The 57,671-nt window shown below is 37.2% G+C and carries 50 protein-coding genes (1 of these 50 running past the window's edge); 36 read left to right on the top strand and 14 right to left on the bottom strand.

All coding sequences use genetic code 11. The features are described 5' to 3' along the window. Positions 1-745, top strand: partial view of an aminotransferase gene (locus tag GJV03_RS10085; protein ID WP_105712594.1) — the 3' portion only. The gene continues 656 nt to the left of window position 1, outside the view; the window shows 745 of its 1,401 coding nt (coding positions 657-1,401); the start codon falls outside the window, past its left edge; it ends in the stop codon at positions 743-745. 175 nt (positions 746-920) lie between these two features. On the opposite strand, the gene yddG is transcribed toward GJV03_RS10085, so the two are convergent. Next, positions 921-1,847 (bottom strand): aromatic amino acid DMT transporter YddG, encoded by a 927-nt coding sequence (yddG, locus tag GJV03_RS10080; RefSeq protein WP_154130019.1) that lies wholly within the window; start codon positions 1,845-1,847, stop codon positions 921-923. Between the two features lie 276 nt (positions 1,848-2,123). Here yddG and GJV03_RS10075 point away from each other — a divergent pair, with 276 nt between their 5' ends. From GJV03_RS10075 to GJV03_RS10050, 6 genes are all read left to right on the top strand, one after another. Next, positions 2,124-2,762 carry a VWA domain-containing protein gene (locus GJV03_RS10075; RefSeq protein WP_154130018.1) on the top strand — a complete coding sequence of 213 codons (639 nt, stop codon included), beginning with the start codon at positions 2,124-2,126 and terminating at the stop codon, positions 2,760-2,762. A 17-nt stretch (positions 2,763-2,779) separates the two neighbouring features. After that, complete coding sequence (locus tag GJV03_RS10070) at positions 2,780-3,424, top strand: TerD family protein (protein ID WP_151801410.1); 645 nt, start codon at positions 2,780-2,782, stop codon at positions 3,422-3,424. 14 nt (positions 3,425-3,438) lie between these two features. Then, complete coding sequence (locus tag GJV03_RS10065; protein WP_154130017.1) at positions 3,439-4,074, top strand: VWA domain-containing protein; 636 nt, start codon at positions 3,439-3,441, stop codon at positions 4,072-4,074. 103 nt (positions 4,075-4,177) lie between these two features. Then, complete coding sequence (locus GJV03_RS10060; protein ID WP_154130016.1) at positions 4,178-5,230, top strand: TerY-C metal binding domain-containing protein; 1,053 nt, start codon at positions 4,178-4,180, stop codon at positions 5,228-5,230. Between the two features lie 142 nt (positions 5,231-5,372). After that, positions 5,373-7,250 (top strand): PP2C family serine/threonine-protein phosphatase, encoded by a 1,878-nt coding sequence (locus GJV03_RS10055; RefSeq protein WP_154130015.1) that lies wholly within the window; start codon positions 5,373-5,375, stop codon positions 7,248-7,250. Positions 7,251-7,293: 43 nt separating this feature from the next. Further along, positions 7,294-8,823, top strand: coding sequence for a lipopolysaccharide kinase InaA family protein (locus GJV03_RS10050; RefSeq protein ID WP_154130014.1), 1,530 nt, complete (start codon positions 7,294-7,296; stop codon positions 8,821-8,823). Between the two features lie 27 nt (positions 8,824-8,850). On the opposite strand, the gene GJV03_RS10045 is transcribed toward GJV03_RS10050, so the two are convergent. The 5 genes from GJV03_RS10045 to GJV03_RS10025 are packed head-to-tail and all read right to left on the bottom strand — an operon-like array spanning position 8,851 to position 13,785. Beyond that, positions 8,851-9,777, bottom strand: coding sequence for an HpcH/HpaI aldolase/citrate lyase family protein (locus GJV03_RS10045; RefSeq protein WP_056511232.1), 927 nt, complete (start codon positions 9,775-9,777; stop codon positions 8,851-8,853). Then, positions 9,774-10,940, bottom strand: a complete 1,167-nt coding sequence (locus tag GJV03_RS10040; protein ID WP_154130013.1) for a cysteine protease StiP family protein — start codon at positions 10,938-10,940, stop codon at positions 9,774-9,776. The genes GJV03_RS10045 and GJV03_RS10040 overlap by 4 nt, the downstream gene beginning before the upstream one ends. Continuing rightward, complete coding sequence (locus GJV03_RS10035; protein ID WP_004720362.1) at positions 10,933-11,712, bottom strand: HAD family hydrolase; 780 nt, start codon at positions 11,710-11,712, stop codon at positions 10,933-10,935. The genes GJV03_RS10040 and GJV03_RS10035 overlap by 8 nt, the downstream gene beginning before the upstream one ends. Further along, a complete protein-coding gene (locus GJV03_RS10030) occupies positions 11,702-12,823 on the bottom strand; it encodes a phosphoribosyltransferase domain-containing protein (RefSeq protein WP_154130012.1) in 1,122 nt (373 codons plus the stop codon). The genes GJV03_RS10035 and GJV03_RS10030 overlap by 11 nt, the downstream gene beginning before the upstream one ends. A 5-nt stretch (positions 12,824-12,828) precedes the next feature. Next, complete coding sequence (locus tag GJV03_RS10025) at positions 12,829-13,785, bottom strand: ATP-grasp domain-containing protein (protein WP_154130011.1); 957 nt, start codon at positions 13,783-13,785, stop codon at positions 12,829-12,831. 363 nt (positions 13,786-14,148) lie between these two features. Here GJV03_RS10025 and GJV03_RS10020 point away from each other — a divergent pair, with 363 nt between their 5' ends. The 8 genes from GJV03_RS10020 to GJV03_RS09985 all read left to right on the top strand — a co-directional run bounded on the left by GJV03_RS10020 (position 14,149) and on the right by GJV03_RS09985 (position 22,890). Further along, positions 14,149-15,339 carry a TerD family protein gene (locus GJV03_RS10020; protein ID WP_154130010.1) on the top strand — a complete coding sequence of 397 codons (1,191 nt, stop codon included), beginning with the start codon at positions 14,149-14,151 and terminating at the stop codon, positions 15,337-15,339. 57 nt (positions 15,340-15,396) lie between these two features. Next, on the top strand, positions 15,397-15,972 hold the full coding sequence (locus tag GJV03_RS10015; protein WP_056511216.1) for a TerD family protein: 576 nt from the start codon (positions 15,397-15,399) through the stop codon (positions 15,970-15,972). A 16-nt stretch (positions 15,973-15,988) separates the two neighbouring features. Further along, positions 15,989-17,095, top strand: coding sequence for a DUF475 domain-containing protein (locus GJV03_RS10010; RefSeq protein WP_004720367.1), 1,107 nt, complete (start codon positions 15,989-15,991; stop codon positions 17,093-17,095). Between the two features lie 2 nt (positions 17,096-17,097). Beyond that, the gene (locus GJV03_RS10005) at positions 17,098-17,676 is read left to right on the top strand and encodes a TerD family protein (protein ID WP_004720368.1); all 579 of its coding nucleotides are present in this window, start codon (positions 17,098-17,100) and stop codon (positions 17,674-17,676) included. 116 nt (positions 17,677-17,792) lie between these two features. Next, the gene (locus GJV03_RS10000; protein WP_154130009.1) at positions 17,793-19,100 is read left to right on the top strand and encodes a VWA domain-containing protein; all 1,308 of its coding nucleotides are present in this window, start codon (positions 17,793-17,795) and stop codon (positions 19,098-19,100) included. Positions 19,101-19,114: 14 nt separating this feature from the next. After that, positions 19,115-19,831, top strand: coding sequence for a TIGR00266 family protein (locus tag GJV03_RS09995; RefSeq protein WP_004720370.1), 717 nt, complete (start codon positions 19,115-19,117; stop codon positions 19,829-19,831). A gap of 17 nt (positions 19,832-19,848) precedes the next feature. After that, positions 19,849-20,439, top strand: a complete 591-nt coding sequence (locus GJV03_RS09990) for a TerD family protein (RefSeq protein WP_004720371.1) — start codon at positions 19,849-19,851, stop codon at positions 20,437-20,439. Between the two features lie 246 nt (positions 20,440-20,685). Beyond that, positions 20,686-22,890 (top strand): OsmC domain/YcaO domain-containing protein, encoded by a 2,205-nt coding sequence (locus GJV03_RS09985; protein ID WP_154130008.1) that lies wholly within the window; start codon positions 20,686-20,688, stop codon positions 22,888-22,890. 162 nt (positions 22,891-23,052) lie between these two features. On the opposite strand, the gene GJV03_RS09980 is transcribed toward GJV03_RS09985, so the two are convergent. Further along, positions 23,053-23,934 carry a LysR family transcriptional regulator gene (locus GJV03_RS09980; protein WP_004821587.1) on the bottom strand — a complete coding sequence of 294 codons (882 nt, stop codon included), beginning with the start codon at positions 23,932-23,934 and terminating at the stop codon, positions 23,053-23,055. Between the two features lie 165 nt (positions 23,935-24,099). On the opposite strand from GJV03_RS09980, the gene GJV03_RS09975 reads away from it, so the two are divergent. The 6 genes from GJV03_RS09975 to GJV03_RS09950 all read left to right on the top strand — a co-directional run bounded on the left by GJV03_RS09975 (position 24,100) and on the right by GJV03_RS09950 (position 31,350). Beyond that, positions 24,100-25,617: a CoA-acylating methylmalonate-semialdehyde dehydrogenase gene (locus GJV03_RS09975; protein ID WP_154130007.1), complete on the top strand. Its 1,518-nt coding sequence runs from the start codon at positions 24,100-24,102 to the stop codon at positions 25,615-25,617. A gap of 15 nt (positions 25,618-25,632) precedes the next feature. After that, entirely contained in the window at positions 25,633-26,523 is an 891-nt protein-coding gene (gene mmsB, locus GJV03_RS09970; RefSeq protein WP_154130006.1) for a 3-hydroxyisobutyrate dehydrogenase, read from the top strand. 103 nt (positions 26,524-26,626) lie between these two features. Then, positions 26,627-28,279 carry an AMP-binding protein gene (locus GJV03_RS09965; protein ID WP_154130005.1) on the top strand — a complete coding sequence of 551 codons (1,653 nt, stop codon included), beginning with the start codon at positions 26,627-26,629 and terminating at the stop codon, positions 28,277-28,279. A gap of 73 nt (positions 28,280-28,352) precedes the next feature. Then, positions 28,353-29,480, top strand: coding sequence for an acyl-CoA dehydrogenase family protein (locus GJV03_RS09960; RefSeq protein WP_154130004.1), 1,128 nt, complete (start codon positions 28,353-28,355; stop codon positions 29,478-29,480). A 55-nt stretch (positions 29,481-29,535) separates the two neighbouring features. Continuing rightward, positions 29,536-30,309: an enoyl-CoA hydratase gene (locus GJV03_RS09955; protein WP_105712607.1), complete on the top strand. Its 774-nt coding sequence runs from the start codon at positions 29,536-29,538 to the stop codon at positions 30,307-30,309. A 15-nt stretch (positions 30,310-30,324) separates the two neighbouring features. Then, on the top strand, positions 30,325-31,350 hold the full coding sequence (locus GJV03_RS09950; RefSeq protein ID WP_154130003.1) for an enoyl-CoA hydratase/isomerase family protein: 1,026 nt from the start codon (positions 30,325-30,327) through the stop codon (positions 31,348-31,350). Between the two features lie 107 nt (positions 31,351-31,457). Here GJV03_RS09950 and GJV03_RS09945 read toward each other — a convergent pair whose 3' ends face one another. From GJV03_RS09945 to GJV03_RS09935, 3 genes are read right to left on the bottom strand one after another with little or no spacing between them, the layout of a single operon-like run. Then, entirely contained in the window at positions 31,458-32,369 is a 912-nt protein-coding gene (locus GJV03_RS09945; protein ID WP_154130002.1) for an alpha/beta hydrolase, read from the bottom strand. 1 nt (position 32,370) lies between these two features. Next, positions 32,371-33,243 carry an alpha/beta hydrolase gene (locus GJV03_RS09940; RefSeq protein WP_004720390.1) on the bottom strand — a complete coding sequence of 291 codons (873 nt, stop codon included), beginning with the start codon at positions 33,241-33,243 and terminating at the stop codon, positions 32,371-32,373. 21 nt (positions 33,244-33,264) lie between these two features. Beyond that, positions 33,265-34,317, bottom strand: coding sequence for a sugar phosphate isomerase/epimerase (locus tag GJV03_RS09935; protein WP_154130001.1), 1,053 nt, complete (start codon positions 34,315-34,317; stop codon positions 33,265-33,267). Between the two features lie 179 nt (positions 34,318-34,496). Here GJV03_RS09935 and GJV03_RS09930 point away from each other — a divergent pair, with 179 nt between their 5' ends. The 9 genes from GJV03_RS09930 (at position 34,497) to GJV03_RS09890 (ending at position 44,003) form a co-directional block, all read left to right on the top strand. Then, positions 34,497-35,096: a TetR/AcrR family transcriptional regulator gene (locus GJV03_RS09930; protein WP_154130000.1), complete on the top strand. Its 600-nt coding sequence runs from the start codon at positions 34,497-34,499 to the stop codon at positions 35,094-35,096. 433 nt (positions 35,097-35,529) lie between these two features. Continuing rightward, entirely contained in the window at positions 35,530-36,024 is a 495-nt protein-coding gene (locus GJV03_RS09925; protein ID WP_154129999.1) for a MarR family transcriptional regulator, read from the top strand. A 66-nt stretch (positions 36,025-36,090) separates the two neighbouring features. Then, positions 36,091-36,429 (top strand): DUF6616 family protein, encoded by a 339-nt coding sequence (locus GJV03_RS09920; protein ID WP_151957308.1) that lies wholly within the window; start codon positions 36,091-36,093, stop codon positions 36,427-36,429. 159 nt (positions 36,430-36,588) lie between these two features. Further along, positions 36,589-38,796: a TonB-dependent siderophore receptor gene (locus GJV03_RS09915; protein ID WP_354666848.1), complete on the top strand. Its 2,208-nt coding sequence runs from the start codon at positions 36,589-36,591 to the stop codon at positions 38,794-38,796. Between the two features lie 168 nt (positions 38,797-38,964). Next, complete coding sequence (locus GJV03_RS09910; RefSeq protein WP_154129998.1) at positions 38,965-39,219, top strand: hypothetical protein; 255 nt, start codon at positions 38,965-38,967, stop codon at positions 39,217-39,219. A 485-nt stretch (positions 39,220-39,704) separates the two neighbouring features. After that, complete coding sequence (gene salA, locus GJV03_RS09905; protein WP_154129997.1) at positions 39,705-40,991, top strand: salicylate 1-monooxygenase; 1,287 nt, start codon at positions 39,705-39,707, stop codon at positions 40,989-40,991. Positions 40,992-41,036: 45 nt separating this feature from the next. Next, positions 41,037-42,389: an MFS transporter gene (locus GJV03_RS09900; RefSeq protein ID WP_056511169.1), complete on the top strand. Its 1,353-nt coding sequence runs from the start codon at positions 41,037-41,039 to the stop codon at positions 42,387-42,389. Between the two features lie 48 nt (positions 42,390-42,437). Then, the gene (locus GJV03_RS09895; protein WP_154129996.1) at positions 42,438-43,331 is read left to right on the top strand and encodes a LysR family transcriptional regulator; all 894 of its coding nucleotides are present in this window, start codon (positions 42,438-42,440) and stop codon (positions 43,329-43,331) included. Positions 43,332-43,532: 201 nt separating this feature from the next. Beyond that, positions 43,533-44,003 carry an Lrp/AsnC family transcriptional regulator gene (locus GJV03_RS09890; RefSeq protein ID WP_004720411.1) on the top strand — a complete coding sequence of 157 codons (471 nt, stop codon included), beginning with the start codon at positions 43,533-43,535 and terminating at the stop codon, positions 44,001-44,003. 110 nt (positions 44,004-44,113) lie between these two features. On the opposite strand, the gene GJV03_RS21730 is transcribed toward GJV03_RS09890, so the two are convergent. From GJV03_RS21730 to GJV03_RS09870, 3 genes are all read right to left on the bottom strand, one after another. Beyond that, positions 44,114-46,744 (bottom strand): LuxR C-terminal-related transcriptional regulator, encoded by a 2,631-nt coding sequence (locus tag GJV03_RS21730; protein ID WP_252720695.1) that lies wholly within the window; start codon positions 46,742-46,744, stop codon positions 44,114-44,116. A 90-nt stretch (positions 46,745-46,834) separates the two neighbouring features. Beyond that, positions 46,835-46,996, bottom strand: coding sequence for a rubredoxin (locus GJV03_RS09875; protein WP_096734127.1), 162 nt, complete (start codon positions 46,994-46,996; stop codon positions 46,835-46,837). A gap of 1 nt (position 46,997) precedes the next feature. Then, a complete protein-coding gene (locus tag GJV03_RS09870) occupies positions 46,998-47,903 on the bottom strand; it encodes a fatty acid desaturase (RefSeq protein WP_154129994.1) in 906 nt (301 codons plus the stop codon). A 321-nt stretch (positions 47,904-48,224) separates the two neighbouring features. On the opposite strand from GJV03_RS09870, the gene GJV03_RS09865 reads away from it, so the two are divergent. Beyond that, positions 48,225-48,662 carry a DUF2147 domain-containing protein gene (locus GJV03_RS09865; RefSeq protein WP_154129993.1) on the top strand — a complete coding sequence of 146 codons (438 nt, stop codon included), beginning with the start codon at positions 48,225-48,227 and terminating at the stop codon, positions 48,660-48,662. 65 nt (positions 48,663-48,727) lie between these two features. On the opposite strand, the gene GJV03_RS09860 is transcribed toward GJV03_RS09865, so the two are convergent. Next, positions 48,728-49,903 carry a hypothetical protein gene (locus GJV03_RS09860; RefSeq protein WP_154129992.1) on the bottom strand — a complete coding sequence of 392 codons (1,176 nt, stop codon included), beginning with the start codon at positions 49,901-49,903 and terminating at the stop codon, positions 48,728-48,730. Between the two features lie 281 nt (positions 49,904-50,184). On the opposite strand from GJV03_RS09860, the gene GJV03_RS09855 reads away from it, so the two are divergent. The 5 genes from GJV03_RS09855 to GJV03_RS09835 all read left to right on the top strand — a co-directional run. Continuing rightward, complete coding sequence (locus GJV03_RS09855; protein WP_154129991.1) at positions 50,185-51,627, top strand: aldehyde dehydrogenase family protein; 1,443 nt, start codon at positions 50,185-50,187, stop codon at positions 51,625-51,627. A 27-nt stretch (positions 51,628-51,654) separates the two neighbouring features. Further along, complete coding sequence (locus tag GJV03_RS09850; RefSeq protein ID WP_154129990.1) at positions 51,655-52,761, top strand: NAD(P)-dependent alcohol dehydrogenase; 1,107 nt, start codon at positions 51,655-51,657, stop codon at positions 52,759-52,761. Between the two features lie 27 nt (positions 52,762-52,788). After that, positions 52,789-54,339 (top strand): AMP-binding protein, encoded by a 1,551-nt coding sequence (locus GJV03_RS09845; RefSeq protein WP_154129989.1) that lies wholly within the window; start codon positions 52,789-52,791, stop codon positions 54,337-54,339. 27 nt (positions 54,340-54,366) lie between these two features. After that, the gene (locus tag GJV03_RS09840) at positions 54,367-55,581 is read left to right on the top strand and encodes an FAD-dependent oxidoreductase (RefSeq protein ID WP_154129988.1); all 1,215 of its coding nucleotides are present in this window, start codon (positions 54,367-54,369) and stop codon (positions 55,579-55,581) included. Positions 55,582-55,705: 124 nt separating this feature from the next. Next, the coding region (locus GJV03_RS09835; RefSeq protein ID WP_252720694.1) for a hypothetical protein at positions 55,706-57,671 on the top strand (1,966 nt) is incomplete at its 3' end.

The following is a 57,671-nucleotide window of genomic DNA, read 5'->3' as shown; positions in this document are numbered from 1 at the left end:
AGAAAATGTCGCTGCATTTTTTGCAGAACCGATCATGGGTGCTGGTGGTGTTATCGTACCTCCACCGGGATATCATAAAAAAGTCCTTGAAGTATGTCATAAATATGGGGTTTTATATGTGTCCGATGAAGTTGTGACTGCGTTTGGGCGCTTAGGGCACTTTTTTGCTTCAGAATCAGAGTTTGATATCGTTCCAGATATTATTACTTGTGCCAAAGGCTTATCTTCAGGTTACTTACCCTTAGGTGCAACGATTATATCTGATGATATCGCAAAAGTGATTGGTAAGCCTCAGGCGGATGGTGCGTTATTTACCCATGGATTTACCTATTCAGGTCATCCTGTTTCTTGTGCAGCGGCACTAAAAAATATTGAAATTATCGAGCGTGAAAATTTACTGCAACATGTCAATGATGTAGGTCAATATTTTGAAGATCAATTACACACATTGGTTGACTTAGACATTGTCGGGGAGGTTCGTGGTAAGAAATTTATGATGTGTATTGAAAACTTAGCCAATAAGAAAACCAAGGAACTTTTCCCAAGTTCAGTCAATGTAGGTTCTCGAATTGCAGATTATTGCCAGAAAGATGGGTTAATCATTCGTCCAGTTGGCCATATGAATATCATGTCGCCACCCTTAATTTTAAATAAACAACATGTAGACTTTATCGTGACAACATTACGTAAAGCGATTCTGAGTACGACAGCGGATCTTAAACGTGAAGGTTATTTGTCTGGTTAAACTTGCAGATAAATCTAAGCAAACAATTTAAGCGATTCATGGCCCCCCTTAACTGAATCAAAAGTAGCGGGGCCATTTACTGAGTTGATCCTTCAATATGGATTAAATGCAGCTTAAGCTGTTGAATCATTGCTTGGATGGTATTTATTTAAAATGCTTGCTGATCGGCAAGCATTTAATTTAACACACTGAATAGTTTGTCTTTTAATTGTTGCCAATTTGTCGAAATCCAACACACCAAAGAGCCTGAAGTCACCAAGATCACGCCATACCAAAACTCTGTTGGTAGATTGATTTGTAAGATAAACATTGAAATCAAAGTTGAGATGACTGGACTAAAATAAGATAAAGTCACCAAAATCGTAATATTGCCTTTGATAATGCCAATATTCCAAGCAGCATAGCCCAAGGCCATCACCACTGAAACAATGCCTAATAATCCTATTGTTGTAAGTTCAACTTCTGAAATTACATTTAAACTCAATCCATTTGACCACAAGTATTTAGTCCACAGCACTATACTGATCGCCACAAAGAAAAATGAAATTGGATTATGCCCATCACTATATTTTTTGGTAATGACACAATATAAGGACCACAGCGTTGCCCCAACAAATGCCAAAATATAACTGATTGGATTTTCGAGAATATTGGATAAAATATTAGACCAAGTTAAAGCACCTTGCCCGGTTTGAATCAAAATAATCCCACTTAAGCTGATGGCTAAACCGACAATAACAAAGACATTAAATTTAATTTCTTTAAAGAGGATCAGCATCGCAACAGTTAAGCCCGGCCAGAGGTAATTGACCAGACTGACTTCTATGGCTTGTTGGGCGGTTTGTGCCAGTGCAATGGCATAAGAAAAACATAATTCATAAATAACAAACAATAAGGTAGAAAAAATCAGATATTTTTTTGAAATTAATTTTAAATTTGGGATTTTAAAAAATATTAATAAAATACACGTGCTCAGTGTATACATCAGCAGCACAGCCAACTCAGCGCCCAAACTAAAACTAATTTTTTTCAATAAACCGACAATGGAAGACCATTGTAAAATGGCACTTAAACCAATCAGGGTTGCGAGATTCTTTGACATATTGGGCTTTAAAATCTGAGGATTCAGATTAAGGTAAGTAATGAAACAATTATAGCTTAGAATTCTGTGATTATTTTTAAAATATCACCCAGCATAAAACAAATAATATGTCAGGATAAGCTCAATTAAAAAACAGCGGATTTAAGCAAAATTTGATATTTGAGGAAAAAATTAAGTATTAAAAATGATAAAAAAGCTTTGTTTTTAGTTCAATTTTTTATATAAACATATGCATAAAGATTAAAAATTAACGAGACATTCAACAGAGATAAACAAATGAGAAGATTACCCGTATATTTATTATTAGATACCTCAGGTTCGATGCATGGTGAACCGATTGAAGCCGTTAAAAATGGTGTTGAAATACTGGTTTCTTCACTCAGACAAGATCCTTATGCGCTTGAAACAGCCTATTTATCTATTATTACTTTTGATACTCAAGCCAAACAGCTAATTCCTTTAACTGAAATTGCAATGTTTCAACCGCCTCAATTACAGGCAACGGGGACTACACAGTTGGGCGAAGCGCTTGGCTTACTGGCAGATAAAATTGATCAAGAAGTGCAAAAAACCACACCTGATACCCGTGGTGACTGGAAACCCTTAGTTTTTATTATGACAGATGGAGCACCAACGGATGATTGGACCAAAGGTTTTGAAAAACTAAAACAAGCCAAGACGGGGATGATTATTGCTTGTGCAGCGGGACATAATGCAGATAGCAGTATTCTCAAACAAATTACAGAGGTTGTAGTAGAACTTGCAACCGCAGATTCAAATACCATTAAAGCCTTCTTTAAATGGGTTTCTGCAAGTATTTCTACTGGTAGCCAAAAAGTAGATGCAGGTCAAAAAGAAGTCACAGGCTTAAATGATCTTCCACCACCACCACCTGAAGTAAATGTGGTTCTATAAAAATAAAGGAAAATAGCATGGCAATTACATTGGCGAAAGGTCAAGGACTCAGCCTTGAAAAATCTAAACATGATTTAGAACGAGTGACGATTGGACTCGGTTGGGATATCACTGAGCAAAAGAAAGGCTTTTTAGGCGGATTATTTTCTGGTGCAAAGAGCGAAGAACACGATCTAGATGTGGTGGCATTTTTATGTGATGCCAGTGGAAAAGTAAAAGATCTGGGCTGGAATGCCGCAGGTCAAGCCACACTCGAAAATAGTGATGTTATCTTTTTTAATAATTTAAAGCATCGTTCAGGGCAAATCTGGCTGACTGGAGATAACCGTACGGGTGCTGGTGACGGGGATGATGAGCAAATTATTGTCAAATTAAATAGCTTGGCAGCTGAATATCACAAGATTGTTTTTATTGTGCAAATTTATAATGGTGCAAAAAATAATCAGCATTTTGGTCAGGTTAAAAATGCCTTTATTCGTGCTGTCGATGGTACTGGTAAAGAAATGGTACGTTTTGATTTATCAGGTATCGGTCAATATGATCAACAACGTTCATTATTATTTGCTGAACTGGTCAGAGAAAATAGTGGTTGGAAATTTAATGCGGTCGGTAATGCATCACCCGCGGATAATTTCGTGGAATGGTTAAAAAAATATAGTTAAAAAATGAGAATATAATGCGCCGTTTACCTGTATATATTTTATTAGATACATCTGGCTCTATGCGTGGTGAGCCAATTCACTCGGTGAATGTTGGCTTGCAGTCGATGCTCAGTGCATTAAGGCAAGATCCTTATGCGCTTGAAAGCGTGTATTTAAGTGTGATCACTTTTGATATTGAAGCAAAAGTTTATTTACCGCTTACCCCTTTGGATCAAGTTCAAATTCCAGATCTAGATGTACCCAATGTGGGAGCAACATTTATGGGTGCAGCATTGGAATTACTGGCACAGGAAGTACAACAGAATGTACAGAAAAGTAGCAATGATGTTAAAGGCGATTGGCGCCCGTTATTGTTCTTGATGACAGATGGTTCACCCTCAGATGTCTATGCTTATCAGCAAATCGTTCCCACAATTAAACAGCTTAACTTTGCCACGGTTGTCGCTTGTGCTGCGGGGCCAAAAGCGAAAACTGAATCCTTGCTACAACTGACGGATCAAGTGGTTGTGTTAGACACCATGGACTCAAATAGTTTTGCCAGCTTCTTTAAGTGGGTTTCTGCAAGTGTGGTTGCTGGTAGCAGTAGTGCAGGAGTATCCGATTCAATTTCTTTACCACCACCACCCGCCGAAATTCAGCTGGTTTTATAACTGAATATTACGTGATGATAAAAATGTTAAATCAAACAGATGAGCACTTATCTATTTGATTTAGCTATTTGAATAATATGATAAAAATAATGTAGGTGAAGTTATGCGCCGTTTACCGGTATTTTTTGTTCTTGATTGTTCTGAATCAATGGTCGGGCAACCGCTTGAATCAGTTCAAGAGGGTGTGGAATTTATTTTAAGCAGTTTAAGAAAAGATCCTTATGCACTTGAAACTGTATATGTTTCAGTGATTGCATATGCAGGGATTGTCAGAACATTGGTGCCTTTAACTGAGTTATTTGCCTTTAATCATTTTAATTTGCCCTTGGGTGGTGGGACACATTTGGGTAAAGCTTTAGATCATTTGGGGCAGGAAATTGATCGTTATGTGATGAAAACCACCAGTGAAGTCAAAGGCGACTGGAAGCCAATGGTCTATATATTTACCGATGGACGCCCAACCGATGAATATGATCAGGCAATTCAACGCTGGAATGCCAAATATGCGCATAAAGCAACAGTCGTCGCCATCGGTCTAGGTGCAGATGTTGATTTTTCTGTGCTAAGTAAGATCACTGAAAATACCATTTCAATTGATCAGATCAATCAAGAATATGTCAAAGGTTTATGTAAGTGGATCACAGCCTCTGTGGTCTCACAAAGTGTCAGTATTGGTAGCCATCAACAAAAAGATGACCTGTTGCCGATTGATGAGCGTTATATGCGCTTGGCAAAAGATGCATTATCCCTGCAAAAAAATAAAGCCGATGATCATTGTGCGATATTTGTGGGTCGCTGCCAAAAGATGAATAAACCTTATATCATCAAATATATACGTAACTTACAATATAAAGGTCCAGCTGATTTAAATATCAATATCTATAATTTTAAGTTAGATACCTGTAGTGCGATATCTGAGGAGTATTTTACTTGGTCAGATCATAATGAATCCAATAAGCAGATCAATACAGCCGAACTCGATGGTTTCCCTGAATGTCCACATTGTTTTTCTGAGACCGCTTTTGCGGTATGTGGATGCGGTAATTTGATGTGTTATGACGGCTATCGGGAATCTGTGGTTTGCCCGTGGTGTCGTCGACAAATCAGTTTCTCGTCTGGTGATGGAGATTTTGATTTAACCCGTGGGCAAGGTTAGGCTTTATCGGTTGATGTGTTGATACATTATTAAAGCATTGCTGCATTGAACAATATTAAAAATCTATATCGCTTAACGCTTAAGTGCATCGTGATTGGTGAGTGACCAAGCGAATAGAATAGAAAAATGGGTAGAGGGTAAAATGGACAGTGATGTATGCAAATTAAAGCAGATTTTGGAACAAAATCCCGCTGATTTCAGTGAGACATTTTCACAATTTCTATTAAGTGATCCGCAAAATCTCAAACAACTTTCAAAACTCATCAATGAATTGGAAAAAGTGAAGATAGCTGCACAGCGTTTGAACAATATCGATGAAGCTGATTTATTGGATAACGCATCTGCTGCACAGTCTCAGCATGAAACTATAAGCTCGGATACAACCCAAGCTACTGTACAAAAGAATGTTCAAGAGCCAGTCGGTCTTAATCAGCAAACAGAAACCAATCAACACGCTAGAGTTGATGACCAAGTCAAGCTTGATGAAAATATTCAACAAAATTGTGATGATCCTTTAGTCAATGTGGATCAACTCCATACATCATCTGAAAACACCAACTCAGTTGGAGCAATTTCCGAAACGCAAAATGTCACTTTAGATCTTCACACAACATTGCAACTGGCACCGATCCTACAAGTTGAACAGCAAGTTGTTGCAGATCAAGTCGAGCAAGCATCAGCCCCTACAATTGAACCCAATTTAGAAAACAAGCCGACAATTGATTCTGAAAATATAAACTCAACCCCTGAAATAATATCTTCTGAAACTGAGAAGAATAGATTAGAGATCGAATCTGTGTTTAGACGAAGTAAATATGAAGACATTAAATTTCAGGTTGAAAATGCCCGAGTTGGACAACACTATCAATCTCAAATTTCAGTGATTTCTCAACATGATGTCAATCAATTAACATTCAAATCTGAAAGCTTTAAATTTCCAGATACAAGTTTTTATTTCGATGAAGCCACACAACGTATTCATGGTGAACCACAACAAGCAGATTCAATCGAATTTTCTTTTCAGTTTATTGCTGATGGAGAAACACGCTCCGCCCAGTGTCGGTTGAATGTCATTGCAGACCCACGCAGTTTATGGAAAGTCATTGAACCTGAGTCTGGGCAAAAATTTAGCAAGCCACATTTGGATCAAGCTTTGATTGATGCGGTGGACTATAAAATTATCGCTGCAAGTCGTCGTGGCCGTTCACATGAGCATGCAGGCTTATTTAGAGATGACGATTTTTCCATTACTTTAATCGACAATACACCTTGGTCGGTCTTGACTGTGGCAGATGGTGCAGGCAGTGCGCAATACTCCAGAGAAGGCTCTCGAATTGCGGTAGAGATTGTTGAAAATGAGTTTAAAAACTATTTGACCCCACACACGGTTAAAAGCCTGATTGCTGATTTAGAAAAGTGGCAAGTGGGCAGTCAGGATGCTGAAACTGTTGCAGTTGCCAAAAAGTTAAATGAGCAGTTTCATCATGTATATTATGAAATTTATAAGTCAATTATTAACCAAATCAAATTACAAGCAGAGCAGATTGGGGCAAATACTAAAGATTTTTCAACCACATTGCTGGTTGCGGTCGTATGTAAATTAGCTGACAAAACCTTTATCAGTACATTCTCAGTGGGAGACGGTGCAATCGCAGTATATAGCGAGGACAATGTCCGTCTGATGAATGTTCCAGATGGTGGTGAATATGCAGGACAGACCAAGTTTCTAGATCTGAGTATTGCAACAGAATTTCCAAACCGTTTAAAAATAGGCTGCTTTAAAGATACCCATGCGATTATGTTGATGACAGATGGTATTTCAGATCCAAAATTTGAAACAGATTCTGGCTTATCCAATTTTGATAAATGGCAAAATTTATACCGTGAACTGGATCCGTTGCTACAGAATGAGGCAGCTGATACTGCATTGTTGGAATGGATGCATTTCTTTACAGCTGGGCATCATGATGATCGTACCATGGCTGTATTATGGAATAAGCATTCAACAATATCTGTATAAATAATATCTAAGTATTTGAAGAATATAGTGTAAGGTGGCAAGTATGTCAGCAAAAATTATTAAATGTACCACCGTTGATGGACGTGAAATAGAATTTGTAGATGAAATTATCGGTTCAGGTGCAATGAAAGATGTATATTTTTCACCTGATCGTAGTTATGTGGTGTGCTTTTTCAGTAAAGAAAAGAATAAGTTTTATGAATCTAAAGCCACCTTTGAGCAGCAAAAAGATCGTTTAAAAGAAATTGTAGGCAATAAATGGCAAAGTATTTTTAATGGGATTGGTGGGGATTATTGGAAGAATATTTTCTGTTGGCCCGATGGTTTAGTTGAATATAATAATTTGCTTGGGATTACCGCCCCAACCTATAGAAAACAATTTTTCTTTGAATATGGTTCAAAAAATAATGATTTTCTGCAAATCAAAGGCAAAGAAAAAGAAGGGAAATGGTTTGCAAGTGCAAACAACCAAAACAGATTTCTCGACGACAAAGAAAAAGGTACTTGGCTAAATTACCTTAAAATAGGAATTCTAATTTCCCGCGCAGTACGCCGTATGCATGCTGCGGGTTTGGCCCATTCAGATTTATCTTATAAAAATATTTTGGTCGATCCTGTTTCTGGGAGTGCCAGCGTTATCGACGTTGATGGTTTGGTAGTACCTGGAAAATACCCACCAGACGTTGTCGGTACTCCTGATTTTATTGCGCCAGAAGTGGTACGCACTAGTCATTTATCCAAAGACAATCCTGATCGTTATTTACCCAGTATTGCGACAGATAAACATGCTTTGGCGGTATTGATTTATATGTATTTGCTCTATCGACATCCGTTACGTGGTGGAAAAATTCATGATATGAATGATCCGCAAAAGGATGAAACGCTGGGAATGGGTGAAAAAGCGCTGTTTATTGAACACCCAACAGATCATAGTAATCAGGTAAAACCGACTCAACTTAAAGTCAGTCAGCAGCCATGGGGTGATCCTGCAAAAGTACCATTTACAGTGACTGGACCGTATTTGTCTGAGTTATTTATGAAAAGCTTTGTCGAGGGGTTACATGATCCTGCCAAGCGTCCCTCAGCCAATGATTGGGAAACAGCTTTGGTTAAAACAGTGGATTTGATTCAGCCTTGTCATAATCACCGTTGTGGTCAAAAGTGGTATGTCTTTGATAACTCCACTCAACCTGAGTGTCCATTTTGCCATACGCCGTTTAAAGGTAAATTACCTATTCTCAATTTATACTCAGCACGGCAGCAAGGTAATTTTAGACCCGATAATCATCGTTTAATGGTGTGGACAGGCCAATCTATTTACGCATGGCATACCAATAATATGATTGCACCGAATGAACGCTTAACCGCAGAACAGACCAAGCGAAAAGGGTATTTTGTTTTACATAATGATGTGTGGTGGTTGGTCAATGAAGATATGCCTGATCTTACCGATGTTGCCAATAAAACGCAGATCCCGATTGGTGGTAAAATTGAGTTAAAAGATGGAGTTCAAATTTTATTTTCTAAACAAGATGGCGGTCGTTTAGCTGTGGTACAAATGGTTGAAGCATAATGCGATGCTTCAACCTCTAAACAAGGCCTATACCACCAATATTTTGTCGTGTGTTGAACAAGAGGATTTGACCAAACCAAAAGTTTTATATCTGAGTAAAATCATTTCAGCCCAATTTTTATGGGTGGCAGGTTCGATCATTGAACCATGACTTTTAAATACACTCTTAGCATCGTGTGCTAAGATTAATTGAGCTTCATGGAAATCTTCAGGCTGAACTTGTAAGGCATGATGAATATGACCAATTTGAGCAGGATGAATTGCTGTTTTGGTATAAATGCCGTTATTCATGTCTTGTTCCAGCTCTTGCATCAATAGCTGTGTATTTTCAAAATGTTCACACACGGGTGAACTCAGCTGAAAGCCATTGGGAATAAATAATCCCGCCAATTGTGAAATCAGAATACCCACAGGTGTTTGATAAATCGTAGTATTTTTGGGTCTACGCAGATTTAAACAGGATAAGAGGTCATTGCCACCAATTCTTAAACATAATGTTTTATGAAAGTCATATTTAAGAGCTTGGTAAAGTTCAATATTGTGCGCAACATCAAAGATTTCTTTGGTTTCAAGTGTCGGCATATATTGCAAATTGGCAGGTAATACATTCATCCAATTTTTTAGATTAAATACATTAAACTTAGGCAAAATCATACCATTAAATGTTTGATTTAGATCCCAGTCGACAATGTGCTTCGCCATTTCCATATTTCTTGGACGGATAAAGATGGCAGGGGCTTTTAAACTGGGTTCATCCAGTCGTCTTTGCAATAAAAGTTTTAAATTCACCATCGCCGTTTGAACATCTGATTCAAGTACAGCATCTTCAAGACATACCGCAATTGATTTAATCTGAGGAAATTTAATTCCTTGGGTAACTTCCCACAATTGTTCATGTGTTGCAGGAATATACATGGTCGCGCCAAGTTCAATGGCGTGTAAAAGTGGCTTCATTTTTTCTTCTCTACTTTTTTTATCAATGTTGCTGCGTGATAAGGACCTAATTTTGTTCCCAGAATATCGATTGGAATATTTCGCTCACGTGCAAAGTGCAATAATAATTGTACATGAGGGTTAGATTCATCTTTCAATAAGATTCGTTCAGGTACGCGTCTTAAAACTGCTCGCGTTGCTTCAGCAATACTGGGTTTTATATGGTTAATATTTTGAATCGCATATTGTGCTGCAATCCATTCAATCGTTTCTGCACATTGCTGCTGTTGTGCTAAACGAATTTGATTGTTCCAGCTCACCTGTTTATCCGTTGGATTTTGTTCAATCAACAGTCGTATTTGCTCAACAAAATTGACAGAAAGGTCATAAGGTTTTAGCTGATCATAGATTAAACAACTGTGCCATTTTTGTGTCTGATAGCAATTTTTACGGGCATCTTGCTGTTCAATCGTTTCTTTTAGAATCGTCCGAGAAGTCAATCCAGAGATCACTGAACCCAATATACCAAATGGAATCAACCAATCATCTGTACTGGCACTTAACCAAGAATAACCACCCAAATCAGATAGGGTAACTAAACGCGGGATCTGCCAATTTTCATCAAAGAGCTCAGGAATGTCTTGTAGATTTTTTGTGAGTTCTTTGCATATCGCGCCTTTACCTGTCCAGCCATCTACAAAAACGATATTCTCAGCACTATGTTGTTCAATAATTGCTTGCAGTGCAGCAAAGTCAACACCTCGATCACGAATGATACTAATACCATAGTGATAACAAGACTGATGCTTTTCAAGGTAATGCTTGAGTAATACACCTAAAGGAACACCAGCGCGAACCAAACTCACCAAAACAATCTCTTGCTTGGGAAAACGTTGCATCAAACTGTTGCCAATTTTTTGAACTTCTTCGGCAAGGCGCTGTGCACCTTGTTCAAAGGCATGCTGATAATGTTGCATTTGTTCATCCGTTGGCGGATGTTCAGCACTGATCATTTGTGAATAGTGCATTTTTCCTGACTGGATCAGATATTCTTTTTCTTCAACTGCAGTGGGTTGAATATCATCAATCTGCATCAAAAAAGTAACATCTTCGGGACGATATGAACCGTGAAAGCCAAGTTCGTTCAATATTGGATTGAGTGGTGTGATCAATGAATTAGACATGACCTAAATATCCTTTAGTGTCAAAATCATGGCTTAAATGCGTATTGAGAAACTTATCCAACTGACTGCTTTTCGGCATTCCAAACCAGTCGCAACAGCTGAGGAATCCAGCATCTGATAGACTATCGCCCCAACCTAAAATAATACGTTCCCGTTGCGGATCATGTTTCTGAATATAAAACTCAACCGCGCTTTGTTTGCTGACATGATGTGGAATAATCGCCAGATTATTGCCATTGATATGGATATAGCACTGTTCCAGTAGAGGTTTAGGTAATTTCTCAACAAGCCGATCTAAAAATAACGCACCAGCTTGTTTTTGCTTTGCAACAGAATAAATACTCAGTTCATTTTCAACTAAAGTCCAAGTTCTTACTGCACCCAAATCTTTGGCATAGTCATGCAAAGCTTCTGGCAAGTCAGTCAGTATGCCATTGAGTTGAATTTCATGTTGTTTTTGAAGATCAAACCAGTCAGTATCCACAGCTAAATTTTGATCCAGAATCGTGCCACCATGGGAACAAATCGCACCATATTTAAAAGGGATTTGTACACGTTTAAAGCCTTCAACTGAGCGAGCAGTTACAGGCACAACCTCAGCAGATTCAAGCAACCAATTCAAAAAAGACTGCTGTTTTGGACTCATATATGAAAGCGGTTGTCCTGAAACATCTGTAGTCACCATTTGATGTTGTGGAGTCGGTTGCTGTTTTCGATAAGTTTGAAATAAAGTGTCATCCAAGTCGACAAAGACTAAAGGTTTAGGGTTCATAACTGATCACTTCCAAATTTTTAATTTGTTCAAACAAGCTTGGGTCTACGCTATCTTGGTGTGTTTCAATCACCAAAAGCACCCGATCAAATTCTTGATGTTTTACGTTATAAGCAAAGTTTTGGATATTTAACCCATAATTATCATGAAACTGGCAAATACTTTTTATCGCATGTCCTTGCATGATCGGTGAACGTGTTGTTGAACTAAAGTAAGTTTCAGCACCTTGTTGTTCCAACTGTTCTGCAATAAGAAAAGGGATCCAACTAAACTCACCTGAACCCAGTACAAGTATTTTTTCGCCTGGATGATTAATGTGAATATGTTCCCATGGCGTACATTCTAAATAACCTGGCTCACGTCCCCAATTATTTGGTGCAATAATTTTCTGTGCCTGTTGCTCAGTGGAGCTGACATTGGGCATATTAATCTGAATATTGTGCTGATTCGCTTGCCACTGCCAATTCCCTTGCAATAATGAAACCACTTCCACAGGGATATCAAGTTCATCCGTTGCAAGACTGTGCTCAGCCCAGTTCACCAACGTGACCAAGATCACGCGTTCAACTTGCTGCAAACCAGAATTTGTTAAGCTGTTGATCAGGTTTTTAAAGGTTTTTCCAGTCGAAATTTCATCATCAACTAAAATCAAAGTCTTTGAATCAATCACTTGCTGATGTTTAACTGGATCATGGCTGCTTAGAATAAACTGATCCTGAGCATGGCTATGTTCTTCTAGAAAAAGCCCCAACGTGGGTAAAGTCGATACAGGGTGTCGTGTTGTCGTTAAGAAAATCGCATTTTTGCCATGTTGTTTTTTTAATTCACGATAAACCCCAGCACCCAAACCGACTGCTGTTTCGGCCATACCAATGACACAGATTGGCCCAGCCAAATCTGTAGGCACTAAACTGGCTAAATCACTATAACTGCGCTGCATGACAGAGGGTGCGACAGGGATATGTTTCCCCAATACTTTGGAAACAAATAAAAATGCTCTTTTAGGATTAATTCTTTCTGCAAAATCTAATAAATCATCTAAAGCCCAATGGCTATGTTGTTGGTTAACTTGAACACTGATTCGCCCACGACTTAAATCTATATGCTTCATCTATCTTACAAATCCAATTTTATACTATGGGCAATCGGTAAAGCTTTTACAGGCGATTGGTGTGGTGCTCGAACTAAATTCAAATTTAATTTTTCAGCAATCAGTTCAGCAATCAAATTGACTCCCGTATGTTGTGTATAAGCAAAACCACCAGCAGGGCGTGGATTGATCTCAAGAATATGCCATTGCAAGCTTTCATCTTGTTTAAATTGGATATTAATTAGTCCATCACATTGAAAATAATCGACTAAATCTATACAAATTTGATGACAAGGATGTTGCAAAAAACACTCTTGAAAATAAACATGTTTAATTCTGGTTACTTGAGCAATGATCTTTCCTTGACTACAAGCAATATCAACTGAACATTCTTGCCCAGCCAAATAAGGCATAATCAGATATTCAACAGGCTCTTCCTGCTGACTATATGCCTCTATAAATTGCTGAGTATTACATTTGGTCGGTGAGCTAAAGTTTTTAAAGTACGATACATGATTCTGTAAGCGGACAAAGCCGGCACCATAAACCCCATAAACAGGCTTAGCGCAGATCTCACTATGTTGTAGCTGTAATGTTCCAATGGATTTTTTCAGCGTTTCTGTGGAATTGGCTAATAACGCTGGAATGACAGATAAATTTTGCGCTTCGCAATGTAAGGTAAATTGGTATTTATTGTTCATCAACTCATGCTGTTCTGAGCTGAGTGTACCAGTAATCAACTGAATAGCATGTTGTTCAAATTGAGCTCTAAACGGCTCAATATGTTGGCTGTGTTTTCCACAGAAAAGCAGTTGAATATTATGTTCAATACATTGTTCTAATAACCATTCAGCGCTCTTTGAAATAGCAGGTTGCTGAAGATAAACATCAGCACTTAAGGCAAGTTCGGGACGGTTACGGCTGTGAGAACAAAATATAGTCAGTTGTTTTGATATACTCGAACTTTTCAGTAATTGAATCATATCATTTTGACAGGAATAACACTCGGCGATCCAAATTTTATATTGCTGTAGCACGGGTAATTTAATCTCAAATTTTTATAAAGAATAACGAAGTTTTTAAAGCGACTATCTGATGCGCTGGAAAATATAACAATTCCCCATAGTGATACAATATTTAATTTTAATATTTTGTAAAAGTAATGAAACATAAAGAAAAAAAACACTGAAACACTTGAGATTAGGAATTTTTATGGTAAAACATAGCATATCTATTTTTATTTGTTTTTTATAAAGAAAGTTAATTTAAAAACTTCATTTGAATAACGCATGATTTTAAATTCATTTTATCAAAAAGCGATAATATACCTATAAAGTGGAGGATTTATGCAGCTGGTTGCTGGTGGAAATATTCAAATACCTGCTCAGGATATTGAAATTTGTATAAAAACAGGTTTTTCATCTGACATTGAATTAGATGTTACAGCATATTTACTGGCCCAAGGCACGCTTAAAGTGCGTGGTGATCAGGACATGATTTTTTATGGACAACGTCAAACCCCCAATCAAAGTGTGGTTTTGCTAGAATCATCATCTAAGAACCCAAATCTCACCAAATTAAAAATCAATACTGCACTTTTAGATGCACAAATTCAAAAAATCGCTATTTGTGTCACGATCAATGAACCAAACACCATTGGAAATATTGTTCCGATTGATATTGAGCTTTATGCAGCGCAACAGTGTATTGCGACTGCACATTTGGATACTCGGAATAGAACTGAAAAAGCCTTAATCCTTGCAGAGATTTATTTACATAACAGCCAATGGAAATTCCGCTTTGTTGGTCAAGGATTTAATGGTGGGTTAAAGCCATTGGCTGAAAACTTTGGTGTTGTGATTGCCGATGAAGTGAAAAATACTACACCTACACCTACACCTACACCTACAAATTCAAATTCAAATATTAATCTTTCTAAAATTCGACTGGATAAAAACAATTCAACCATCAATTTAACCAAGAAAGGCAATGGTTTTGGAAAAATTTCAGTCAATTTAAACTGGAATAAAAGCCAGCCCAAATCCCAATCATTTTTTCAGAAACTATCGGGTTCAAGTGCAATAGATCTAGACCTTGGCGCTATGGTGCAACTTAAAAATGGTGAAATTGATTTAGTACAACCGCTGGGTAATCGTTTTGGCCGTTTTGAGGTCAAACCATTTATTCAGCTTGATGGCGATGATCGTACAGGTTCATCTGTACAAGGTGAAAATCTACATATCAATGGTAATCAATGGGATCAAATTGAACGCATTGTGATTTATGCTTATATTTATCAGGGTGCTGCGCAATGGGCTGCAACAGATGGTGTGGTCACCATTAAGATCCCAGACCAACCTGAAATTGAAGTTCATTTGACGGATGGTAATCAATTGACAACATGTTCTATTGTAGAATTAAAGAATAACAATGGCACTATACAAGCCAACCGAGAAGTTCGTTATTTTAAAGATCAAAAATATTTAGATGAACATTATGGTTTTGGGTTCCGATGGACACATGGTTCTAAAAATTAATTGACTGCATGTATTTAAACAATGAATGCACACTGCAATAAAGTAGAGGAAATATAAATGGCAATTTCATTAAACAAAGGTGGCAACTTATCTTTAAGCAAAACTGACCCAAGTTTAAACCAAGTTTTGGTCGGTTTAGGTTGGGATGCGCGTGCAACCGACGGAACAGATTTTGACTTAGATGCTTCGGCATTTTTATTGAGTGAAAGCGGTAAAGTTCGTGGTGAACACGATTTCATTTTCTATAACCAAACACGTTCACCTGAAGGTTCTGTTGAACATACAGGTGATAACCGTACAGGTGCGGGTGATGGTGATGATGAAGCAGTTCGCATTAATCTCGCACAAGTACCTGCAGATGTTCAAAAAATTGCAATTACAGTCACCATTCATGAAGGTGAAAGTCGCGGTCAAAATTTTGGTCAAGTCCAAAATGCGTTTATTCGCGTGGTAAATGATCAAAGCAATACTGAAATTGTGCGTTTCGATTTGAATGAAGATTATTCAACAGAAACTGCCATGATTTTTGGTGAATTATATCGCCACAATGGTGAGTGGAAGTTTAGAGCTGTAGGACAAGGTTATGCTGGCGGTTTAAGCGCAATGTGCCAACAGTTCGGTATAAGCATCTAATATAAGAGTTCAATGGATGAAACATTTTCGCTTTTCGATTCTTTTTACCATCATTTGTCTAGCAATTTCTGCGTATTGGGGTTTTACACATGGTCCCCAAGCCGGCCTAATGACCATGTTCAAGGCATTGGCAATTACTGCAATTCTTGCAGTGATGGAAGTTTCTTTATCGTTTGATAATGCTGTAGTAAATGCTTCGGTACTTAAACACTGGAATCATTTCTGGCGAACCTTATTTTTAACAGTCGGTATTGTTATCGCTGTATTTGGTATGCGTTTAATCTTTCCATTACTCATTGTTGGCGTCACTGCAGACATGGGCATGATAGAGGTTGCAAAACTTGCGCTGAACGATCCAAAAACCTACTCTGAAAAGCTCATGGCACACCATGCTGAAATTGCAGCGTTCGGTGGTATGTTCTTGCTCTTAGTTTTTCTTAACTTTTTATTTGATGATGAAAAAGATGAGCATTGGTTCCATTGGTTGGAGTCAAAACTCGCTGATCTAGGCAATATTCAAGCGATTTCAGTGTTTATTTCATTATGTGCATTATTGGTTATGGCTAATTTTGTACCTGAAACTTCTCGTCTTGTTGTAACTATGGCAGGGATCTGGGGAATTGTGGTTTATGTCGGTGTTCAGGTGATCGGACACTTGCTTGAAGGCGGTTCACATGATGATGAACAAGAAGCAACTGAACAAACAACTTCAAATAATGGTGCACCAGTCACAGGTACAATCATCAAAGGCGGTATCGGTGGCTTCTTGTATCTTGAAGTACTTGATGCGTCTTTTAGTTTCGATGGTGTAATCGGTGCTTTTGCAATTACCAGTGATGTGGTAATTATTATGCTGGGCTTGGCAATCGGTGCAATCTTCGTGCGTTCTATGACGGTTTACCTTGTAGAAAAAGGTACGCTTGATGCTTATGTTTACTTAGAACATGGCGCGCATTATGCGATTGGTGCACTTGCATTCATCATGCTTGCAAGTGGAACAGGCTTACATATACCTGAAGTCGTAACAGGCTTGATTGGTGTCGCATTTATTGTTTGGGCAGTAATCTCATCAATTTCATATAGTAAAAAACAATCTCTTGAAACAACTGAAAAAGGAAATTAAAAATGGCTATTAATTTATCAAAAGGCGGTAACATCAACCTGTCTAAAACAGCGCCTACAATGAATAAAGTAGACTTAGGTTTAGGCTGGAATCCTCGTGTGACAGATGGTAAAGCATTTGACTTGGATGCGGTTGCTTTTCTGACTGGTGAAAATGGCAAAGTTCGTTTAGATGGCGACTTCATCTTCTTTAACCAAAAAACCTCTCCTTGTGGTTCTGTTAATCATAACGGTGATAACCGTACAGGTGACGGTGATGGTGATGACGAAACAATTTCAGTTGATCTAGCTAAAGTACCTGCTGATGTCGCAAAAATTGTTTTTGCTGTAACCATTCATGAAGGCCAACAAAATGGTCAAAACTTCGGTATGGTGGACAAAGCTTATATCCGTGTAATCAATCAGGATAACAATGCAGAAGAACTTGCACGTTTTGACTTATCTGAAGACGGTAGTACAGAAGTTGCCATGATTTTTGGTGAGTTATACCGTCATAGCGGTGAGTGGAAATTTAAAGCAGTCGGCCAAGGCTTTAACGGCGGCTTAGGTGCTTTGGCTGCAAGTTATGGTGTTGCAGTTTAATTTTTAAAATCTGTACTAAAAGATTTATCTTTTAGTACTTGAAAGTGATTCGGTTTAAATCGGTTCATTTATGAACACAGTAAAAATTATTTTCAAGTACTAAATAGAGAACAACAATGCAATTCATCACTGGACAAAAACTGGCACTTCACCAATTGTTGCAGACAGAGACACAGTTTAAACTACGTGTACAGGTTCAAGCACCTTTTGAAATCGATATTTCTAGTTTTGGTATTGCGCCAAACGATAAACTTTTCCATGATGATTATATGACTTTCTATAATCAGCCACAGACTCCGAAAGGCGAAGTTCAATATCAGCTTCAAGGCAACATGCATAGTTTTGCCTTTGATTTAAACAAGATAGATACAGCGCGAACATCACGTTTTGTGATCTGTGCCACTTTATCCAATGAGCAGTCTCAAATCCACAATATACAATCGATTCTGGTCGAGTTATGTAATCAACAAGGGCAGGTGCTTGCGAGTTATCTTTTAAATGGTTCTAATTTTAGCCAAGAAAAAGCTGTGATGCTGACTGAGATTTACTTTAAAAGTGATGCTTGGCGTATCGCTGCAATTGGTCAAGGTTTTAATGGTGGCTTAAAGGCTTTGGTTGAGCACTTTGGGGGAGAAGTTGAAGAAAGTACAGCAGCTGCAGCATCAACAGTAAACCCATCGACAAGCAATACACCATCAACAATCGATCTGAAAAAGAAAGTGGTACTGGATAAAATCCAAAATGCAGCTCCACATTTGGTAGATATTACTAAAAAGTCTTTAATCAGTTTAGAAAAAAACAATTTACTCGATGTAAAAGCTCGTGTCGCTTTAGTGCTAGATTATTCAGGTTCAATGCACCAACAGTATATAAAAGGTGATGTACAAAAAGTACTTGACCGAATTATGCCCTTGGCAGTCAATTTTGATGATGATGGCAGTTTTGAGTGCTGGGCATTTGCAGAAAAATCATTGCGATTAAGCGATGTAACCTTGAACAACTTAGAAAATTTTGTCAATACAGATCAAGGCGGTCATCCAAAGTGGAAAGCTGGTGCACGTTACAATAATGAACCCGCTGTACTTGAAGCCGTGATCCAGTATTTTACCCAAGAAAACCCATCTCATTTACCGGTATACGTAGTATTTGTTTCAGATGGCGGGGTCAGTGAAAGTAAAAAGATTAAAAATATTCTTAAAAATGCATCCAAGTTTCCTATTTTTTGGCAGTTCGTGGGTATCGGCGGCCGTAACTATGGTGTGTTGGAACAACTCGATACGATGGATGGGCGAGTAGTAGATAATTGCAATTTTTTTGAAATGAGCAATATTCAAAGTATGCCTGAAGCACAACTGTATGATGCACTGCTTCAGGAATTTCCACTGTGGTTAAAAGAAGCGAAAAATAAAAACATTATTCGATAAAGTGAGGGCAATCGATGGCTAAATTTGAACTTGTAGGCAGTCCAGAACCATTTCTATTGGTCGATTTGGTACAGGGAGAAAAAATATTTTGTGAATCTGATGCAATGGTCATGATTGAGCAAAATTTAGAATTGGCAGGAAATTTACGCGGCGGATTATTTCAATCATTTATGCGTAGATTTACCACAGGTGAATCGCTGTTTCAGCAAGAAATCAAAGCATCATTTGGTCATGGACAGTGTTTACTTTCTCCAAACATAGATGGTGATATGCAAATTCTTAACATAGGACCTCAGCAATACACTTTATCTGATGGGGCTTTTGTTGCAGCAACAGAACATGTCAATGTCAAAGCCAAGATTCAAGCAAATTTAGGTGGTGGATTCTTTGGTGATACAGGTGGTTTTGTGGTGATGGAATCATCTGGACAAGGACAACTGTGTATTTCAGGCTGTGGTACCTTGATGGAAGTCGATGTCAGTACCCAGAACGGAGAAACCACCATTGATAATGGTCATGTTGTGGCATGGGATTCGTCTTTAAGTTACAACATTGGTATGCCAAGTTCACAAAACCGCGGAATTGTTGGAAATCTTTTAAACAGTTTTACCAGTGGTGAAGGTATGGTGCTTAAGTTTAGGGGCAATGGCAAAGTCATTATTTGTTCCCGAAATCGCAAGAGCTACCTCACCTGGTTATCTTCAGCTTTAAATTTAAATAGAAACAATTAAATCTATGAGGGAAACACATGAGTATTAGTTTAGTAAAAGGTCAAAAAATCTCTTTAGAAAAAGGTGATGGTTCATCTTTGACCAAAATTTATCTTGGTGCAGGCTGGGATGTGGCGAAGAGTGGCGGATTTTTAGGTGGTCTTTTTGGTGGCGGTGGTGGTGATTCAATCGACCTTGATGCTTCAGTCATTATTTTTGATGAAAACAACCAACCGCTTGATGCAGTATGGTTCGGTCAATTAAAAAGTAAGGATGGCAGTATTTGGCATTCAGGGGATAATCGTACAGGTGCTGGTGATGGCGATGATGAAGTGATCCATGTTGATCTAACCAAAATACCACCGCAAGTCAAAGCACTGGTTTTTACAATTAGTAGTTTCCGCGGTCAAACTTTTGAAAAAGTTGAAAATGCTTTTTGTCGTTTAGTTGACTCAAATACCAATACTGAAATCGCAAAATATAACCTTTCAGCAAAAGGCAATTATACTGCCTTGATTATCGCTAAAGTTTATCGCCACAATGGCGCATGGAAAATGTCTGCGATTGGCGATACCTGTAATGGTAAGACCATTCATGACATGCTTCCTTCGATCATTCCAGTGCTTTAAGGGCGGCTGTAAAAATTTTAATCAACAAAGCCATTTCTAGAAATGGCTTTTGTTTAAAGTATTTTCAATCTTTCCATTCTAAAGTTATCAATTCTGTAAAATAATTCTATAATAGCGTCCATTATTACTGACCTCAGTTGAGGTTAGTTCGTTTTTAAGTCAATTTCTTCTCCGTGATTCGGCTTATTTTTCAATATTTAAATTTTATGTGTCCATGCCAACACATAAGAATATTTAGGTGCCCACATGGAAATCAAAGTCAATTACCTCGACAATCTTCGACAAGAAGCCAAGTTCGATGACTTTACAGTAATTGCTGATCAACCCATTCGCTATAAAGGTGATGGCTCTGCGCCGGGTCCTTTCGATTATTTTCTTGCATCATCTGCTTTGTGTGCTGCTTACTTTGTCAAAGTATATTGTGCAGCTCGTGATATCCCGACAGATAATATTCGTTTATCTCAAAACAATATTGTCGATCCTGAAAACCGCTATAAACAAATTTTTAAAATTCAGGTTGAACTACCTGCGGATATTTCGGATAAAGATCGTCAAGGTATTTTGCGTTCGATCGACCGTTGTACCGTTAAAAAAGTCATCCAAACAGGTCCTGAATTTGTTATTGAAGAAGTTGAAAGTATTGATGCAGATGCACAAGCATTGCTCATGCCAAACTTAGCACAAGAAAGCTCAACTTATATTGAAGGTAAAGATCTACCTTTAGAGCAAACTATTGCCAATATGTCAGAGATTCTGGCAGGTTTGGGAATGAAAATTGAAATTGCCTCATGGCGAAATATTGTTCCAAATGTATGGTCATTACATATTCGTGATGCGCAATCTCCAATGTGTTTCACCAATGGTAAAGGTTCAACCAAAGAAAGTGCTTTGGCTTCGGCATTAGGCGAGTTCATTGAGCGTTTAAATTGTAATTTCTTCTATAACGACCAGTTTTGGGGTCAAGACATTGCCAATGCTGAGTTTGTACATTATCCAGATGAAAAATGGTTTAAACCAGGACCAAATGGAGCGCTACCTAAAGAAATATTGGATGAATATACATTAGAGGTATATAACCCAGACAATGAATTGTTAGGTACGCATTTATATGACACCAACTCAGGTAATACTGAGCGTGGGATTTGTTCATTACCGTTTGTACGCCAATCAGATCAAGAAGTTGTATATTTCCCATCAAATTTGATTGAAAACTTATATCTAAGCAATGGTATGAGTGCAGGAAATACCTTAGCCGAAGCTCAAGTACAGTGTTTATCTGAAATTTTTGAACGTGCGGTTAAACGTGAAATTTTAGAGGGAGAAATTGCACTTCCAGATGTACCTGAAGACGTTTTAGCAAAATACCCGCGTATTGTTGAGGGCATTAAAGGCCTAGAAGAACAAGGCTTTCCAGTCTTGGTTAAAGATGCATCGTTGGGTGGTGAATTTCCAGTGATGTGTGTCACACTGATGAACCCACGTACAGGCGGCGTATTTGCATCGTTTGGTGCACATCCTAAGCTTGAAGTTGCTTTAGAGCGTAGCTTAACCGAGTTATTACAAGGTCGTAGTTTTGAAGGTTTAAATGATTTACCTAAACCAACCTTTAGCAGTAATGCGGTGACTGAACCGAATAATTTTGTTGAACATTTTATCGATTCAAGTGGTGTGGTATCTTGGCGTTTCTTTAGTGCAAAATCAGACCATGACTTTGTTGAGTGGGATTTTAGCAGTGCAGGTGAAAATGCCAATGCTGAAGAAGTAAAGACCATGCTAAACATTCTTGAGGAAATGGGCAAAGAAGTCTATATGGCAGTCTATGAGCACTTAGGGGCGACAGCTTGCCGTATCATTGTGCCTGATTATTCTGAAATTTATTTGGTTGAAGATTTAATTTGGGACAATACCAACAAAGCATTGTTATTCCGTGAAGATATTTTAAATCTTCATCGTTTGGATGATGAGCAACTTGAAGCCTTAGTTGAACGTCTAGAAGAAGTTGAAGTGGATGATTACACCGATATCGTAACTTTAATTGGGATTGAATTTGATGATAATACTGTGTGGGGACAACTGACCATCCTTGAGTTAAAACTGTTGATTTATCTTGCTTTACAACAGTTTGAAGAAGCCAAAGATTTAGTTGAACAATTCCTGCAATACAATACCAATACTGTAGAACGCGGCTTGTTCTACAAGTGTATGAATGTAATGCTTGAAGTTGAACTAGATGACGACATGGATTTAGATGACTATGAAGCGAATTTCCGTCGTATGTTTGGTGATGAACGAATGGATGCAGTTATTGGTTCTCTAGACGGCAGTATGCGTTTTTATGGTTTGACTGAAACCAGTATGCAGCTTGAAGGACTTGATCGTCATTTAAGACTTATTGACAGCTATAAGAAGTTACATAAGGCACGTGCTAAAGCTGTTGGCTTAGCAAGTTAAACGCATTTTACTTTAGAACATAAGTGAAATACCCAAGATTCGTCTTGGGTTTTTTATTTTTAAAAATAATACAATATTTAAAAAATCACTCAATCAAAGGATTAAGTTTATACTGATGATGAAATGGGCTATCCCTAATATCTCTTATGAATAAGTGAATGACTAATCCATCAATAAATTTTGATATTTATCAGCTTGTGTTCTTAAAAAATCCCAAACCAATTTAATACGCGGTTCATGCTGTAAATCGACTAAAGTTAGCATCCAAAAGGTATGAATAAAACGAACTTCATCTTGTAACACCTGTTTAAGTTCTGGTTTATTTTCTGCCAAAAACTTCGGCAAAATTGCTAATCCAGCACCTGCACTCACAGCAACTTGTTGGGCCAAAATACTGCTACTTCTAAAATTTGCATTGAGCTGTAAGGGCAGACGTTCTAAACAATACAGTTCAGGGCTATAAATTAAATCGTCAATATAGTTTACAAACTGATGGTTTTTTAAATCTTCAAGTTTTTTAATCGCTTGAGTGCTTTCTAGATAGCCTTTACTGCCATAAATTTTAAGACAATAATCGGTTAAACGGGTAATAATATAAGGTCCTGACTTAGGGCGATCAATGGAAATCACAATATCAGCTTCACGATGCGACAGCTTAATCATTTTTGGAACCGGGATAAGATCAATCGTGAGTAAAGGATATTGTTTAGACAGTTCTGCCAATAGCTGGGCTAAAAATGCTGTTCCAAAACCCTCTGGTGTGCCAATTCGCACATGTCCTTGTAAAGGTAAGTTGGGCTTTTCAATTTGCAAGAATGCTTGTTCCATTTGCTCGACACGGGGCACCAACGCCAAGCCTTCCATAGTCAGTTCATAGCCTGTGGCTTCGCGTCTAAACAACGGCGTTCCTAAAGCTAATTCTAGCGCCTGTATTCGTCTAGACACGGTACTGTGTTCGACCCCAATAATACGAGCTGCATTGGTTAACGTCTTTGCACGCGCTAAAACTAAAAAAAACTGTAGGTGATCCCAATCGACTTTCATTGTGTATGACATCCTTGTGCATATTTGCACATTCATTGTGCGTTAATTTCTATTGGTCATCTATATTTTCTTTGTTAGTTTGATTTGAAACAGCACTGATGAAAATACTGCTTTTGGCTATTTTCTAAAAATGTAACAACAAAAAATATTGCCTATGGAGAGGTTATGAACACAATGTCAAATATTCATTCGACGACGGCTAAATTATTAATTAATGGAAAATTTACCGAATCAAATACTACTGAGTGGCAAGACATTCTAAATCCAGCGACCCAAGAGGTACTTGGTCGTGTCCCAATGGCAACTTTAGACGAAGTTGATGCTGCAATTGCTGCTGCACAAGAAGCATTTAAAACTTGGCGTTTTACACCAATTCAAGCCCGTATGCGTATCATGCTGAAACTGCAAGATTTGATTCGTGACAATATGAAAGATATTGCCCGTGTTTTGACCGCAGAACAAGGTAAAACCTTGGCTGATGCAGAAGGTGATATTCAACGTGGCTTAGAGGTAGTTGAACATGCTTGCTCAATTGGTACCTTGCAAATGGGTGAATATACTGAAGGTGTAGCCCGTGGTGTAGATACTTATACCTTGCAGCAACCATTGGGTGTATGTGCTGGAATTACCCCGTTTAATTTTCCTGCCATGATTCCACTATGGATGTTTCCAATGGCGATTGTTTGCGGCAATACCTTTGTACTTAAACCGTCTGAGCAAGATCCATTATCGACTATGATGCTGGTTGAATTGGCATTACAAGCGGGCGTTCCTGCTGGTGTACTCAATGTGGTACATGGTGGCAAACAAGTGGTAGATCGTCTATGTACGCATCCAGACATTAAAGCCATTTCATTTGTAGGTTCAACTGCGGTAGGGACGCATGTCTATAACTTAGCGGGTCAGCATGGTAAACGTGTGCAATCGATGATGGGTGCAAAAAACCATGTCGTGGTCATGCCAGATGCCAACAAAGAACAAACCTTAAATGCTTTAGTTGGTGCTGCATTTGGTGCGGCTGGACAACGTTGTATGGCATTGTCTGTTGCTGTCATGGTCGGTGAAACTAAAAACTGGGTGGATGAATTGGTTGAAAAAGCCAAAACACTGAAAGTCAATGCTGGGCATGAACCGCAAACAGATATTGGTCCTGTGATCTCACCACGTGCTAAAGCTCGCGTTATAGATTTGATTAATAGCGGTATTGCACAAGGTGCGCAACTCTTACTCGATGGTCGAGACGTACAAGTCCAAGGCTACGAAAATGGCAATTTTGTTGGTGCAACCATATTCAATCAAGTAACTACCGATATGCGTATCTATACTGAAGAAATTTTTGGCCCTGTATTAGCCATTATTCATGTTGATACGCTTGAACAAGCCATTCAATTGGTCAATGCCAATCCGTTCGGGAATGGTGTAGGTTTATTTACTCAAAGTGGTGCAACAGCGCGTACTTTCCAAAGCACCATTGATATTGGTCAAGTTGGTATCAATATTCCAATTCCTGTGCCGGTTCCATTCTTTAGCTTTACCGGGTCAAGAGGTTCAAAATTAGGGGACTTAGGGCCTTATGGTAAACAAGCAGTACAGTTCTATACTCAAACCAAAACCATTACCAGTCGTTGGTTCGAAGACACACAAGAAAAAGGTGAAGTGAATACCACCATCAGCTTGCGTTAATATAGGAGTTCAAGGATGAATATTGCATTTATTGGTTTAGGCAATATGGGCGGTAAAATGGCCCATAATTTACTCAAAGCAGGCTTGACGGTTTATGGCTTTGATTTAAGTGATGTTGCAATCGCACATTTCACCGAAGCAGGCGGAATTGCCTGTAATAGTCCACAGAAAGCAGCAGAAAATGCAGATGTAGTAATCACCATGCTGCCAGCCGCAAAGCATGTTAAAGAGGTGTATTTGGGTGAAAATGGGGTACTTGCTGTGCTTAAACAAGGCAGCTTATGTATCGACAGCAGTACCATTGATCCACAAACCATTAAAGACATTGCTGCAATTGGTGCAAAGCAAGGAATTCAAATTTGTGATGCGCCTGTTTCAGGTGGCACGATCGGGGCCCAAGCAGGTACGCTAACCTTTATGGTAGGAACTGATGATAAAGCCTTTGAACAAGTCAAATCTGTGCTTGCACCAATGGGTAAGAACATCGTGCACTGTGGTGAAGTGGGTGCAGGACAAATTGCTAAAATTTGCAATAATCTCATTTTAGGCATTTCAATGGCCGCAGTGGCTGAAGGCATGGCGCTAGGGGCAAAACTCGGTATCGATGCACAAGCATTAGCAGGCGTAATCAATAGTTCAAGTGGTCGTTGCTGGAGCTCGGAAGTGTGTAACCCATGGCCGGGTATTTCTGCAAATGCACCTGCTGGACGTGGTTATAGTGATGGCTTTGCCTCTCAACTGATGCTTAAAGATTTGGGTTTGGCTGTTGAAGTCGCAGGCCAAGTCAAACAACCTTTGCTTTTAGGTGGTTTGGTACAGCAGCTTTATCAGCAACTGTGTATGCAAGGTAATGCTCAACTCGATTTTTCCAGCATCATTCAGCAATATTTGCCTAAAGAAACTTAATCATCAATCGAAGCATAGTCAATTTCACCACCAATGGGTGGTGAAAAACCAATAGATTCACTCGTGTCATGAATAACAATAAATCCAGGCCGGAGTATATAATATGTTGAATTATCAGGATGTTGCTAAAACATTTAATTTAGATGGTGCGGTTCAAGAAATGCTCTCAGGTTCAGTCGATCAACTGAATGCCTGTTATGAATGCTGTGACCGACATGCGGAAGCAGATCGCGAAAAAGTTGCCCTATATTGGCAAGGTAAAGATGGCCGTAAAGAGCAATATACCTTTGCTCAACTGAAAAAATGGTCGAGTCAGTTTGCCAATTTTTTAAAGTCACAGGGTATTCAAGCTGGTGATCGTATTTCGGGGTTATTACCAAGAACTCCCGAATTATTGGTTGTGATTCTCGCTGCTTGGCGAATTGGTGCAGTTTATCAACCGCTATTTACTGCATTTGGCCCAAAGGCGATTGAACATCGAGTTCAGCTGGCAAAAAGCAAATTGGTTGTGACCGATATCGGCAATCGTAGCAAACTGGATGAAGTTGCACAGTGTCCACAAATTATGACTGTCTCTGATCAACAGGGTCATGCTGTACAACAAGGCGATTTAGATTTTTGGAAAGAACTCAATCAACATGCTGAGCAATGTGATCTGGTCATGCAAAGCATTCAAGATCCATTTTTACTCATGTTTACCTCAGGCACCACGGGGCCTGCAAAACCTTTGGAAGTTCCACTCAAAGCCTTAATTGCTTTTGGCAACTATATGAAAGATGCGATCGGCTTACGCGCAGATGATGCATTTTGGAATATTGCTGATCCAGGTTGGGCGTATGGACTTTATTACGGTATCACAGGACCATTATTGTTAGGCCATGCCACTTTGTTTTATGAAGGTGGTTTTAGCATAGACAGTTTGTGTCAAATTATTGATGATTATAAAATTAATAATTTGGCAGGTGCACCTACAGCATATCGGATGATGATGGCCGCGGATCCCACTCAAATGGCACAACTAAAAGGTAAATTCCGGGTTGTGAGTAGTGCTGGTGAACCTTTAAATCCTGAAGTTTTTCGTTGGTTTAAACAAGTGCTTGATGCGCCTATTTTTGATCATTATGGACAGACAGAGGTGGGCATGGTGGTTTGCAATCATCATGGTTTAAGCCACGAGGTCCGTGCAGGCGCTGCTGGTTTTGCCAGCCCAGGTTATCGTGTTGCTGTGGTAGATGATCAAGGCAATGAGTTGCCTGCCGATACCGCTGGAATTTTAGCGGTAGATATCAGTCAATCACCGATGATGTGGTTTGGTGGTTATAAAGAAAGTCGTAAATCACCATTTATCAAAAATTATTATTTGACCGGTGATACTGCTGAACTACATGCAGATGGGAGTATGAGCTTTGTTGGACGTAGTGATGATGTGATTACCACCTCTGGATATCGTATTGGACCTTTTGATGTAGAAAGTGCATTACTTGAACATGAGGCAGTGATTGAAGCTGCTGTTGTTGGAGTCCCCGATCCAGAGCGAACAGAAATCGTTAAAGCTTTTGTGATTTTGGCAGAAAATAAAACACCATCTGAGGAATTGGCTGAACAACTTGGGCAATTTGTCAAAAAACGTCTGTCTGCCCATGCTTATCCAAGACAAGTTGAATTTGTTACTGAACTACCCAAGACCCCAAGTGGCAAGATTCAACGCTTTTTACTACGAAATCAAGAAATTGCTAAACAACAATTAAGTGCATAAAGCGAGTAAGGATCATCCTACACAAGCTAAACTTGCCGAATGTAGGATGTTAAATGATGCTAAGGAATATGAAATGCAATTTACTGAAGAACAATTATTGATTCAGGACATGGCGAAAAGTTTCGCCCAAGAACAAATTAAACCAAATGCAGCGGAATGGGATAAACACAGCATTTTCCCCAAAGAGACCTTGTCACAAATGGGGCAATTGGGATTTATGGGGATGCTGATTTCAGAGCAATGGGGTGGCTCAGATACTGGTAACTTAGCCTATGTCCTTGCACTTGAAGAAATTGCGGCGGCCGATGGCGCAACCTCTACCATTATGAGTGTGCATAATTCAGTCGGTTGTGTTCCGATTGCTAAATTTGGTAATGAAGAACAAAAACAAAAGTATTTAATGCCTTTGGCACAAGGTGAAATGATAGGTGCTTTCGCATTGACCGAACCGCATACTGGTTCTGATGCAGCAGCACTGAAAACCCGAGCTGTCAAAGATGGTGAGGATTGGATTATTAACGGTGCAAAACAATTTATTACTTCAGGAAATAATGCTGGTGTAATTATTGTATTTGCAGTGACCGATCCAAGTGCTGGTAAAAAAGGTATCAGTGCCTTTATTGTGCCACGGGAAACTGCGGGCTATGAAGTGATTCGGACTGAAGAAAAACTGGGATTGCATGCTTCAGATACCTGTCAAATTGCATTGACTGATGTGCGTGTACACAAAAGCTTAATGTTAGGTCAAGAAGGTGAAGGGCTTAAAATAGCACTGTCTAATCTGGAAGGCGGTCGTATTGGTATTGCTGCGCAAGCGGTGGGTTTGGCACGTGCTGCCTTAGAAGAAGCCAGCAAATATGCCAAAGAACGGATTACTTTTGGAAAACCGATTTTTGAACATCAGGCAATCGCTTTTCGTTTGGCCAGTATGGCAACAGAAATCGAAGCAGCTCGTCAATTGGTCCATCATGCCGCACGATTGAAAGAAGCAGGCAAGCCCTGTCTCAATGAAGCCTCAATGGCAAAATTATTTTCCTCAGAGATGGCAGAGCGTGTCTGTTCAGCAGCTTTACAGGTCTTCGGCGGCTATGGTTATTTAAAAGATTTTCCAATTGAACGGATTTATCGTGATGCACGTATTTGTCAAATCTATGAAGGCACCAGTGACATACAGCGTTTGGTGATTGCGCGAAGTTTATAAATAGAGTTAATCGCTGTGTATCAGATGATAGGATAAAACAGATAAGGAAATGAATATGCAATTTGAAACCATTTTACTGGAAAAACACAAAGGCGTAGGCTTAATTACACTCAATCGCCCAAAGGCTTTAAACGCATTAAATTCAAAATTAATCCAAGAAGTAAATTTAGCTTTAGATGATTTAGAAAAAGATCAGGATATTGGTTGTATGGTGCTGACTGGTTCAGAAAAAGCCTTTGCAGCAGGTGCTGATATTAAAGAAATGGCGGGATTGAACTTTCCCAATATTTATTTTGATGATTTTTTTAATCTTGCCGATCGAATTGCGCAACGCCGTAAACCCTTAATCGCAGCTGTCAGTGGTTATGCCTTGGGTGGTGGTTGTGAGTTGGCACTGATGTGTGATTTTATTTACTGTGCGGATAATGCCAAATTTGGCTTACCTGAAGTCACTTTAGGCGTGATTCCAGGCATTGGGGGTACGCAGCGTTTAACCCTTGCCATAGGTAAAGCCAAAGCGATGGAAATGTGTTTAACCGCTCGACAAATGGGGGCAATTGAGGCAGAACTGAGTGGTTTAGTTGCCCGTGTGTTTAGCCCTGAAGAGCTTTTAACCCAGACTTTAAGTGCTGCTGAAAAAATTGCTGAAAAATCATTGGTGGCGACAATGATGATCAAAGAATCAATTAATCGTGCCTTTGAAGTGAGTTTGGCGGAAGGTTTACGTTTTGAACGACGAACCTTTCATTCAATTTTTGCTACTTTGGATCAAAAAGAAGGCATGCAAGCCTTTGTTGATAAACGCCAAGCCAACTTTAAAAATCAATAACAGGATGAAGATGGGATGAATACTGAAAATCATTTAATCATCGAACAGAACGCAGCTCTGGGTGTGATTACCTTAGATCGAGTGTCCAGCCTGAATGCACTGACTCTGGATATGATCAATGGTATCCGTACACAAGTTGAAACTTGGCAAAATGATGCTGGCATTCAAGCGATACTGATCAAATCTAATAGCCCAAAAGCATTTTGTGCAGGTGGTGATATTCGTTATCTTTACGATTGTTATCAAAATGGTACAGATGGACATAAAGGCTATTTTATTGCTGAATATGACATGTTGAATAGCATTCGCGCGTCTAAAAAACCGGTTGTGGTATTGTTAGATGGCTATGTCTTAGGTGGCGGTTTTGGTCTGGCACAAGCCTGTCATATTATTGTCAGTAGTGAAAAATCACGTTTTGCCATGCCTGAAACGGCGATTGGTTTCTTTCCTGATGTTGCAGCAACGCACTTCTTGTCACGTTTAGATGATATTGGGGTCTATCTGGCAACCACAGGTGACCAAATCAGTAGCAGTGATGCCTTATATTTAGATTTGATTGATTATCATGTTCCTAGCCAACAATTTAATGACTTACTTGATGCGCTGAGCCAATCAAGCAATTTAAGCAAAGACAATATTGAACAGATAATTTCTAAATTTATTACCCGCCCTGTAGAAAGTGAACTCAGTGCATCGGTTGAGAACATTCGTAAGCATTTTGGCTTTGAAAATTTGCAAGATATTGAAAAAAGTCTTGAAAATGAAAAAGATCAACAGCATCAAGCCTGGGCAAGCAAAGTCTTAAGCACTTTGCAACAACGTTCTTGGGTGGCGAAAAAAACCAGTTTAAGACTGCAATACTTGGGACGGGGATTGTCATTACAACAATGTATGCAGTTGGAACGAAATTTACAGGATATCTGGTTTGAACATGGCGATATTCTTGAAGGTGTTCGTGCTTTAATTGTCGACAAAGATAAACAGCCAAAGTGGCAAAAAAGCAATATTGTTTTAGATAAAATATTGGCTGAATTAGGTTAGTCTTTTTAATGCGTATATCAGTTCTGTTTTTATAAACATTCAGATACTTTTGAAATAGCAAAAAAGGAAATCATGCGATTTCCTTTTTTCACGATGATCAAAATCACCTATAAATCAATCTTATCGTATATAGCGTTGGCTTTCTCTGTGATTGCGGTCATATGAATTGCACCATGAATCATTCCTGCTAGAAAATGAAATTTCACCGAGACACCAGCATCTCTCAATCTTTCAGCATATTGTTCGCCATCATGACACAGTGGATCATATTCACAGACAAAAATTGTTGCCTCAGGTAAGCCTTGTAATGATTGTGCCAGTAGAGGACTCACCAACTGATTGATTTTGTCAGAATCACTATTTAAATATTGATCCCAACAATACGCCATTGTTGCAGTCGTTAAGCCATAACCATCCGCATAAGTTTCATAGGATTTACCCTGCATCGTGGCATCTAAGGCTGGATAAAACAGCAGTTGTTGACTAATCTGGATTTCTGGTTGCGCTTTAGCGAGTAAGCATGCAGCTGCTGCAAGGTTAGCTCCCGCACTATCACCACCCACAGCAATACGATTTTGATCAAGCCCTAAACTTAAAGCATGTTCTTGAATATAACGAAGTGCTGTAAAAAAATCTGTCAGCGGTACTGGAAATTTGAATTCAGGCGCTAGGCGATAATCCACTGAAAAGATAACATGCTGTGTTGATTCTGCCAGTAAACGGCATGAACGATCCCACGCATCTAAACTCCCCAAACACCATCCACCACCGTGGGCAAATACTAAAGCTGGGTTGCTTTGTAGCTGTACCAAAGCATAGGGCGTATATACCCGAACTTGGATTTGAGCTTGATCAGAAGTTGTAATCCAAAAACTGGTTTGATAGCTGGAATCTTGCTCAATACCTTGCTGTTGTATGATGTCCTGATTTACCTGCGCTCTTAATTCACAAAGTGTATTTGCAGCTGTTGCAACAGGTCTAGCGTTAAGCCAGTCTGCAATTTGATGGTCTAAAGACATCTTATTGCTCCTGTTGTAGAAATTCTAAAATCAGGGAACAAAACGCTTCGGGTTGTTCCTCCATAATAAAATGACCACAATCTTTGACAATTGCACTGGTTAAATGCGGTGCAACTTTTTTCATGGTTTCATAAGGTGCATCATTGGTTGCCTGTTCTGCACCAATCGCCAATACAGGCATTTCTAGATTTTTAGTTGCGCGGATTTTATTTTGACGAATGGTTTCGGGGATTGAACGATAGTAATTAAAACCTGCCGTTAAACGTCCCGATACTTTATAAGCCTCAATATACGTTTCAGCGGCGACTTTATCTCTGTGCCACGACCACTTATCAAAAATATAATTAAGATAAGTTTCTTCACGTCCACTGACCAAAGCTTCAGGTAAGTCCATCACTTGATTAAACATGAAATGCCATAGAAAAATATTTTCATCAGGTGAAACAAAAATAGGCGGTGGCGTTGCCAATCCGGGAATAACGGCTTCAGTCACAGCCAGAGAAGTAACAGATTGGGGAAAATCAGCTGCAAGTGCATAAGCAACCCACATCCCGATATCGTGACCAATCACTGAATAAGTATCATGTCCAAGTTTTGACATTAAGCTGGATAAAATTGTCGCAATTCGCCCCGTATCATAACTTCCATTCAGCGGAACAGAATAGCCTGTTCCCGGTGGATCCACAGCAATTGCCTGATAACCATTGTCCGCCAATACGCTCATTACATTTCGCCATGCGTACCATGTTTGTGGCCAACCGGGGATAAGTAATACGACAGGACCACGGCCTGTAGAGACATAATGAAGTTTTTTACTGTCTATATGGATGTAATGATGCTGAAATTGATCGACTAAATTTTCATGTGTTGTCATAGTAAATGCTCAATCTCTGCCTTAGATACCCAAAAGTTGATTTATTTGCAATTGATTGACAGGCGCTGCTGCAAAATCATCAAAGGTTTTATCGGTAACATGGATAATATGTTGTTGAATAAACTCAGCACCTTCACTTGCGCCATCCTCTTTATTTTTTAAACAACATTCCCATTCCAAAGTTGCCCAGCCCTGATAGTCGTTATGTGCCAATTTTGAGAAAATTGCTTTAAAATCAACCTGACCATCTCCAGTAGAACGGAATCGACCTGCACGATCTCCCCAATTTTGATAGCCCCCATACATCCCTTGGCGACCTGTCGGAGTAAACTCAGCATCTTTGACATGGAACATTCGAATAAAATCTTTATAGATATCGATGTATTCTAAATAGTTCAGTTGTTGCAGAATAAAATGACTCGGGTCAAAAAGAATCTGACAACGTGGATGGTGGTGTGTCCGTTCTAAGAACATTTCAAAGGAAATACCATCATGTAAGTCTTCACCAGGATGAATTTCGTAGCACAGATTGACATTATGTTCATCACAGGCATTGAGGATCGGCATCCAACGACGTGCAAGTTCATCAAAAGCGGTTTCAATAAGTCCAGCGGGGCGTTGAGGAAAAGGAAAGATATAAGGCCATGCCAGTGAACCTGAAAAAGTTCCCATATCTTGCAAACCTAAGCGGGCAGATGCTTGCACAGAAGCCAACATTTGTTGTTCAGCCCATTGAGTTCTAGCTACTGAATTTCCATGTAAATGTGAAGGTGCAAAAGCATCACATAAAGCATCATAAGCTGGATGCACAGCCATAAGTTGGCCAAAAATATGCGTTGTCAACTCACTAATTTCTAAACCATTATTTTGTAAAACCCCTTGTATTTCATCGCAATAATCTTGGCTTGTGGCTGCTAAATTAACATCAAATAAACGCTTGTCCCATGCTGGTAGTTGTACAGCCTTAAAGCCTTTATCAGAAAACCATGCAGCAATGCTCTCTAAATTATTAAATGGGAAAATATCATCACTGAATTGTGCGAGATGAATACTTGGACCTTTGATGGTTTGCATAGCTAAACTCAATTAATTGTCGATCGACAAACAATAGGCTTTCTTTTGAATAAAAACAACAAGTTTTTAAAAAAGAATCTAAAAAAGGGCAGCCTCTCCAACAAATCCTATTGATTTATTTGCGAAATTTATTTTTTCGAATGATAATAAAAAATACTAAATCGGATTGAAGCGTCGTTATGGCTGGTAGACCAAGAGAATTTGATAGAGAAAAAGCACTGATTCAAGCGCGTGATTTTTTCTGGCAACATGGCTATGAAGGGACTTCGATGTCAGATTTAGTCGAGGTCTTAGGTATTGCTTCAGCGCGTATTTATAAAGCCTTTGGCTCTAAAGAAGCGTTGTTTCGAGAAGCTGTTATACACTACGAAGAAAATGAAGGCGGCTTTGCGATTCACGCTTTACAACAAGCAAATATCAAGGATGCGATCAGTCAATTATTTCAAGATGCAATCAAACTTTATACCCAGAATAATCATTCATATGGCTGTATGGTTGTGTCATCTGCAAGTGTATTAAGTCAGGAAAATCAAAGCCTTTTAGACTGGATGAAGCAACAACGTATTGAACGTGGTCAAAGTCTAGTTAAGCGTTTTAAACAGGCGAAAGCAGATGGACAATTATTAGAACATGCTGATCCTGAGATATTAGGGCAATATTACGGACTAGTGCTACATGGATTATCCGTTCAAGCCAGAGATGGTTATTCAGAACAAATGCTTGTGCAAATCATCGATTTTTCCCTTAAAAATTTAGATCAATATCTGGTTTCATCTTAAAATGCATAGACCTAGATCAGCAGTAACAATGTATAAGTGATGAATATTGACTTGGAATATACATCGTATGATTGCGACTTATTTTGTTGAGTTTTAAGCCTTGCTTTACGGCGAATAAATGGGCGTCTCATCACTTTGAAATGGCAATATTGAATGGGTTTTAATTGATGAACAAATTAAAATTTAACAATATATTTCAATAAATTATAAAACTTCATGAGCTAGGTTCTATGTTATTCAAAATAATATTCAGGATTATTTTAGCGATTTAACACGAGATAAATTAAACATAAAAATTAATCTGAAAAAATCTGTTTTAGTCCATTTAAAATCGATCAATTTAAGCACTATTTTTTCTGGTAAACAATCTATCTTGACACAGCTAAAATATTCAATATATAGTTAGTCACCATATTATATGGTTAAATACCAAATGAATCTAGAACAGAAATACACCGCGCTTTTGCATGAAGCGCAACGCCGTAAAATGGCAGATATTGAAAATTTGCGCCTCTGTTTTCAAACGCTTTCACTCGCTTCAAGTATTGATCGAGACTGTGCCGTACAGCTTGCGCCTTATGGCTTATCTGAAGGGAGATTTGTGCTTTTATTTCTCCTTGATGCAGCTAATGATGCTGTAGCGCCTAAAACTTTAGCTGAACAAGCGGGAATTACCCGTGCCACAGTCACTGGACTACTGGATGGTTTAGAACGTGAACAATTGGTAGAACGTCACGCAGATCCAGAAGATCGTCGCGCGTTATGTATTCGGCTGACGGCAAAGGGCAAGCAAGTCGCAAAAATTGTGTTTGATCAGCATAGTCGCTGGATTGCCAGTCTGTTTGCTGGGTTAACCCAAGCTGAACGTGAACAATTAACAGGTTTACTTGAGAAAGTGGCGAAAAATCTTGTTGATAAGCGCTTATAAAATATTTATATAAAAATCTTTTTTAAATTATCGATATAAAACGTTGAATTAAATCAAGGAATAATCATGAATCACTATCTAATTGAACTCTATACACCCAATGCAGTTTGGCAAGCTTTACCTATACAAGAGCGTCAACAATATTTGGCTGATGTTGGCGCAGCTATGGGAGGCTTGTCTAGTCTAGGTGTTGAGCTTTTAACACTCACCGAGATTGATACTGCCGTTGATCAAAGTAGTCATCATCGCTTTATGGGGATTTGGCGCTTTCCAAATCAACAGGCACGGGATGCATTGTTAACAGGTATTCAAGCAAGTGGTTGGTATGACTACTTCGATCATGTAAATGCTGCAGGGACGGAAGGTGATTTCCAGCAACATCTTGATGCTTTGGCGAAGTTTTAATTTCTCTTCAAAAATGCTTATTTATTTTCAAGGTCATATCAAAGTGTTCTTTAAAGCTTAAATATCTTATAGAAATGCTTGTTCAATGAGAAAAAATTGTGAATACTCATGCGCATAAATTGAGGCTGTAAGATTATCTTTTGGGGTTAGGCAATTACTGTGAAAACGTATCCATTTTCTCGTTTACAAAAAGCACTACTGGCAGTTGGTTCATTTTCATGTCTAGGGCTAAGTTCAGCATTGGCACATGCTAATACTGAAAAAGATACACAGCAACTTAAAACGATTAAAGTAAGCGTTCAAACAGAAGAAACAACACCAACTGCTTATTATCAACCCAAGGTAAATTTATTAGGATTTACTCAGCAAAATCTTACTGAGATCCCTGCATCTATCAGTACAGTCACCGCGGAACGTATTGCTGACCAACATGCAAAAACCCTGACGGATGTTGTTAAAAATGATGCAGCAATCGGTGATGGCTATGCACCCATTGGTTATTATCCAAACTTTATTATGCGTGGCTTTAACTTAAATTTAGGATCAAGTTATTTGCTCAATGGTCATTTGCTGCGTGGCGAGCAAAATGTGGCGCTTGAGAACAAAGCACAAGTTGAAATTCTAAAGGGTATAAGTGCAATCCAAAGTGGGATGTCAACACCGGGTGGTGTCATCAATTATGTCACTAAACGTCCAGAAGACATTCGTGCTATTACCGTTGAAGTAGATAGTCATGGTGGCAATCGTGTTGCAACTGACTTGGGTGGCTGGTTGGGAGAAGAGCAGCAGTTTGGTTATCGACTGAATCTGGCCAAAGAAGAAATTCATCCTTATGTTGAGCATGCAGATGGGCAGCGTTTGTTTGGCGCTTTGGCTTTAGATTGGAAGATTTCAGATCGCTCAAAATTAGAATTTGATATTGAATCGCAGCGTCAACGTCAGCGCTCAGTCGCAGGTTATCAATTACTGGATGGTACAACTGTACCGACTGGGGTTAAATGGGATCGTTTACTTGGCTATCAAAGCTGGAGTAAACCAGTGACCAATGAAAGCCTAAATGCCAGCTTAAAATATATTTACCAAGTCAATGACAACTGGACAACAAATCTGTCTGCTGCACAAAGCCGTGTCGTGATTGATGATTATTCAGCATTTCCGTGGGGTTGTTATAGCAGTACTTGCCAAACGACAGGTTTAGGTAATACTTTTGATCAAAATGGTAATTATGATATTTATGATTTCCGTAATCCAGACGACAGCTTCTTAACCAATCAATTTAAAGCAGGCTTAAACGGCAAGTTTAGCACAGGGGCTTGGCAACATACGCTAAGTTTAGAACTGTCACATACAGGGAAACGGCATACACAATATAATGCAATCAATGAATTGGTCGGTACAGGAAATATTTATAATGATCCTATAACGTATGCGCCTACTGATAAAACTTTAGGTACACATTATAAATCATTAGACAGTCAACAAACTGCACTGAACTTACTGGACCAGATTGACTTCAACACTGAATGGTCAGTTTTGTTGGGCGGTAAACTGATGCATTTAAATGAAAATGCCTATGATGTGGATGCAAACAACATCCGAGAGACCAATTTTAATCGTTTCTTGCCGCAGTTTGCGTTGATGTATCAACCTTGGGAACATACCCACCTCTATGCTTCTTATGCCAAAGGCTTAAGTGATGGCGGACAAGCCCCTTGGTTTGCTACTGGTATTCCTGATCAAGGTATTGAAGGTAATGCTTTTAAAACTTTAGCACCGATAAATTCAACTCAGTATGAGTTGGGTCTTAAGCAGCAATGGCAAACATTACTGTTTACCGCGGCATTATTCGATTTAACCCAAGACAATCAATACACCAACGCAGACAATTACTTTGTCACGGATGGTAAGCAACATAACCTTGGCTTAGAATTGGGTTTACAGGGACGCTTAGGGCAAAATCTAGATATGACTTCTTCTTTAGCTTTAACTCGTTCACGTTTAAAAGAAATACAAGTGGCTGATTATCAAGGTCATCAAACTCAAAATGTACCGAGTGTCCGTTTTGCCAGTCATCTGTCTTATCGAGTACCACAAGTAGATGGCTTACGTTTATTGGCTGGCATACAATACAGTAGCAGTAAATATGCCAATAAAACGGGTACAGTAAAAGTATCAGGCTATAGCGTGTTTGATGTAGGTACAGCTTATAACTTCCGTGCTTATGGTTATGACAATACACTTCGATTTAATGTTGATAACGTGTTTAATAAAAAATACTGGCGAGATGCGGGGAGTTTCTTAGGCGATGACTATTTATTTCTTGGCGCACCACGTACTGCACAACTCTCGTGGACTTTGGGTTTTTAAAGTAACTTGCTGAGCCTATTGGTAATTTAAATTGAGATGTAGACTAAGTTAATATTTGACGGTTAGATAATTTAATTAACGAACCGTCAATAGCATCTCATTTTTTATTAGCGTAGAAGTTACCCATGTTGTTATAATAGAGGGGCAGTTTTATTAAGGAACTTTGTGATGCTGAATATGAATGAAATTCCACATAAAGGGTTGAAAAGATATATAGCGAAACTCCCACGTCAAAACCATATAAGTTATATCAATACTGGAAGTAGTCTATTGGCTCAAACGATTACACGTTTAGCTGATGATGATGTTAAACCAGACGAAACTGAAAAATTAGTAATTGCTTTACGTCGAGCAAATGTGATCGATGGTTCACAAATGTTGATTTTGCTTGGCCGTTATTTTGATGAAACTCAACATGTTTGATCCCTTTAATGATTTTGAGACAAATGGTTATTTACGCAATTTCAGAAAAGATAAAAATTGTATTTTAAAAACCAAAACCTAAAAAGTGATTTCAATAAGAAAAATAGTGTTGTATAGACAAGGTTCTTAAATATTTTATTTAAGTCTCAAATAAATTTATGAAACTAAGCGTGATATTTAAAACACTCTTCAAAAAATAGAACAATAATTTAGTTATATCAACACCTTAGAATTTTTCAAAAAGTCCTTTTTTAAAACTATAAATCAACATAAAATTCCCCTCATCCTAGCCTTCTCCCAAAGGGAGAAGGGATTTTCAATCGAAATATGATTCACGCTACATGATCACTTTTTCATTTATGAAAGAGATTTATTTAAATAAATATCAAAAAAATAGATAGTATAAACTTAAAAATATAAATTGGATTTATTCTAAAAAATAACCAATCATAGAATTCTAAGCAATTTAGTAAGGAATGCTAAAAATGGACAAAAAAATTAGAGTTGCTGTGATTGGTGGCGGTATTGCAGGATTAGCACTCACCACTCAATTGATCAAAAATAAACATTTAGATGTACATCTCTTTGAGTCTGCATCACAGTTTTCTGAAATTGGTGCAGGGATTTCGTTTGGTGCCAATGCAGTTAAAGCCATTCAATTATTAGGTCTAAGCCAAGAGTATGAATCTATTGCAGATCAGGTAAAGACACCATACACCGATATTTGGTTTCAATGGCGTAATGGTTATACCGATGAGTATCTATCTGCATCTATTGCGCCACAAGTCGGGCAGTCTTCGGTACATCGTGCAGATTTTCTCGATCGTTTAATTCCGTTGGTGCCTTTAACAAATGTACATTTTAATAAACGTGTACAAGAAATTGAGGCAGATGAAGAACAAGCGACAATTCACTTTATAGATGGTCATCATATTACATTTGATTATGTGATTGGTTGTGATGGAATTCGGTCAGTTGTTCGAAATCATGTGCTTGACTCTAATCAATTAGCGCGTGTTGAACCTCAGTTTTCAGGGACGTGGGCATATCGTGGAATTATTAAATTTCAAGATTTTAAGCAAGCCATTGCAAAACTGGGAAATGATGCCGAAATTGCCGATGTACCGCAAATGCTTTTAGGGAAAGATAAACATATCTTAACTTTCCCAATCCGTCAGGGTGAAGAAATTAACATTGTCGCATTTAAGTCAGATCGCACTCAAACCGTATTAGCAGAGAATACACCATGGACATCGCCTGTTTCAAAACAAACGATGCTGGCTGATTTTGCAGACTGGAGCGAGAGTTGCAAGGCATTATTGGATCTGATCGACTCACCAACAATTTGGGCTTTACATGAAATTCAACCTTTAGAAACTTATAAAAACAAAAGCAATAATGTGATTTTGATTGGCGATGCTGCTCATGCCATGTTACCGCATCAAGGTGCTGGCGCTGGACAAGGTTTAGAGGATGCTTTGATTTTAGCTAAATTATTAGAAAACCCTGAGTTAACATTTGAATCTATCAAAGCTGTATCTGAAATCTATGAGCAGGTTCGATTAGAACGCGCCGTAAAAGTTCAAAATACCTCACGTGAATCAGGTGAAATCTATGAGCTATATTCATCGAAATATCCTGATTTTAAATCAATTGGCCAACATTTGGCACAGCGTTTTGACTGGTTGTGGCAACATTCGCTTGAAGATGATATTCAGACAGCTAAAGCAGCATTAGCAAAACAACTACAGCACACTGAAATGACGACTTAAACAACAAAGATTACAAACAGGACAATATGACCAGGGAGGTCTATTATGCAAATCATAAATGCAAATGAAATTATTGATCATGCTAAATTAAAAGCCATTCATTGGCGGGTGATTCTACTCAGTGCATTGATTATTATCTTTGATGGTTATGATCTAGTGATTTACGGTGTTGCTTTACCCAAGTTGATGGCAGAATGGAAAATTGACAGTATTACGGCTGGATTTCTGGGCAGTATCGCCTTATTTGGGATGATGTTTGGTGCGATTATTTTCGGTAGCCTGAGTGATAAATTAGAAAGTTATGGATTTAGCCGCAAAAAATTAATTATTTTATGTATCTGTTTATTCAGTGGTTTTACTTTACTTTGTGGTTATGCCAATAATCCACAAAGTTTTGCAATCTTTCGGTTTTTAGCTGGATTGGGTTTAGGCGGGGTCATGCCAAATGTAATCGCCTTGATGACTGAATATGCACCTAAAAAACTACGTTCAACCTTGGTTTCCTTAATGTTTAGTGGCTATGCAGTCGGTGGGATGTGTTCAGCTTTATTAGGAATGTGGTTAGTCCCGCAATTTGGTTGGAAAATCATGTTTATTCTAGGAGGCACACCACTTTTACTCATTCCCATAATCTGGAAGCTGTTACCCGAATCGATTGATTATTTGGTGCGCCGTGATAAAACCGACAAAGCCATTGAGATCCTTAAACAAATTGATGGCAATATTACCTATACGCCTCAGACTCAAATTGGTCTTCATCAAGACAATCAAGCCACCTCTAAAACCCCGATCAAGGATTTATTTGCAGAAAATCGTGGGATGGTAACACTCTTATTCTGGGGCAGCGTATTTATGGCGCTTGTACTGGTCTATGCTTTAGGCAATTGGTTACCTAAATTAATGGTAGAAGCAGGCTATGATTTATCGACCAGTTTGGTTTTTCTATTGGCTTTAAATATTGGGGGAATGCTTGGCGCAATTTGTGGTGGCTACTTAGCGGATCGTTTTAATCTTGCAAAGGTATTATGCTCACTGTTTTTAAGTGGTGCGATCGCATTAATTTTACTGAGTTATAATTTACCGACGATCATTCTTTATTTTTGTATTGCTGTTGCAGGTGCTGCATCAATTGGTGGGCAAATCTTATTATTGGCGTATATGTCCCAATTTTATTCGTCCAATATTCGTGCAACAGGCTTAGGAATGGCTTTAGGTGTGGGGCGCTTAGGCGCAATTTTAGGGCCAATCTTATGTGGTTGGTTATTAAGCTTAAGTTTGCCAATTAATTATAATTTTATTGCATTATCAATCCCCTGTATTATTGCAGTAATGAGTGTTTCAATGATTCACTTACGCTTGAAAAAAACAAAATTGGCGGTGAAAGCGCTACAAATCTAAAAGTAGAGTAGGGAGGTCTACCTCCCTCATTCAATAGAGATTTTACAATTGATTGATCTAAGTCTTATTAAAGTTTTTATTATCGTTTTTGAAACTAAAAATATTAGTCACGCGGCCGAACGCCTCAATTTAAGCCAACCTTCTGTCACCTATAATCTAAATCGCCTACGTAAATTTTTAAATGACCCTTTATTTGAACGAGACAAATTTGGAGTCAAACCGACCAAGTTGGCACAAAGTTTATACCCAAGCTTTAGGCAAGCAATTACCGATATTGAAATAGCAATTACAGCGTCTAAATACTTTGACCCAAAAACCTCAACTCGGATATTTCGTTTAGGCTTATCTGATTTAGGTGAAATATGTCTGTTACCTTCGTTAATTCAATATCTTTCTAAAGAAGCACCATTTATTAAGGTGGAAATCGAAGAAATTCAATCTCATAAAGTAGAAGACTGGCTGACTGAAGGTTTTTTAGATGTTGCTGTATTCAATAGTAGTTATACCGTTATGCCTAAAATTGAATCACGAAATTTATTTGAAGAACGCTATATGTGCATTGCGCATAAGTACCATCCACGTATCAGGGATACACTGAGTTTAGAACAATATTTTCAAGAAAATCATGCGGCTATTAAATCTTCAACAGGTCACATTGAAATTGATCAAAGGCTGAAAGAATTGGACTTAAAAAGAAAAATCATGCTTGAGCTTCCTCATTTTAGTGTTTTACAAGATGTTGTGACCAGTTCTGAATTATTAGTGACTTTGCCTTCACGGGCAGCAAAAGTATATGCGCGTAATGGGGATGTCAATATTTTTGAATTACCATTTTCAGTTAAACCGTTTAACGTGAGTGCCAATTGGTATAACCATCGAGATGACATAGAGGCCCGAACGTGGTTTATTCAAACACTACAAGAACTTTTCCAATCGCTATAACGCCGTATTCTTATTTGTAATGCGTTAAAAAACAGTGAATAGAGCCATAACTTATCTGAACTAATCTTTATTTGAATGAGAGTTTCAAGTAATCAGCATTAAGAATTAAAAATCTATTTATCTTGTCAAAAATAGAATATTATTCCAATAATAGATAAATCAATGACTCATTTTTTTAATTTCTTATATAAAGTGAACTGCATGAAATTACAGCTAGATAAATACGATCGTGGCATTTTAGAACTATTACAAAAAGATTGTACTTGGGCGATTGGCGATATCGCAGATCGTATTGGATTAAGTAATACCGCATGTTGGCGACGCATTCATAAAATGGAAGAAGAAGGCATCATTCGCGCTAAAGTTGCTTTATTAGATCGTAAAAAACTAAATATCAATGTGATTGTTATGGTTTTTATTAAAACAGCACAACATAATGCAGAATGGATTGAAAAATTTCACAATCATATCCATACAATCGATGAAGTTATAGAAGTGTATCGAATGGCTGGAGAGACTGATTATTTGTTAAAAGTCGCTGTACCCGATGTGCTTGAGTATGACAAAGTCTATAAAAAAATAATTCAAATTTCTGGTCTTACTGATGTGAGCTCCAGTTTTGCGATGGAGCAAATTAAGTATACGACGGAATTACCTTTAAATTTTCTTTGATCATTGATGCTTTTTTCATAAAAATCAGAGCGAATGTCTCTGATTTAGGCTATTAGAAAATATATTGGTGGGCACATTCATACGCCGTTAATAGTTTAGCCTATTGATCACTATAACCATCCATTCTTCCTCGCTATGGCAACAGCTTCTGTACGAGAATGTGCATCCAGTTTAGAGTGTATACGTCTAAGATGGGCCTTAACCGTTGTTACTGCTAAAAATATTTTATCTGCAATTTCTTGATTACGTAATCCTTCAGCGGCATGACTTAAAATTTCTAATTCTCGTTTACTTAAAGCATCATAAGATACATTCTTTATATTTGGGTGTACTTCTTTGATTTTAGAATGATCAACTAGCGAAATTAACAGTTCTAAAATTTTACGAGTATTTGAATCTAGGTGAAATGATTCACTATAATTTTCATAAAAAGCATAAATTAATTTATGCATAATAGGGCCTTCGTCTAAAAAGCTTCTAAGGTACTTTTCATTACCAATATCTAACAGGATGCTTGTAAAACAATCAAAGGCTTGTTTCTGATTATTTTCGCTAAAATAAAGAGTAGAAAGTATCATTTTTAATTTAATCGCACGTCTTTCATGAAGTAAAGTTTGTGCATGTTTAATTAGGTCTTGAATTTTTTCCTCATGCTTTTTTCCATCATTATTACTTATATCAATTCGCCATATAACCATTTGGGGAGTATCGAGATATTGAGCTGGCATATAAAAATGATCTAGTGTACGCCAAACATCCAAATCAATGATTTCATTTAAAATTTTATGAGCAAGATAATAATCTTTATTCAGCCAATGTATTCTTGCTTGTTCAAGGAGCGCATTAGCTTTAACACGGGTAAAGTTAAAATCTGCTCCAATATATTCAAGTTCTTTAAGACAGCATAATGCTGCAGTTTTATCATGATTTAACCTGTATTCAATTTTAGCAAATAGACTATAGGCAGATATTAATGAATCTATGTGTCCATTTTGACGTGCGTAAGGGAGACAATTTTTGATTAAACTAAATGATTCCTCTAACTGATTTCTTTCATATAAAATTTCAGCTAAAGGAACTCCAATCATTGCATGACCACCAGATACACTATTCTGATGTTCTCGCCAGCTACAATTATAATTTGTATACCATCTAATATAAGCTTGATTTAAATGACCTTGTTGTAACTCTATACAACCTTCATTATACTCATAAAGCGTTTGTACAAAAGTATTTCGATTATATCGAGAATTATTGATAACTTTATGAATCAGTTTTCGAGCATAATCAATTTTGTTATATGCAATTAAGTAATGGGAATAAATTGAAATAAAAAAGTTATTCAACAAGTTATCAGATTCATTTTGTCTATTATAAAGTTCTTCACAGGCAGCAAAACTTTCTGCTATACGATCTGTCATTGAGAGCCATAAGCAATCTAATATTTTAGTTTCAATATTAGACAGCAATTTTTGCCTTTTCATTTTCTCGATGACATATTTAGCTTCATCATAACGGCGGTTTAAAATTAAAGCTAATGTATATGCTGTTTGTAAGTGTTGCAAATTTTCAAAAATATGCGCTGGTATTTGATCCAAACAGCGTAATAAAAATCGCACTCTACCTTTTTCTAATAATGCTTGGCCATGTAGAGTCAAAAGTTCGACGCACTTGTCAAACTCTTTTGCAAGCAAATAGTGCTCAATGGCTTCAATAGGTTGATTTAAATAAAGTAGACGTTTTGCAGCACGTAAATGCTGTGATCTAAATTTTTCTGGGTATATACTTTTAAACTGATTACGTAAATAACTTAAGAATAAACTATGGAAACGATATTTTTCACCTTGCTGATCCATAGGGATAAGGAAAAGATTTTTTTGTTCTAACTGTTTGAGTAAATGGGCACTATTATTTGTTTTGAGCAACCAATCACAATCAGCAACAGAAAATTGCGAGTAGACACTACAATTCAATAAAAAATCCTGAAGATTATTGGGTAATTGATTTAAGATTTCTTCACTTAAAAAATGATTAAGTTCAGTATGGTTAATTGAAAACTTTTGAATTTGTGTACATAGAGAATGTCTTGAAGTTAAAGTTAAACCAAATTGTTGAATCGCAACAATCCAACCTCCTGTTTTTTTAAGTAACAGGTTAATTTCATTTGGATTGAGCTGAAAGCCATAATCATTTAGAGCAAGCTTATTTATCTCATCTGCATTGAAACTGAGTGCTTCTTGATTAATTTCTAAAATTTGACAACGAATGCGTAATGAGGCAATTTTTAATGGCAGTAACTGTCGAGAACCGATGACAATTTGGCTATGTGAAGGTAAATAATCTATGATCTGCTGTAAAAACTTGAGCGTTGATTCATCATAAATATGTTCTACTTGATCTAAGAATATTGTAAAGGGATTTGAATACTGAGTAATATTTTCAAGAAAATTATTATTAAATGGTTGATTCGTCGTTTTAAACCAAATATATGATAAATGTTGAATAAAACGATTGAAGTCATTGTCTGCATTATCAAGCGTCATCCAAATGACTTTACGATATTTCTTTTGTTGAAGATAAAGTTGATTTAAAAATGTAGTTTTACCAAATCCAGCAGGAGCTATCACAGAAATCAATTTAACCTTCGTATATTGGTCTAAATGATTAAATATAAGAGTACGTTCAATCTGCGGTTTTATTGATACTGGTGGATTGAGCTTTGTTGTTAAAATATTGTTCATTTTCTCACTCCTTGAAAAAATAAATCTTTATAAAACTTTAAAGTGAGGCAAAGATCACGTCATTACAGATTGATTGCCTCGAAATAAGTTTTAAAATATTTCCTCAAAATCTTCTTTAGTTGCGCCACAATCTGGACACATCCAATCATCTGAAAATTGATCCAAAGATGTTCCCGGTGCTATTCCATCTTCAGGAATTCCAACTTTTTCATCATAAATAAACGAACAATATCGACATTGCCATTTTTTCATCTTAGCTACTCACATCATTTTTCATTTTTGTCTGATCGCTTTTTATTGGTGCAAGACCAAAAGTTTTTATAATCAAAGGATCATTGGCGACATGATGCTCATGTTTTAATTTCCACAGTTTCAGCATACGGTAGAAGGGTGCAGTAGGATAAAGATGATGCATTAAATGATAATTTTGGTAGGTCAGTAATGGAGTAAGTAACCATTCAGCACCAGGGCGTACATTCGTTGCTCGATACTCATTTTCTTTCGCTGTACTTTGAAATGGCTCATGTGGCAAGAATACAAATGCAGTCACAAATAAGAATGAACTAATCCTTGTTGGTAAAATCCATAACATAAGCGCTTCAAGACCATATCCAAAATAAATTAAAGCTGCTAAAACGCCAATTATTGAAGCGAAATGAACCACTAAGTGAGGTAATAAACGTTTACGCATTGCTTGACTAGCGCGCAAAAAGAAATACTTGGAATAAAAGTAGTCAAAATTGCTCCAACGTAATGGAAAGAAAATATCCATCTTATGTCCAAAATAATCTGGATCATTTTCTTTTTCATTGGTACAGCGATGGTGCTGCATATGGATAAAACGTGCTAGATTGAATGGCGCGATAGGACCAAAGAAAATCATGCCTATATGGCCTGGAATTTCATTGATCCATTTTATTCGCGAAAATGCACCATGAGATGCATCATGTATTGGGCTAAATAAAAAATAGATTGTAAATCCATTAATGATCATGCCAATCCATAGTGGAACCATCCCAAGGATTACACAGTAATCGACAATTGCCAGAATGCTTAGACAGATGATAAACAAGAATAAAGTTGGTAAAGCAATCAAAGGGGCTTTAGTTAACTCGCGTAATGCGTGATCGGATGGAGTAGATTTATTGATCGTTCTCATTGTCATTTCCTTGGTTTTCACCCTGATGTAATTTGCTATCTTTATCAAGATGACAAAAAAATAGAAAAAATAAACCTGAGAAAAAGGTTGGTTTTTGCCTTTGCGTTTTTCGATTCGTTATTTCTACTTGGCTGATGGCTAAAATATATGCCTGATCAAACTCTAAATTAGTTCTTTGTGATGAATAAATGAGAGCCACCTTTTGATAGCTTATTTTTGGTTGTTTTTTAATTCAGGTATTAAAAAATAATAAATTTTCTGAAACTCATATGAGTTTAGCTTCTGGCTTGAAAATAAGGCCATAAATAAAAGGATACTTTTATGAATAAAATTTTAATTTTAGCAGCAAGTGCTTTTCTAGCTTCAACTTCCTGGGCAAATGATTCGATTCAAGGCACAAAATGGAAGACCATCGATGATAAAACTGGCAAGCCCAAATTTCTTATAGAAATTAAAAAAGTAAAAGATAATACCTATAATGGCAGTATCATAGATGTATTTGATGTAGAAAATAAATTGAACTGTAAAACTTGTATCGGTAGGTTAAGGGGAAAACGCCTACAGGGTACGACCGTAATTAATAATTTAAAATTAGTAGAAAATGGAAAATTTAAAGATGGAAAAATTTTAGACCCAGATTCTGGTCGTACTTATAGTCTAGAAGGTGAGTTGGTTGAAAACGGAAAAAAACTGAAGCTTCGAGGTTATTTAGGAATTTCAGCACTGGGTAGAAGCCAAATTTGGTTAAGGGTTAATTAGAGCCTGTAAATAAAAATTCTTTTGCACTGATTCTCGGTATTGCATATTTAGTTCAATACCTAGAATTAAACTTTTTCGATAATCGTAATCTGGATACAATCTTTTTTATCATATTGAATTTGCATACCATATCTCGCCTGAGTGGTTATTAATGCATGGCATAGCGTCGTCATCATACGGGTACTTATAGATCCACATGACTCTCCAAGGGCTAATGTTCCACCATGAATATTTAATCTGTCTGGGTCAGCCCCTAGAACACTCAACCAAGCGAGAGGTAGGGGTGTAAAAACCTCATTCATTTCATAGAGATCAATTTGATTAATGGTCAATCCTGTTTTTTCTAGTGCATTTTGTGTGGCAAAAAATATATTTGCATCAATGTCCTTGTGGTTGGACTGCAAGCTATTCATATACAAAATTCGTGCGATTGGTGGCGTTTTCAATAATTTTAAACCTCGATCATTAGCAATGATTAATCCAGATGCACCATATGTATTGGAACTGATATGTTTAGATGTCATCGGGAGATCAGGTAAAATAGTCGGAGATTTAGTAAAAATTGACCAAGAAATATATTCAATTATAGATTCATCCTGGATACGCATAGGGGATGCAGAGGAATTTTCAAAGTTGTGTAGCATTGGAATGATTTCAGCTTCGAATTTATTTGCTTGCCAGGCACTGAGTGCCTTAAAGTGGCTATTAAAACTATAATAATCAAGCAAATCTCGATTTAATCGATTTTTTTTCAATAATTCCATAGCATAGCTTAATTGCTTCACTGAAAGCATATGAGCGTTTTGATTTAAAGCAGTATCCTTTAAAAAAAATCTAGATTTGTTTGCATCATTGGGCATCCACATCTGCTGATCACGGCTGAGATGATTTTCGACTCCTGAAGCAATAACAATATCGTGTGTTTCAGACATTACAATTTGCGCAGCATAGTGTAAGGTTTGCTGTGCAGTATTATGTTGATATTCAAGCCTATTTACCAGTTGTTGTGGGGATAGTATCGAGTGTGCTAAAGCGTCATTTGTCATTTTTTTGATATTTGCATTTGGATGATTTACGAAACCGATTAAAACACGTTCAATAAATTCAGGATCACATTTAGTTTTTAGAATCAATGAATTAAAAACAAAAGATAATAATTCACTTGGATTAAATGACGAAATTATTCCATGACTTAAGCCGTTAACTGTACGCGTCGCAGCAATAATATAGGCTTGTCCCATCTGAATTCCTTGCTTGCCAAAGTGATCTAGATAGAAAAATTGTATAAATATTTTTTTTAAATACATCGACCATATGGACTAATTATAAGGATTAAGATGATCTCACATCGAATTAAATATCAAAAAACAATTACTTATGATTAATTAAAAAATTTTGATTTTAGATTAGTCCTTTTTGACGATGTACATTCTTTTTTAATCATCCATAGTAAAAAGTAAGGAATATTAGCACTTTCATTAAGGTTTTATGTCGGGCGAATTTATTTGAAAGGAATACAAGAATGAATGCTGAAACTTTGCACTTTTCAGAGTCTGAAAAAAATGTTTCAAATGATGAATTATTACGTGTCTTTAAGATACAACAGCCAACTGCTTTAAGATTACGTAATTCAACTGTTGGTCAAAGAATTGCTAAATTAAAAAAATTGCGTAAAAGCATAGAAAATAATAAAGCCCACATTATTGCTGCTGGTGCTGCTGATTTTAATAAACCAGCCATGGAGTTAGAGATTACTGAAATTTTATCAGTCCTAATGGAGCTTGAGCATACTTGTAAACATTTAAAAACGTGGCTAAAACCCAAAAAAATTAAAACAACGATGATGATGTTGGGCACATCATCACAAGTACGTTACGAGCCTAGAGGTCGCTGTCTCATTATTTCTCCTTGGAACTATCCATTGACATTGACCTTAGGGCCGCTTATTCCAGCAATTGCATCTGGAAATACTATCATTATTAAAACGTCTGAATTGACACCAAATTTATCTAAAATTATGGTGAAAATAATTCGTGAAACATTTGAGGAAAACGAAGTTGCTATTTTTGAAGGTGATGCTTCTGTTGCTACAAGTTTATTAACTTTACCTTTCGATCATATTTTCTTTACTGGATCACCTGCTATTGGAAAAGTGGTGATGACCGCAGCGGCTAAAAATTTAACCAGTGTAACTTTGGAGCTTGGCGGTAAGTCGCCCATCATTATCGATGAAACTGCTGATTTGGATATGGCAGTGAAAACGCTTGCTTGGGGTAAATTTTTGAATTGTGGTCAAACCTGTGTAGCACCAGATCATTTATATATTGCTGAAAATATTAAAGATAAATTTATTTCCAAGTTCAATCAACATATTTCAAATATATATGGTGAAGGTGAAAATGTAAAAAATGCCCAGTTGGCACGTATTGTAAATGAACGTCACACAGCCCGTATTGCACATTTGCTCGATGATGCAAAAGAAAAAGGTGCAGAAGTGCTCTATGGTGGGATTGTTATACTAGAAAAATGTTTTATTTCCCCTACATTACTTACAAATATTCCAGCTGATGCTGCAATCATGCAAGAAGAAATTTTTGGACCAATATTACCCATTATTGCGTTTAAAAATATTCAAGAAGTATTAGATCAAATTAATGCTGCTCCAAAGCCATTAGCATTGTACGTCTGGAGTAAAGATAAAGTGCGTATTGAGCATGTGATTCAGAATACGAGTGCTGGAGGAACCTGCATTAACCATACTATGGTGCATTTTCTTCAAAATAATTTGCCTTTTGGGGGCGTAAATAATTCTGGAATTGGTAATTACCATGCTGAGTGGGGGATTAAAGCTTTTTCACATGAACGTGCAATTTTAAAAACGAACATGCTTTTGACTCACATATTCTACCCGCCATATACCAAAAAAACACGATGGGTTCTAGATTTCCTGTTTAAGGTTATATGAAAAAGATCATAGAAAAGGAATTTAATAATGAAAATTATTGCTGCTGTTTCATACGGTCCAAGTCAGCCTTTTAGTATTCAACAACTGGATATTACTGGACCAAAAGATGAAGAAGTATTGGTTAAAATTGTTGCTGCTGGAATTTGTCATACAGATCTTGTTGCGCATGCAGGTGTTTTTCCTATTATTTCGCCAGCAGTACTTGGTCATGAAGGGGCAGGAGTTGTAGAAAAAATTGGTAAAAAAGTATCTAAAGTTAAAGTTGGTGATCATGTCGCAATGAGTTTTTCCTCATGCGGTGAATGTAATAATTGTAAGAAAAATCAGCCAGCATATTGTTATTTCTTTACGTCTTTAAATTTTGCAGGCATCCGAAAAGATGGCCCAATCTTGCATGATTCCAAACAAAATCCTATCGGTTGCAGTTTTTTTGGACAATCGTCCTTTGCAAGTCATGCCGTAGCTCACCAACGTAATGTGGTTTCAGTACCTAAAAATATTCCATTAGAGTTAATTGGACCATTAGGTTGTGGTATACAAACTGGTTTTGGTGCAATTACCCGTTCTTTAGCATGTGAACTTGACTCGTCAGTATTGATTATTGGTGGGGGTACGGTTGGTTTAGCCGCAGTAATGGCTGCTGTAATTCAGAAATGTAAACATATTATTTTGATTGAACCTTATGAAGCTAGACGTCGCTTAGCGCTTGAGTTAGGTGCAACAGCAGTGATTAATCCGCACGAGCAAGACATTGAAAGTGAAGTCCATAAGATACTACCAGATGGGGTTAATTATGCATTAGATACCTCAGGAGTAAACATCGTTATGGAGCATGTCTTTAATGTTCTGGCGCCCAAAGCCATTTATGGATTTGTAGGTGTACCGCAAAAGATTGAACAAAAATTACCTGGCACTGTTATGCAAATGGTACCGGCTGGGATCTGCTTTAAGGGAATTATTGAAGGTGATAGCGATCCAGATCGGTCTATTCCTGAATTAATTCGCTATTACGAAAAAGGGCAATTACCCATTGATAAATTGATCAGAACTTACCCATTCGAGCAAATCAACGAGGCCATTGCTGCTAATCATCTTGGGGATTGTATCAAGCCTGTCTTATTAATCAGTCAGTAAGTTAGATATTAATAAAAGGATAAAAGTATGAATGTTGAGAATACAATCCGCTATGCAGGAATATATGCTACAAAAACCCCCAATAAAGCAGCGATCATTATAGCTGAAACTCAACAATCTTTAAGTTATAAGGATTTACATGAATATGCATTAAAATTTGTGAATATTTATGATTCATTCGGCTTGCTATATGGTGATCATGTTGCTTTTTTGACAGAAAATCGAATTGAGTGTCCCGCTTTACAATGTGGTGCTCACTATGCAGGTTTGTATTACACCTTTATTAATACTCGCTTAAAACTCCCTGAAGTGCTTTATATTGTCGAAGACTGTGATGCAAAAATCATTATTTTGAGTGCTCAATATTGTACTCAAGAATTGGTAGATGCGATTCAACAATTAGAAAAAAAACCAATCATATTCGTTTTAGATGATTCAAATGTTTCTGGCATTATTAAACTTGATTCTCTTTTAAAAATGGCATCTATACAAGTAAATCGAACACTACTTGAAGGGAATGAAATGTTATATTCGGCAGGAACGACTGGTCAGCCGAAGGGTATTAAACCTGAATTGACTAGATTGCCTGTAGGTACAACAGAAATTATTGCAAATCAGGTTAAAAAAGCTTTTGCCGTAACGGACCAGACGATCTATTTGTCACCAGCGCCATATTATCATGCAGCACCAGTTAAATGGTGCAGAGCGATATTAACTCTGGGTGGTACAGTGGTGCTAATGGAAAAATTTGAAGCTGAAAAAGCATTAGAAACGATAGAAAAATATAAAATTACCCATAGTCAGTGGGTACCAACAATGTTTCATCGCATTCTGGATTTGCCACTCAGTATTCTTAATCAATATGACTATTCAAGTTTGAAAGTTGTTATCCATGCAGCTGCACCATGTTCCATTCCAACCAAGCAGAAAATGATTGAATGGTGGGGACCAATTATCTATGAGTATTATGGTAGTACTGAGCAAATTGGCATGACCATGTCAAATACTCAGGATTGGATTGATCATCCTGGCACAGTGGGTCGGGCAATTTATGGAGTTGTCCATATTCTTGATGATGAAGGTGAAGAACTATCAACAGGAAAAATTGGAAATGTATATTTTTCTGACTCTGCAAAATTTTCATATCATAAAGATCCTGCAAAAACTCTAGACGCTTATAACATTAAAGGTTGGGCATGTGTGGGAGATATCGGTTATCTAGACGAAGATAAATTCTTATATTTGACTGATCGTAAAAGTAATATGATTATCTCTGCTGGAGTTAATATTTACCCTCAAGAAACTGAAAACATCTTGATTCAACATAGTGAAGTTATGGATATTGCCGTGATTGGCATCCCACATCCATATTTTGGCGAATCTGTGCATGCGGTGGTTCAATTGTATAATCATCATCGTGCAAGCGATGACTTAATAAAAGAATTGGATAGTTTTTGCCGAAGCCATATTTCTTCCATCAAATGCCCACGCAGTTATGAATTTCGTCAGGATTTACCTCGCGAACCCAACGGAAAGTTGTTGAAGCGTTTATTACGTGATGAATATTATTTGAAATAATTAAACGATGTGAAGGGGGGCTGCTAGATGAGTCAGAAATGTATCATTATTGGGATGAGTCATGCAGGTATCCATCTTGCAACATCATTAAGACAGTATGGGTGGCAAGGTGAAATATTGATGATTGGCAATGAGGATATATTGCCTTATCATCGCCCACCACTTTCAAAGGGATTCCTAAAAAAACAATCTAATATAGCTTTGATTCATCCTGAATCAGATTTTGAGAAATATCAGATTCAATTTCGATTATCTACATCGGTAGACTTTATTCAAATTCATAACAAAAGCATTGTATTGGATTCTGGTGAAGAAATAAATTATGACAAATTAGCTTTGTGTACGGGTGGGAGAGTTCGAAAACTAAATATTCGCGGTTCTACGTTAAAAGGCATACATTATCTGAGAGATATTCGTGATGCTCAAAAACTACGAGAGCATCTTAAATATGTTAAAAAAGTCGTCATTATTGGTGCTGGATTTATCGGATTAGAAATTGCAGCAGTATTAATAGAACAAAGCATTAAAGTGACAGTTCTCGAAGTGAATTCAAGAATTTTGTCAAGAAATCTTGATGAAGTTATGTCGAATTACTTTATTCAACTTCATGCTGAGCATGGTGTTGAAATAAAAACGAATATTGATATTCGGGAAATTCAAGGGAAGCACCATGTAGAAAGTGTGATATGCGATGATGGTTCTAAATTCGATGCAGATGCTGTCATCATCGGCATAGGTGTGATACCCAATGTAGAATTAGCATTAACTGCAGATCTAGAAGTTGAAAATGGAATTGTCGTAGATAAATTTGCATGTACCTCCAACGTAGATATCGTCGCTGCTGGTGATTGTACTTTGTTTCCTAGCGACCATTTACAACGATCAGTTCGAATGGAGTGCTTAGCAAATGCAGCTGATCAAGCCAAAACGGCAGCAGCTACACTCAGTGGAAATTCAATCCCGCATAGTGCTTTACCATGGTTTTGGTCTGAACAATATGATAAACGTTTACAAATAGCTGGTGTAATAGATCACTATGATCAAGTCATTATTAGGCAGGACTTCACAAATGGTGGATTTTCAAGATTATACTTTGAAGGTAATGTGCTAAAAATGGCAGTCTGTGTAAACTCAGCCAAAGATTTTATTGCATCAAAGCAACTGATTGTACAAAAACCTGCTATAGATTTAAAACTAGTGCAAACGGAGGCTAATTTAAAACAATGTGTGCTTAAAAAATAATCATAATTTCATTGTAAATCAAAAAAAATATACCCTACAATAAAGATATCGGAAGAAATTATCATTATTAAAACAACGATAGAGAATTTTTAAATAATGATAAATTATTTATGGAAGAAAGATAATGCTTTCAACAAATCAAGGAAGGCACAATAGGAATGGAAATATTTATATTCATTCTTGTTTTTGCAAAGTTAGACAATCTATAGAGAATATCCAACTTAATTTCTTATTTGCACCAGGCGGTTATGGCAAGACATCAATTTTGACCTACTGCTTTGAATATTTTGAGAAAATAAGTAATGATAATTGCTGTATTTGGCTAGATGAGACAAATTTTGATCTAAAGCAAGGAGGCTCATCTCTGTTGACGGCTTTAAGTGTTTTTTTTAATCATCAATTGAAACAAGATTCAACGATTGAAAAAATTTTACAAAGATATACTTCAGGTCAATGTTATATTTTTATTGATGATTACGAAAAAATAGAGTGCACTAGCTTTAATAATGAGATTGATGCTTTATTAGATATCAAAAAAGTTAACTGGCATGTCATCATTGCATCACGTATATTTCCAAAATTTAAAATATCACATTTAGAGTTGAATCAGAAAATTAAAATATTCAATTCATCAAATTTAAGCTTTAATAGCTTCGAAGTTTTCGAATATTTAGATACGAATATTTCAAATAGTCAACTTGAGTTTATTTTTAATAAAACACAAGGATGGCCATATGCCATATCTATTTGTAAGGATTTATTAAATAATAAAGAGAATGTACGAAAGCTATTTGAGCTTTCGGGTGAGGATTATGCATTTTCACAGCTTTTTAAAGAACAAATTTTAGATAATTTGGATTCTGATATGCAAGAATTCCTGGTAGGTTTTTCTACCCTTGAAACGGCGAATGCTGAACTTTGCAACTATGCTTTAAAGTTTACTGATAGTAAATCTAGATTAAAACAGTTATATTATAGCGGGGCATTTATCGAAAATATAGATCGAAATAATCGAGAATTTAAAGTCCATCCGCTCTTACGTGAATTCATACTCAGTCAACAAGTTGATAAAAAATCAAAAAAAATACTTGTTCGAGCATCAATATGGTCGATTAGAAATCAACATTATAAAAAATCTGCTTATTATGCAAAATTAAGTCAAGACTATCGTATTCAAAATCTAGTTATTGATAAAACCAGTGAAATTTTAGTTAAGAATCTAGGTGAATTACCTACAGTGATTAATTGGGTTAAGGAGTTAAAAGATGAGAAATATTTTAATTGGAATAAAGTTATTTACTGGCTGGCATGGTCACTCGCATTTTCATATCAATGGGAGGAGTCAAAACAAAGAGTAAATAATCTCAGACTAGTTTTACAAAATGATCAGTATCTAAATGAAATGGATTTTCAGTTTTATTCAGCTAAATTAGATTCGATTGAAATTGTCTTATTAACATTTCAGGATAAACGCCAAATAAGTTTAGAAAAATCAAAAAATTGGTTTAAAAAAAATAAAAACACCGATAATTTTGATAATGCAGTTGTATCTTGTGCAAGTTACTTAAGTTATAGATTGGATGTTGACTATGATTCAGCTCAAAAATCAATCAAATACGCGCTACAAGTGATTAGAGATACAGACAGTATATATGGCGAAATTTGGGTTAATCTACTTTACGGCTTATTTATTTTTGATTGTGGTCTATATAATCGTGCACAAAAATTTTTAGAAAGGCAATTTTATAAAACAATTGAAGAAATAGGTGAAGATGCTTCTATTTTGCCTACAATTTCACAATTATTATCAGCCATTTACTATGAAGTAAATCAAATTTCAAAAGCTCAAGAACATGTTGAAATTGGATATAAAAATATTAAAAATCATGGTTTAGTTGAAACAGCATTCGCTGGAATTTCGACTTCTTATAAACTGCAAAAAAGTTGGGCTGACACACGAAATTTACGAGAGAGCCTTCAAGAGATTATCTCAATTTATCCGAAACGGCTGGATATATTACTCCATTACCAGCAAGTTGAATTGTATTTGCTTTCAAATAAAAATGAAAAAGACGTTAGATATTTAAATA

Source organism: Acinetobacter sp. RIT698 (assembly GCF_009668065.1).
Classification (GTDB): domain Bacteria; phylum Pseudomonadota; class Gammaproteobacteria; order Pseudomonadales; family Moraxellaceae; genus Acinetobacter; species Acinetobacter guillouiae.
The sequence above is the reverse complement of the archived record's forward strand: the minus strand, read 5'-3'. Positions and strand labels throughout refer to the sequence as shown.

Excerpts from the sequence above, each read along its gene's own strand:
- yddG (WP_154130019.1), bottom strand. The coding sequence starts at position 1,847 with ATGTCAAAGAATCTCGCAACCCTGATTGGTTTAAGTGCCATTTTACAA.
- GJV03_RS10075 (WP_154130018.1), top strand. The coding sequence starts at position 2,124 with ATGAGAAGATTACCCGTATATTTATTATTAGATACCTCAGGTTCGATG.
- GJV03_RS10070 (WP_151801410.1), top strand. The coding sequence starts at position 2,780 with ATGGCAATTACATTGGCGAAAGGTCAAGGACTCAGCCTTGAAAAATCT.
- GJV03_RS10065 (WP_154130017.1), top strand. The coding sequence starts at position 3,439 with ATGCGCCGTTTACCTGTATATATTTTATTAGATACATCTGGCTCTATG.
- GJV03_RS10060 (WP_154130016.1), top strand. The coding sequence starts at position 4,178 with ATGCGCCGTTTACCGGTATTTTTTGTTCTTGATTGTTCTGAATCAATG.
- GJV03_RS10055 (WP_154130015.1), top strand. The coding sequence starts at position 5,373 with ATGGACAGTGATGTATGCAAATTAAAGCAGATTTTGGAACAAAATCCC.
- GJV03_RS10050 (WP_154130014.1), top strand. The coding sequence starts at position 7,294 with ATGTCAGCAAAAATTATTAAATGTACCACCGTTGATGGACGTGAAATA.
- GJV03_RS10045 (WP_056511232.1), bottom strand. The coding sequence starts at position 9,777 with ATGAAGCCACTTTTACACGCCATTGAACTTGGCGCGACCATGTATATT.
- GJV03_RS10040 (WP_154130013.1), bottom strand. The coding sequence starts at position 10,940 with ATGTCTAATTCATTGATCACACCACTCAATCCAATATTGAACGAACTT.
- GJV03_RS10035 (WP_004720362.1), bottom strand. The coding sequence starts at position 11,712 with ATGAACCCTAAACCTTTAGTCTTTGTCGACTTGGATGACACTTTATTT.
- GJV03_RS10030 (WP_154130012.1), bottom strand. The coding sequence starts at position 12,823 with ATGAAGCATATAGATTTAAGTCGTGGGCGAATCAGTGTTCAAGTTAAC.
- GJV03_RS10025 (WP_154130011.1), bottom strand. The coding sequence starts at position 13,785 with ATGATTCAATTACTGAAAAGTTCGAGTATATCAAAACAACTGACTATA.
- GJV03_RS10020 (WP_154130010.1), top strand. The coding sequence starts at position 14,149 with ATGCAGCTGGTTGCTGGTGGAAATATTCAAATACCTGCTCAGGATATT.
- GJV03_RS10015 (WP_056511216.1), top strand. The coding sequence starts at position 15,397 with ATGGCAATTTCATTAAACAAAGGTGGCAACTTATCTTTAAGCAAAACT.
- GJV03_RS10010 (WP_004720367.1), top strand. The coding sequence starts at position 15,989 with ATGAAACATTTTCGCTTTTCGATTCTTTTTACCATCATTTGTCTAGCA.
- GJV03_RS10005 (WP_004720368.1), top strand. The coding sequence starts at position 17,098 with ATGGCTATTAATTTATCAAAAGGCGGTAACATCAACCTGTCTAAAACA.
- GJV03_RS10000 (WP_154130009.1), top strand. The coding sequence starts at position 17,793 with ATGCAATTCATCACTGGACAAAAACTGGCACTTCACCAATTGTTGCAG.
- GJV03_RS09995 (WP_004720370.1), top strand. The coding sequence starts at position 19,115 with ATGGCTAAATTTGAACTTGTAGGCAGTCCAGAACCATTTCTATTGGTC.
- GJV03_RS09990 (WP_004720371.1), top strand. The coding sequence starts at position 19,849 with ATGAGTATTAGTTTAGTAAAAGGTCAAAAAATCTCTTTAGAAAAAGGT.
- GJV03_RS09985 (WP_154130008.1), top strand. The coding sequence starts at position 20,686 with ATGGAAATCAAAGTCAATTACCTCGACAATCTTCGACAAGAAGCCAAG.
- GJV03_RS09980 (WP_004821587.1), bottom strand. The coding sequence starts at position 23,934 with ATGAAAGTCGATTGGGATCACCTACAGTTTTTTTTAGTTTTAGCGCGT.
- GJV03_RS09975 (WP_154130007.1), top strand. The coding sequence starts at position 24,100 with ATGAACACAATGTCAAATATTCATTCGACGACGGCTAAATTATTAATT.
- mmsB (WP_154130006.1), top strand. The coding sequence starts at position 25,633 with ATGAATATTGCATTTATTGGTTTAGGCAATATGGGCGGTAAAATGGCC.
- GJV03_RS09965 (WP_154130005.1), top strand. The coding sequence starts at position 26,627 with ATGTTGAATTATCAGGATGTTGCTAAAACATTTAATTTAGATGGTGCG.
- GJV03_RS09960 (WP_154130004.1), top strand. The coding sequence starts at position 28,353 with ATGCAATTTACTGAAGAACAATTATTGATTCAGGACATGGCGAAAAGT.
- GJV03_RS09955 (WP_105712607.1), top strand. The coding sequence starts at position 29,536 with ATGCAATTTGAAACCATTTTACTGGAAAAACACAAAGGCGTAGGCTTA.
- GJV03_RS09950 (WP_154130003.1), top strand. The coding sequence starts at position 30,325 with ATGAATACTGAAAATCATTTAATCATCGAACAGAACGCAGCTCTGGGT.
- GJV03_RS09945 (WP_154130002.1), bottom strand. The coding sequence starts at position 32,369 with ATGTCTTTAGACCATCAAATTGCAGACTGGCTTAACGCTAGACCTGTT.
- GJV03_RS09940 (WP_004720390.1), bottom strand. The coding sequence starts at position 33,243 with ATGACAACACATGAAAATTTAGTCGATCAATTTCAGCATCATTACATC.
- GJV03_RS09935 (WP_154130001.1), bottom strand. The coding sequence starts at position 34,317 with ATGCAAACCATCAAAGGTCCAAGTATTCATCTCGCACAATTCAGTGAT.
- GJV03_RS09930 (WP_154130000.1), top strand. The coding sequence starts at position 34,497 with ATGGCTGGTAGACCAAGAGAATTTGATAGAGAAAAAGCACTGATTCAA.
- GJV03_RS09925 (WP_154129999.1), top strand. The coding sequence starts at position 35,530 with ATGAATCTAGAACAGAAATACACCGCGCTTTTGCATGAAGCGCAACGC.
- GJV03_RS09920 (WP_151957308.1), top strand. The coding sequence starts at position 36,091 with ATGAATCACTATCTAATTGAACTCTATACACCCAATGCAGTTTGGCAA.
- GJV03_RS09910 (WP_154129998.1), top strand. The coding sequence starts at position 38,965 with ATGCTGAATATGAATGAAATTCCACATAAAGGGTTGAAAAGATATATA.
- salA (WP_154129997.1), top strand. The coding sequence starts at position 39,705 with ATGGACAAAAAAATTAGAGTTGCTGTGATTGGTGGCGGTATTGCAGGA.
- GJV03_RS09900 (WP_056511169.1), top strand. The coding sequence starts at position 41,037 with ATGCAAATCATAAATGCAAATGAAATTATTGATCATGCTAAATTAAAA.
- GJV03_RS09890 (WP_004720411.1), top strand. The coding sequence starts at position 43,533 with ATGAAATTACAGCTAGATAAATACGATCGTGGCATTTTAGAACTATTA.
- GJV03_RS21730 (WP_252720695.1), bottom strand. The coding sequence starts at position 46,744 with ATGAACAATATTTTAACAACAAAGCTCAATCCACCAGTATCAATAAAA.
- GJV03_RS09875 (WP_096734127.1), bottom strand. The coding sequence starts at position 46,996 with ATGAAAAAATGGCAATGTCGATATTGTTCGTTTATTTATGATGAAAAA.
- GJV03_RS09870 (WP_154129994.1), bottom strand. The coding sequence starts at position 47,903 with ATGAGAACGATCAATAAATCTACTCCATCCGATCACGCATTACGCGAG.
- GJV03_RS09865 (WP_154129993.1), top strand. The coding sequence starts at position 48,225 with ATGAATAAAATTTTAATTTTAGCAGCAAGTGCTTTTCTAGCTTCAACT.
- GJV03_RS09860 (WP_154129992.1), bottom strand. The coding sequence starts at position 49,903 with ATGGGACAAGCCTATATTATTGCTGCGACGCGTACAGTTAACGGCTTA.
- GJV03_RS09855 (WP_154129991.1), top strand. The coding sequence starts at position 50,185 with ATGAATGCTGAAACTTTGCACTTTTCAGAGTCTGAAAAAAATGTTTCA.
- GJV03_RS09850 (WP_154129990.1), top strand. The coding sequence starts at position 51,655 with ATGAAAATTATTGCTGCTGTTTCATACGGTCCAAGTCAGCCTTTTAGT.
- GJV03_RS09845 (WP_154129989.1), top strand. The coding sequence starts at position 52,789 with ATGAATGTTGAGAATACAATCCGCTATGCAGGAATATATGCTACAAAA.
- GJV03_RS09840 (WP_154129988.1), top strand. The coding sequence starts at position 54,367 with ATGAGTCAGAAATGTATCATTATTGGGATGAGTCATGCAGGTATCCAT.